Raw genomic sequence first — 50,985 nt, 5'->3', positions numbered from 1 at the left:
GCCGCATTTTTTGCCGACAGCCGCCCGGCTCCGTCCGGCGCTATCGCCGACACCTCGCACAGGTTCTGCTCGCTGTCGTAGCCAAACAGCCGTGCCTGTTTCTGCCGCCCCTGCTCGCGCCGCTCCGCCGTCACCTGCCCTGCGCCATTGAGCCGCAACGCCTGCTCGCCCCAGTGGCTGTCGCGGATGCCCGTCAGACGGTCCAGCACGTCGTACTGGTAGCGCCGCTCCAGTACCCCATTCACCCCGTCCAGCGCCTGAACCGCCAGCAGCCCGGTGGCGCTCCACTCGTGGCGCAGCGCAAAGCCTTCGCCGTTGCTGCGCAGCTGTTCATACCCCGACGCCGTGTGGCTGAACGTCAGCGGCTGATGCGAGCCGATGCTCAACGTCGTCAGCCGCCCGCCCTGCCAGCCAAGACTCAGCGACGACAGCAGCCCTTCCACCACCGACCGCTGCCCGCTGTCGTCGTAGCCGCTGCGTACCTCTTCCCCGTTTACCCGCTCCGACACCACCTGACCGGCACGGTTATAGTCGTACTCCACCACCGCGTCCGGGCTCGCCGCCTTCAGCAGCCGGCCCGACAGGTCATAGGCAAAGGTCGTCGCGCCCTCGCTGGCACCGTCTGCCCGGACCGCCTGAATCTCGCTCAGCCGGTCGCCGGCGTCATACCCGTATTCAAGATGGCTGCCGTCCGGCGCCGTGCGCCGTGTCAGTCGGCCCGCCACATCGTAACCGTAACGGTACACCCGGCCGTCATAATGCCGTTCTTCGCTCAGCCGGCCACTGGCGTCAAACTGATAGTGCCACGCCTGCCCCTGGCTGTTGGTCACCCCGGCGAACTCCGATTCCGCATTGTAATGATAGCGGACGGTCGCGCCCAGCGGGTCGGTCGCTTCCAGCAGGTTATCAAACGCCCCATAGCGGAACAGGTAACGCTGCCCCAGCGCATCCGTCACCGAGGTCAGATTGCCTTCCGTATCATAGCCAAAGCGGGTTTCGCTGCCGTCTTCGTACACCACTTTCGACGGCGTGTCGCGCCCGCCTTCATAGTCCCAGCGCCGCACCTGCACGCCTTGCTCATGCGCGATGTGCCGCTCCGTCAGCCGGTCCTGCGCATCGTAGAAAAAGGTCACCGCCGGCGCCTCGCCGGGCTCCAACCGCTCCAGCAATCCACGCCGGTTGTAATGATAATGCTGCTCGCGGCCATCCGGCCCGGTTACCGCAGACAACAACCCCTGCGCCGTGTAGGCATGATGCCAGCTCCGCCCCTCCGGGTCGCTGGCCGTTTCCACCAGCCCCTGGGCATTGCGCGTATACTGCCAGGCGTTGCCCAACGGGTCGGTATAAACCAGCAATTGACCGTCATCGTCGTAATCGTAACGGTGTAGGCTCCCGTCCGGCAGCGTCACCGCCGTCACCTGCCCCCAGTCGTTACGCTGATATTCGGTACGCTGGCCCAGCGGGTCGGTCTGCGCCGCCAGTTGGTTGTTGTTGTCCCACTCGAAGTGAACCTCGCCGCCGTCCGGCTCGCGGCGCAGCAGAATATTATTGCGCGCATCGCGCACATAGGTGGTCACCCCGCCGAACCCGCTGTGATAGTGGTTGGTGAGGCTGTCCGGGTCGTAGCTGAACGAGCCGGGCCAGAAACCTTCCGCCGTTCTGTCGCGCAACGCGCGGCCCTGTTCATCGTAATCGTGTTCGACCCAGGTATGAGCCAGATCGGACCAGCGCAGCAGCCAACCTTCCGGCGAGTAGCGGTAATCAAAATTACGCCCTTCGCCAGCGCGCACGCTGAGCAGATGACCTTGCGCATCATAGCGGTAGCTGGCCAGCGTTTTTAGCGTCTGACGGTGCTCATCGCACAGGGTCAGTTTGACTATCCGCCGCCGCTGCGTCTCCACATGCACCAGACGCCCGTCCGGCAGGGCTATCCAGCACAGATCGGCGCGATCCCACAACAGGGCGATTCGGTTACCCGCCTGATCTTCAATCGCGCTAAGGCAAAGTTGCAGCCCCAGGGCATGCTCAAAGCGATAACGCAAGCCGTCCACGTTTTGCAGCACGAGCTGACCCTGTTGACGAGTCAATCGCCACGCCGGATTCGACGCCGCCCGGCTGAACGCGCCCTCCTCCGGCAGCACGAACACCGCCTGATTGAACTCGCCGTCGGTCAGCGTGGCGATCCCGTTTTCCAGCTCCAGGCCCATATCCCAGTTGGTGCGCCACAGCGCTCCTAACAGCCCCGGTTTTCGCTCCCCGCCTGAACGGTAATACCGTTTCATGGATAACGGCAGCAGGCTCGTCAACGTAAAGTCGGTGCGCCAGTCCACCACGTAACCGGTCGCCATATCCACCGGTTCGCCCTCGCTCTGACACTTCTCGCTGCCAGCTTTACACGCCTTGTCGTCTTCACCGGCTTTTTTCTGCTGTGGGGTGCTATCCGGCTGTTCGCCCTTATTGCTCCCGGCGCTAATGTCCTCGGTTTCTTTCGACGGTGCGCGTCGTTTCTTTTCACTCACCGCATTTTTCGGCTTTCCGTCATCGGCTTTGGTTATTGCGTTGTCGGATTTTTTGGTAACCGGTCCGCCTTCTTTGATGCCGTCGGCTTTGGTTTCGGCTTTTTTCCCTTCCCCCGACTTGGTAGTAGTTGCCTCCGGTTTTGCCGCCTGACTTTCAGCATGCGCCGGCGCTTTCGGCGCTTCGGCCGCCTTAGCAATGCTCCCCTTCGGCCTGGCGCTGCCGCTCACGCGGGTGACCACCTTGCCGATAAACTCATTGAATTTGGACTCGATGTAGGCCAGCGCGCTGTCATATTTGGCAATCAGCTTTTCCAGCGCGGTGATCATGGCGCTGAAGCTGTCTTTCATCAGCGACACAATCCAGTTGTTTTTAAGCGCGGACTCGGCCAGCACCTGTTTGAGCGCCGCGTGAATCTTCAACAACAAGGCTTTAGCCTGCGCGCCGTAGCTCCTCAGCTCGGCGCGCAGTTTGGTCAGCCCTTTCACCAGATTGCCGTCCGATAGGCTGCGGATAGTCCTGATGGCGAACTGCAGCTCTTTCGGCGTCCCGACCTTGAGCGCGCGGATAATCGCCCGTCCGCTGACCTTGAGCGCATCCCCCAGCCCGGGAATGACGCCAATCGCACAGAGCGCGCCTTCGGCGATATGCAGCGGGTCTTCGAGCTTGGCCGGCTCCTTGTAAGACTGCCAGCTCCACTCGCCGATCGAATACACATCCATCGCCTGCCCGACTACCGGAATAAAACCCAGCGCGATTTCACAAAACAGCATCAGCGCGGCGTTGTCATCTCCGCCTTTGTCCGCCACTTCCGCCGCCAGGCTGTGATGGATTTTGTTAATCGCCTGTTTGAGCTGACGGCTGCCGCGATTGACGCGTTTATCCAGCTCCCAGAAACGGTCATAGGATTTGCGGTACTCCTTGGGAATTGAGGTAAAAAGCCCCGCGCCATCGACATCCACATGACGATCGCTGCTGTCATCCGCGTCGTAGGTCACCAGACCTTGCTTGCGCAGCAACAAAAACAGCGTGAAATATTCCCCCGCCAACGTTGCATAAGCCGGGTTCGCCTGTAATACCGGGTTGTTTTCCACGGTTTCACGGGGTTTGAAATCGTCGGAGCCTTCATCCAGCATCAGCTCAAACGTGCCGCATCCCATGTCGTAAATTTTGCACAACCCTTTGGCGTCGGTTTTGCCGTGAATCTCCGTCTTATTACTATCAACCAATACGAACGGCGCGTTGGGCACCGGTTTCCCGGAGTCATAGTGGTAATAAATAAGCACTTCACAGCCGCATTTGGCGCAACCGCCTGAAATTTGGTTATCCGTGGCAAAATTCTGATTGGCTGCGTCTTCACTCGACAACAGCGTCGCCTTTTTATCCTGACTCATGACAAGTCATCCCTTTTAGTTATGCGTCGTCCAGTTGGTCAATCGCCGTCTTATACAGGCGGTCCATACGGTTTTGCGCGCCGATATACTCCGGCTGCGCCAGAATCTCCTGCGCCCACGGCTGATAAACAAAGGCCGGCTCCAGCTCGGTGGCCAGCGCCAGATAGCGCACGATATCCCGATCGTTATTAAATCCCTGGATACGGGCCTGTTCGGTTTGTTGGCGGGTGAAATTCAGCAAGGCGTCGTCATCGCTCGCCTGCCAGCGCTGGTGATGGGTTTTGAGGTGCGCCATGTAGCTGTCCAGCGCCTGACGCGTAGCCGGCGCCAGCAGTGCCTGCCACTGCGCCTCGCTGAGCGAACGCGGCAAGGTATCAGGCAGATTGTGCGCGGTCCGTTCGGTCAGCGTCAGGCTCTGCACGGCGCCGTCAGGCGCAATGTCGCAGAACGTGGCGATCGGGCCGCAGAGCGCGGTAGCCTCCTGCGCCGAACTCGCCGCCAGCAGCGGCGTAAGCACCTCCCAATCGCTGATGCGCAGAATGGCGCTGTCTCCCTCCAGGGTGGCGACCAGACTCCACTGCCGCAGGTGTTTCACCAGTTCCAGCAGTTGGTCAAGCGGCGAGTAGGCCTGCATAAACCAGTCGAGCTGAACTCCGACTCCCCAGCCCGGCTGCGTTAACAGATGCTCACGCACCTGCGGCCAGTTGGTCGGGTGGACGGGAATACAATAAGGCGATACGGAAGCATGAACCTGTCCGGTTTCTCCCCAGTACAGACGGGTTTGTTCCAGGCTACCGCCCCAGCGCTCCGCCAGCCAGGGAACCGCATCGTTCAGCGCCGCTTCGGCGACCACGAAGCACCCGCCCGCGGCCAGTCGCGCCTGCCAGGCCGCTTCCGTTTCCGGTTGCAGACTCAGAAAAGATTGAGACAGCGTCACGGCATAACCTCCGTCGTATCCGGTAATTCGCCCCGCATCCAGCCGGGCCGGTGATAGTGAAGGCGAACGTCTTCCACCCGGGCGGATTCGGATTTAAAAATCCGAATGCTGTCGCCCAGCGAATAACGCTCGGTCAAATGAATAAAAACCGGGTGATGATAAAACTCGCTGCCGATGATCCAGCGGTGGGCCGACCAGGCTTCGCACTCCGTTTCCGAGGCAAGCGGATACCGGATGCGGGCCAGCGTAACGCCGCTGAGAAAGCGGCTTTTCACCACCTCGATATCCAACTGCATCCAGTGCAATGTGCCGGCATAAAGAAACAGCTCATTCGCCAGCCGGTGCAGACGATTGTCGTTGGATAACAGATAAAACTGGTCGCGATTCAAGGTGATCAGATAATCGTCATCGGTGGATTGACGCACTGGCTGCCTCTCATGATGGTCCGCCAGCACGTGGTAGCGGCAAGGGGCGGCGGGGTCATCCTCCGCCAGCGGCAGGTACAAACCGGTCAAAAGCCCCATAAATGCCATGCGCTCATCGTCGTTGAGCGTTTGCCACCACAGCCGCAACACAGCCGGTACATAGCTACGCAACAGCGCCAGCGTACCGTCCGGGTAACCACAGCGCAGACGTTGCTGCCAGAAATCAGCCACTGGTGTCAGTGACTGCTCGCTATGCATCAACATCACGCCCTGATGGCGCGCAGGTTGCGTATCCGCCAGCCAGTGCAGCAGTGTTTCCCCCGGCCCGCCTTCGTCTACCTGCACCACCATCGGCGCCCAGCGCTGCCAGTAATCACCGGCACCTTCAAAGCGTAAGGGTTGCCACATCTGCGCCGCTCGCGGCTGAAACGCGCGCCAGAAATCCGGCAATGCCGGATACTGCATCGGATCGACAATGGCATACAGCGGCAGCGAGCAACGCTGACTGAGTTCAAACAGGGTATAGCCCGTTATCGTCATGATTTTTTCACTGGGATAATTAATCGATATTTAAATAAGGAGAAAACCGGAATGAGAACAGCGACAAACGTCGTCAGAGGAAATGAATTCCACCACGACGGCGAACAAAAATAATCTATTGCTAGTGAAATACGAACTGACTGACCAGCGATGCTGCTTTAAAGTAATTCGCCTTTGGCGCGGCGTTCCCGAACTTCTGCGGGAGATAACGGGGGGAATCTCACTCCACGCTGTTGCAGCAACTGCTTCACTTTCAGCGCCCAGGGATAATATGGCGAACGATGTTCCATCAGCGACAAACTATCCTCTACTGTCCAAGCCAAACTGGCTCCTGTCGCAGAATAAGTATTGATATTTGCACCATGTTCTATTAACCAGTACGCAATCTCATATTGATTAATATAGGCTGCATAATGCGCACTCGTAGTCTTTTGACCATCAGTTAAATTTACGTCTGCACCACGCTCTACCAGCAGTTTGATATCAGCCCAACGTTCTTCACCTATCGCACTAAATAACGCCGGTTGCTCAAGTCGTCCAATGGCATTCGGATTTCCCCCGGCATCCAGAACAATGCGCAGCCAGTCTGGATCTCGCACACCGGATACGCGGTTTACCGCACTGTCGCCTGAGCCGTCTTTGTAATTTGGATCGGCACCCAGTTTTAACGCCAGACGCACCGCATCCTTATCCTGCGTTTCATAAATCAACCATAGCAGCGGCGTAATCCCTTCCTTACCCTGAATATTCAAGTTTAGCCCCTGAGCAAGCTGACGCCGCGCTTCCGCTTCATCGCCTTTACGGATGGTCTGCAATAATGTCGCCATCGGTGGCTGGAACCATTCACTGGCCTGCATACTGCGCCCTCCGGCTTGACAGGCGGTGAGCAGCGGCAAACAGGCCAGCAGCCAATGCCACCATTTCAAAGCGTCTCTCCCTTCTCCCATTTATCCTGAACCTCTGCCGGAGACAGCGGGGGGAATTTAATACCGCGTTGCTGTAATTGCTGTTTGACTTTTAATAACCAGGGATATTGTGGAGAACTCTGTGCCATGATTGACAAACTTTCATGCACCCGCCAGGCCAGACTGCCACCTGTTGCAGAATAGGTATCAACTTTAGCGCCACGCTCAATTAGCCAATATACAATCTCATACTTATTTAAATATGCTGCATAGTGAGCACTTGTTGTTTTCTGTCCATCAACCAAATTAATATCAGCACCACGCTCTACCAGCAGTTTGATATCAGCCCAACGTTCTTCACCTATCGCACTAAATAACGCCGGTTGCTCAAGTCGTCCAATGGCATTCGGATTTCCCCCGGCATCCAGAACAATACGCAGCCAGTCTGGATCCCGCGCACCGGATACTCGGTTTACCGCACTGTCGCCTGAGCCGTCTTTGTAATTTGGATCGGCACCCAGTTTTAACGCCAGACGCACCGCATCCTTATCCTGCGTTTCATAAATCAACCATAGCAGCGGCGTAATCCCTTCCTTACCCTGAATATTCAAGTTTAGCCCCTGAGCAAGCTGACGCCGCGCTTCCGCTTCATCGCCTTTACGGATGGTCTGCAATAATGTCGCCATCGGTGGCTGGAACAATTCACTGGCCTGCATACTGCGCCCTCCGGCCTGACAGGCGGTGAGTATTCCCGCAAAAAATACAGCGATCCATTTGATTTTCTGTAACCATCGCATTATGCCCCCTTAAGCGTACTGGTAATTTTTCCAATATCGTCCTTTTTCTCTTTCTCTATACCCGCAATAACCTGATCCATACCATGACGCGCCAGCGGCGACCCGCCGGATGCAGGCAAAGGCATCATCTCACCTGCTGCTTTGGGAAGCCCGCCGCTCAGCAACGCAGCAACACCGACAACACCCCCTATCGCCGCGCCAACGCCCCCCCAACCAGCGCACCAGCCCCCGACAGTAGACCGGGAACGGCCGCTTTGCCATAGGTTTGCACCATAGTCAGAATCTCGCCATCTACTGCCTGCGTCTTAATCAGGGAACTGGTAGTAGCCATATCCGCTCCTTTCGCCACAGTATTGGCATGTAATCCCGCTGAGTTGAAGGTATAGCCAGGTAACTTGGTCGCACTCACTGCAGCCGAAGCCAAGCCGCCACCCAAAGAATGACCAACAATTATAGGAGGAGACTTGGCTAAAGCTTCCTTTACCTGCGTTGCTAAATACATAGCTTGGTTGTATTGAGCAGTACTCATACCCATGCCTTGTCCTGCATTCGTTAGCCAGTCTTTAGCTCCGGTAACCGCATTATTCGTTCCTCGAAAGGTGAGCATTGTCTCGCCATTGATGCCGGATTTGAACAATGCGGCTCCAAATCCAGAGTCTGGATCCATAAACTTAGCGCTACCCAACGAAGGAATCTCCTTGGCCGTTAAATGAACCAACCCAACCGGTGCCTTAGGCAATACCGTTCTGGCCTTACGTGCTACCTCATCCACCGGATAAACATACTGCGCCGCCTCCGCGCGCAGGATGCTGTCGTTATTAAACGCCAGTCGGGTGGCGGCGTCTTTCAGGTCCGGCATGGTTGCCGCCTGCTGCGCCAGCTTCGCGCGCGCCAGATAGCGATCCTTACGCTGCAATATCGTCAGCGCCTCATCCAGCACCGGCAACTCGGCGGTCGCAGCCCATTCCATCATGGCGGGCAGCAGCATCGGCGTCAGCGCCAGCAGCGGAGCGCGGCTTTTCGCCGATTGTTCCGCACAGGATTTGACCGGCGACTGGTAAGGCGAATCGCCAATAATCACATCTCCGCTGCCGGCCGCCACCGATCCACCGCAGCCGATGGCATCGCCGATACGTGCGGCCAGCTTGCCGTTGATAATTACCGTACCGGAACCGGCGGAAATGGCCCGGTTGTGAACCCCGTGCGGCATATTCGGACACGGACAGGCATGCAGCAACACCGCATCGCCCTTACGTGCCGCCGGTTTGCCATTGATAATCACATCGCCACTCCCCGCAATCACCGGGGTGGCGGGAAAGCAGCCGTGACCGGCACAGCTGTCCCCTAAACGCGCAGCTCCTGGCATGGTGGCTCCTTAACGCCGATCCGGGGCATCCGGCAACGTCGGTCTGGTGGGTACCTCCGGCTCGATGGACACCGGTGCCGTGCCCGCCCCTGCCGAACCGCCGTCGTTGATTTTCACCAACGTGCCGGAGATGGTGACGCCAGCGCCGTCGATTTTGATAAACCCGCCCGGCGCCTTGATGGTCAGCGACTGTCCGGCTTCCAGCACGATATCCGCCGCTTTGAGGTAGCTGTCGGTATTGACCAGCACGCGCTGATGCGCGCCAATCAATGTCTCTTCTGAACCGGACAGCGTCGTCTGGCGGCTGCCTTCAATACGGGTGATCTCGCCGCCGCCGATAAAACGTTTGAATGACTGGGTGATGCTCTGTATCAGATGGCGGCCGATCGACTGATGATGGTCCTGCCCAATCTGTTCAAAATCATCCTGTCCGATGGTGCGATGGCTATGCCTGTCCACCCGCTGGAACTGGTCCTTCGCCACGCTCAGATGCTGATCCAGCCCGACGCTCTGGCGATGAATGTTATTAATCACCGCGTCCATGTCTTTCTGAGCATGCAGGTAAATCTGCTCCCGGGTGGCCTCATCTTCGAAACGAAGTTCGTTGAAACCACTGCCTTTGTGGGTATCGGTTCGCAGCGTGGTGCGTGTTTTGTGTTCCGGCAGCACATACGGCGTGGGGTTGGTGGCATGAAACGTCCGACCGGTGATCAGCGGCTGGTCCGGGTCACCTTCCAGAAAACTCACCACCACTTCATGGCCGATGCGCGGAATAGCGATCAACCCGTACTGACCGCCGGCCCAGCCCTGACTGACACGCACCCAGCACGAGCTCTGGTCGTCGCTGGCGCCGTAGCGGTCCCACGGGAATTGCAGTTTCACCCGACCGAACTGGTCGCAGTAAATCTCTTCCCCCGCCGGACCGACGACGGTGGCGATCTGCGGGCCGTCCACCATCGGTTTGTACGGCAACGCCGCCCGCCAGGTAGTCGCGCCCTTCACCACCTCGAAACTGTTGCTGAGCGTGGTCGGCTCGCCGCCGCTTTCCTCTTCCAGCGCCTGCGGTTGCTGACCGCTGTGGGTCACCGCCACCACCTGCCAGGCGAGATTGAACGCCGGATTCGGGTGTTCGGTGAGAGTAAAGGTGCTGCCCGGCCGCAGTTCGGCGGCGTTGGATTCACCCACGCCGGTTATCGCATCCGCACGCAGCGCGTCCAACCGGTAGCCGGTAAACGCCTTGCCGCTCGGGTCCTGCTTGAAACGGCCGGGGTAGTCGAAGTGCTGGTAGGACTCACGTTGGTGATCCAGCTCGTTACTGGTCTTCTTGTGGGACAACCCATACGCCGGGGTTTTAAAGCTGTAATCCTTCAGTTCCACCTCGGCGGTACTGACCGCTTCGGCGTAGCGGAAACGGCGCACGTAAGCGCCTTCGGACAACCCTTGGGTGGCGAGATTGAAGAACAGCACTGGGCCTTTGGCCAGCGCGCCGGCGTCGTCGGCAAACACCACCCGGTGCTTGCCGGCTTCAAACTCGTGGAAGTAGAACATCCCCTCTTCCGCCGCCAGCCGGTTGATGAACGCCAGGTCGCTTTCGCGGTACTGCACGCAGTATTCACGCACCGCGTGCTCGTGGCGCAGCGAAAAAGCAAAATCGCTGATACCGGCTTCCTGCAACAATTGCGTGATGATCTCGTCCGGCTTTTTGGTCTGGAAAATACGGGCGTTGGTGCGCAGCCCCAGCCGCCACAGCGCCGGGCGCACTTCCGCCTGATAGCGGGTGCGGCGAAAACCGGTGTCGCCCTGAGCAAAGCGACTGACGATGCCGCTGACCCGCCGTTGCAGCTCGCCTTCGTACCACACCCTCAGCTCGCACGGCTGGTCCAGCACCGCGCCAAAATCAATATCCGCCTGGCTGCTGGCAAGGCTCAACGACAGCGCGAACGGCTGGTTCAGCGCCTCGCTCAGTTCGAAGTCCACCACCGCGAAGGTGGTTTCCGCCAATGCGCCGATTTTCACGGTAAACTGCAATCCTGTACTGTTGGCCACCCCGCTTCCTCCTTTTCCCGGCTCCATAGCTACCGCACACCCGGCGGATGCCGTGCGTCAGCGCAAAATCATGATCAATACGACTGCACTCAGCGATGGGCGCGCCATCGCTCAGCGCAGACAAAAACGGAAAAACCCGGACCGCAGTCCGGGTTAAGGCGGCATTACGCTTCGATCGGCGCGCGCCAGTCGTCGGAACCGGAAGTGCCGGCGACGGTGTGCTCCCAATCAACTTTGCGGTAGGCCAGCGACACTTCGATCAGCTGGGTGTAATCCTGCTTGGACGGGTCCTGGCAGTGCGGCATCTGGTTGTTGATGTCGACGATGGTGGCGTCGGTCAGGGTAGTGGTGAAGAAATGCTCCTGCTTGCCTTCGACCGAGGTGCGGTACCACTTCAGGGTCACGGTCGGCAGCATTTCGCCGGAAGCCAGCGCGTTATACAGCAGCGGCACGGCCTTGTTCAGGGCGACGGTGAATTTGAACGGTTTGTGCACACGCTGACCGGACGGCTGGCCGGACTGCGGGTCAGTCGGCACAGTGACGATGTGGTTGAATTCCTGTACCAGCATCTCGTCTTCGTGGCCCTGCACGTAGATGTTGCCGACGGAGTCGGAGGTGAAGGCACCGGCAGTGATATTGCCCTGAGTTTTACCTTCGATGCTGATATAGCATGGAGTTGGCATAGTCTTGCTCCTTGTTGTTGAACATGTGTTTGACTTCACCGTTCATAGAGCAATGACCATGCCACTTTTTATTTATTTGTTTTAAAAGGGAAAATCCACATCGCCATTTTCCCTAAGTAAAATTTGAGCAAAAAATTGCGCAGACCTCCCGAAAAAACGGCATCCATTGCGCAAACAGGGATTTATGCTGGTAACTGAGCAAGAAGTTGCGCAGATTTCGCATTTATTCTTATGCAGATTATTTAGTGAACAAAAAAATCAGAAAATTTGTGATTTTAGTCACAAATAATTTTTCTTAATTTTACTGCCATCGCTGCCGATACCGAGCCACAGAGCAAGTTATTCAATCTGTAAGGCAACCATCCTTTTCACGCTCATTAATGGAATATGTGAGGACATTGACATGATTCACCAGCAAAACACTGCCCCGGCTATCGGTATCGATCTCGGCACCACCAATAGCCTGATCGGTGTTTGGCAGGAGGGCAAAGCGCACCTGATTCCCAATGCGCTCAATGAATACCTGACGCCTTCGGTCGTCAGTCTTGATGAGGACGGCGCCATACTGGTAGGCCGACCGGCCGTCTCCCGTCTGACGACCCACCCTCACCTGTCCGCCGCATTGTTCAAACGTCATATGGGCAGCAGGAAAACCTTCCGGCTGGGTGATCACGCGTTTGACTCCGCGGAATTATCGGCACTGGTGCTGAAATCGCTCAAGGCCGACGCTGAAAGTTATCTCGGCCACCCGATCAAAGACGTGGTGATTTCCGTTCCCGCCTATTTCAGCGACGAGCAACGCAAGCAAACGCGTTTTGCCGCCGAACTGGCGGAGTTGAACGCCGTCCGGCTGATCAATGAACCCACCGCGGCATCGATGGCCTATGGGCTGCACACGCAAAATCTGGGGCGCACGCTGGTGTTTGATCTGGGCGGCGGCACCTTCGACGTCACGGTGCTGGAATACGCCTTTCCGTTGATCGAAGTGCACAGTTCCGCCGGCGATAACTATCTGGGCGGTGAAGATTTCACGCAGTTGATCGTCAAAGCCGCGCTGAAGACATGGCAACTGGAAGAGAGCCAGATTCCCGCCACGGAGCTGGCGCAGCTTTACAACCTGGCCGAACAGTGGAAATGCCGGCCGGCGGCCGAACAGACCAAAACCCTGTGCTGGCGCTGGCAGGAACGGGAATGGCGTCTGGAACTGGATGACGCCGCCGCGGAAGCCATCTGGCTACCGCTGTTAAACCGGTTGCGCGCGCCGATTGAGCAGGCGCTGCACGACGCCCGGCTGAAACCGGAGCAACTGGATCACATCGTGCTGGTCGGAGGCGCGTCGCGTATGCCGGTGATTCAGAGGCTGGTGGTGCGGCTGTTTGGCAAACTGCCCTATCAGCATCTGGACGCCAGCACGGTGGTGGCGCAAGGCGCCGCGGCGCAGGCGGCCTGTCGGCTGCGCAATGAAGATATCGAAGAAGTGATTCTCACCGATGTCTGCCCGTATACGCTGGGCATCCGTACCGCCAACGATCACCAGAGCGGCCTGTTCTCGCCGATTCTGGAACGCAACACGGTGGTGCCGACCTCGCGGGTTGAGACGTTTTCCACCTCACGGCCCGGCCAGACGGCGATCAGCATCGCCATCTATCAGGGAGAAAGCCCGTACGTGGAGAACAATATTCTGATTGATGAGTTCGACATGACCATCCAGCCGAAGGACCACCCGCAGTCTATCGAAGTCCGCTTCAGTTACGACATCAACGGCCTGCTGGAAGTGGATATCAACCAGCCCGACAGCGGCGACACCTTTACCAAAATGATCGATCGCAGCCCGGTGGGGCTAAGCGCGGCGCAACGCGAGCAAAGCCAGCAACGGCTGAAAGCCCTGAAAATTCACCCGCGCGATAATCTAGTCAACCGTAATCTGCTCGCCCGTCTGGAGAAAGCCTGGGCGCAGACGCGGGCCGACGAGCGAGCGCAAATCGGTATCTGGCTGCGGGAGTTCGAGCAGGCGCTGGCCGCCCAGCATACGCCCCGCATTCAGGAAACCCGCGCTCGTCTGGAACGCGCGTTGGACGAGTGGGATAGATAGACAATTCGTTCGATAAATCCGCTCTATAAACACCAATAAAGGAGCTGAAGGCCCCTTTAATTGTCTGATTGCTGACAAAATCCTTAAGTACAGGATGAAGCATTTTCCTGGCGTCAAAAACTGTGCTGAGGTGGGTGACTTCGCCGGATGCGCGGCAGGGACGCCGCGCAAGCCCGTGCCGCGCCGGACAAAAACGTCGGGAACGTTTTTGAACAGCGTTTACGCTGGCCCGAAGGGCGAGCCCCAGGGATGGGGCGAGTAACCGCGTCACGGGCGGCCCGAACAGCGAAGTCGAACGCCGAAGGAACCGCGTCAGCGGCACAGTTTAGCCACCAGCCAGTGGTCAAGGAGAGGCGGCGTCTGGGTCTCTCCTTGTCGTGCGTGCGATGAAGCGGCAAAGAAATGACACCGCTTATCCCGCACGAAACTATTCACTGACCGGACAAAATTCACCATTTACAAGACAGCATAGCTGTTGATATCAACCCGTTACTCCGACGGTATTTCAGGCGGGCCGAACCGGTTCCATCGTTTGCTGCCGTTAAGACATAGCGGTAAAAAGACGAAAATCGGCAACAACACCACGCAGAACGCCGAAAGCGACGGGCTGTTACTGCCCATGTCGTTGAAACGACGTCGGGCGGCGCTGAACAGATTGAGCAGCAACAGAGCGATAATCACCAGGTTTTTATGCGGCGAATGCTCAAGCAGCATGTTGCCTCCGGTATAGAGCAGCAGCGCGCCGATCCAATTTTGCGCAAAAAAACCGGCTCGATCGATGCGATCGCTCATTCGCCAGAACTGCCAAAACCGCCCGCGCGCCACACCGTTGTGTTTAAAGTGCGACTCTCGCTCATCGGCGTATTGCTGCAGTATTTTCGCCATCAGCCGCAGCGTCACATCGTCATGAGCGTGACGAAGACAATCATCCAGCAACGCCTGCTCGTCGTTATCCGGCAAATAGGCTTCATTCTGATGGAACTTGTCGATCATCCGGCCGATCAGTCCGATGCGTTTATCGTCCTCCAGCGGCTTGAGCGCCTGATGCAGTTCGTCAGACTGGCGTTCCAGCACCGCGTTGGCAATTTGCTCCAGCTCCGGCGTTTTTCCTTCCAACTGCTGCAACCACTCCCGGTGTTTCTCCGCCTGGCGGTCGCTCCCCAGATAGCAGTAAATAGCATGGAATAAAATCTGATAGACCAGCGGTGACTGTGCCACGGTTTCGCGCCAGCCGGACTCAGAGCTATAGAATTGACTGGCGGCGGCGATATAACTGTGGCCATCCTGACGCAGGTAGTCCTCCACCGACACCGGCAAACGCATCCAGCAGTTATAGTGAAGCCCGTCGGACAGCACCAACCATGTCGATAGCTGACGCATGGCGTCATCCGGTTCAACCGCATCCAACTGGCGGTACAACCGATACAGCGCATACGCCGGGTGCGATTCCGGCAGCGATGGAATCTCAAGGTGGCGCAGCCATGACAGACTCTCACGCGGGTAGGCCACCATCAGCGTCAGCAGCATGGCGTGGCGGAATTCGTCACGCGCGCTGACACGCTCCTGTTCAGGCAGGACGATATCCCATACCGAAGCCAAAAACGCCAGCCAGTCTTTGACCGGCTCCAGCATCCGGTTGCATTCGGCATGTTCGGTCAGTTTGCGCAATGGGCCCGGCGGCAAGCGCCGCCATTGCATCAGCCATGAAAAGACCTGATTCCAGACCACCGAATCGGTATCGTCGAACTCAGCCGGCAGCGCGGCGTCCGACGGCGCCGCCAGCCACGCGGTGAACGCCTGAATCACCGAAGAGGTCGCCAGCCATTGCAGGCGCTGTTCCGCCTGCGCCCGTAATCCGGACATAACCAGCGCCGGCAGCGGCTCGTCCGGTATCGGTTGATCCAGAATATCCTGCAGCAGTCGCTCGTTGCCGAACGTGAGCATACAGGCATGCCAGTAGCATTGATCCTGCAACGCGGCGCCGTGGTTCCGCACCAGATGCGCGTAGATGATTTGCGGCTTCCATGCGCCCAGCTTCCATTGCACATAGTCGGCCGCACGCGAAGACAACGGCAGTTGCGCGGCATCCCCCCAGCGGGCCATCATCTGCACCGTCTGTTCCGGCTGGAAGAAACGCTGCAGCGAATCCTCAAGGCTCACGCCGTCCAGCGACGGCGCCACGGCGCTATTGAACGACTGGATCAGTAACGGCAGCCACTCTGGCTGGCGCCGCGCGCACCAGTCGATCAGCCATTGCTCGGCCTGCCCATGTCGGTTAAGCAGATACAACCGGCGCCACAGTTCGAACGCCTGCGGCTCATCGCCGGTCAGCGCGCAGTGGTGTGCGCTCAACCGCAGCCACTCGCTATCCTGTGGTTGAGCGGCAAGTTGCTCCAGGCAGTAATCACGCAATAACGGCTGAGGCAATTCGGCCAGGCTGTACCAGCGAGCCAGTTGATGCATCAGCGCCGGGCAGTCCGGCCAGACAATCACGGCCGCATCGCTCAGCACCGTCTTCAACATGAAACCGGGCCGGTTCCAGAACAGTTCACGGCACTGCTGCAGGAAAAAGATCGTTTCCAGCTGTGCCGGCAGGTTGAGCCCAGCCAGCGATGAGAAATCGAACCAGTCGCCCCGCGCCAGAAAATCCAGATACTCGTCCATCTCGCCGGCGAGTTCCTGAGGCAACTCGTTCAGCCGTTGACGCCAGCGCAGCCTCTCGGCCAGCAGCCCGGCGCAGGAGGCCGACAGACAGGGTTCCCGATACAACCGCTTTAACAGCGGCCAGCGGGCCTGCTCAACCACCGTCATCCCGAACTGATCCAGCGTGTGAATAAAACGCTCCCAGCCGATGGGTTGCACACGGGCGGCAGGGTCGGACAACAGTTGCTCAAACGCCGCGCGCAGCGGCTCGGTGTCGGCGTCAAATTCAAACCGGTTGTCGGCCGGCGCGTCGGCTTCCGCCGGAGCCTGCTCGTCTGCCTGCGGCTCACCGGGATGCTGCGCCAGCCGGCAGGCGGCGTCATAAGCCTGCCGCAGGCGCTTAAACCCTTCCGGGTCGGTTTCGGGGTGGAATTGCGGCAGCGTTTGCCGGTAAGCCTGACGAATGGCGTCCATATCCTGCGTGGGTTCAATGCCCAGCAGTTGCCAGCACAGATTATCCATTACACCTCTGCTCCCTGTAACGATGCGGGTTTCTCCATGTCCGGATGCGCCACGTCCCACCGCAGATGTTTTATCGGGCTGTCGGCGTGACAATAGAGCGCGTTGAACTGGGCGACATAGGAAGGGCGTCGGCAGAGATGACCCCATTCATACCGCTGAATCTCCGGCGATGCCTCATCCAAGGCCAGCCAGTAGGTTCGGCCGACGAAAAACGCCGCATAGTAATTTTGCCAGCTGCGATAGTAATAGTTGGCCCGCGCCGCCAGACGGGAGTGAAGCCACTGGCTTTCCGTCTGATTGATCCAGCCGCTAAGCAGACCGACCCGGCAGAGAAAACCCATACGACCGAGATCCCAGGCGCGGATGCCGGCTTCGCCGCACAACGCGGCCGTTTCCGTCACCAGCGTCAGCACGCCTTGCCGGCCTTCAGGCTGGCCGGCGCAATATTCTTGCCATTGTTCGGGGCTCAGCCGGTGCCACAAATGATAATCACGTTCCAGGTTCTCCGCGTGTCCGTTGTCGGTCATGCGATTAATCATGGCGATCAAGTCGTCGCGGGAAGCGATATCCCAGCTGTCTTTCAGGCTGAAAGTCTTGCCCGGCGGGTAAAACGTATCCGCATCGTAGCGGGCGCCGTAGTCGATATTCAGCGCCACCATCGGCGCTGACAACGCCAGCAGCCAGTGTTGATATTCCTGTTCCATCACCATAACGTCCAGAGGTTATTGGTTCGTCCTGTTCGTAACATAACAAAAAATGAGGAAAAACTGTCAGATACCGCCTGACATCTCCCCTTATATCGGTACGATCGCCGCATTCCATGAGCCTGACTTTTCAAATTCACTTTTATCCCATCGTGCCGTGATGTGCGGTATGCCACAATGGACGCACTGTATGGCGTCGGCCATCGCATCGGAAAAAAGGAGTAAAGATGAGTTATGCACCTGGCGCTGGCCTGTCCGCCAGCGAGGCGCTGGACCAACTGGAAGCGCGATATGATGCCGCGGTCAAAGCGTTGCGCACCGCGATCGGCGATTTTATTACCCACGGCACCCCGCCGGACGCCGCCGCGCGCGCCAACGGACTGTTTGTCTACCCGGAGCTGCGCATCAGTTGGGACGGACAGTCCCAGAAGCACAGCAAGACCCGCGCGTACGGCCGCCTTACTCACGGCGGCAGCTACCGCACCACCGTCACCCGCCCTCAGTTGTTCCGGCACTATCTGGCGGAGCAACTGGCGATTCTGGAAAACGACTATTCAGCGACCATCGACGTCGCGCCTTCGGACAAGGAGATTCCTTATCCGTATGTGATCGACGGCGCCAATCTGGGGCTGGAGCGTTCGATGAGCGCCGCGCTGGCGCAGCACTTCCCCACGCCGTCGCTGGCGCTGATCGGCGATGAAACCGCCGATGGCCTGTTGCAGACGCTCGACCATTTCCCGCTGTCGCACTTCGACGCGCTACGCACCGATTTCTCGCTGGCGCGCCTGCGCCACTACACCGGCACCCGCGCCGAACACTTCCAGCCGTTTGTGCTGTTCACCAACTACACCCGTTACGTCGATGAGTTCGTGCGCTGGTCCTGCGACCAGATTGCCGATCCAGAAAGCCCGTATCAGGCGCTGGCCTGCGCCGGCGGCGCGGTGATCACCGCCGACACCGACAACCCGCATCAGGCGGTATCGGACCTGGCGTGGAAAAACCATCAGATGCCGGCCTACCACCTGATCTCGCGCGAAGGGCGCGGCATTACGCTGGTGAACATCGGCGTCGGGCCGTCCAACGCCAAAACCATCTGCGACCATCTGGCGGTACTGCGGCCGCACGCCTGGCTGATGATCGGCCACTGCGGCGGCCTGCGGGAAAGCCAGACCATCGGCGATTACGTGTTGGCGCACGCCTATCTGCGCGACGACCACGTGCTGGATTCGGTGTTGCCGCCGGATATCCCGATCCCCAGCATCGCCGAAGTGCAGCGCGCCTTATACGACGCCACCAAACAGGTGAGCGGCATGCCGGGTGAAGAAGTGAAACAGCGCCTGCGCACCGGCACCGTGGTCACCACCGACGACCGCAACTGGGAGCTGCGTTATTCAGCTTCGGCGCTACGCTTTAACCTCAGCCGGGCGGTGGCGGTAGATATGGAAAGCGCCACCATCGCAGCGCAGGGGTATCGTTTCCGCGTGCCTTACGGCACCTTATTGTGCGTGTCGGACAAGCCGCTGCACGGCGAGATCAAACTGCCCGGTCAGGCTAATCGCTTCTATGAAGGGGCGATTTCCGAGCACCTGCAAATCGGCATCCGCGCGGTGGACCTGCTGCGCGCCGAAGCGGAACACCTGCACTCGCGCAAACTGCGTACCTTCAACGAGCCGCCGTTCCGGTAAACAAGGCTGCTCCCGGTAACCGGGAGCAGTTACCGATTGCCTTATTTTTACGCCCTTGCGGGTTCTGGCAGAAACCGTGGATGTTCTCGCGCGTCACATGCACCCGGCGCAACTGGTGCAGCGCCAGTCGTGCAGATTAACGGCCTGATAGAAAAAGCGGAAATAGCACTCTTCAATCGGTACCTGATGCAGTTCGAAACAGTCCGCCAGCCAGTCGACGTTTTCCAGAATCCAGTCATCTTCATCCAGCCCGTCCCGGTAAAGCTCATCATCCGGATCGATTATCGAATAAATCCCCAGCGTTCCCAGATGCTGTTCACGGTATTTTTCCGGTAATTCAAACGCGCGGTCCTGATAATAAATTATCCAGTGCCCATGACATAAAAGATTACCATTCCGGCTCCATGATGCCGTGAAAGGATTTGGCATAGCTTATAAAATCCTATTTATATCAAACAAATAAATAAAACAGCCCAATACGCAACAGATAAATAAACCGGCATTGATAATACAGCTTATCAGGATGGAAAAATATATGGATATAAACCTATAACCCCCAATGGGTAAATAACAAAGTCATTGATGAAAGACAATGTATTTCCGATTAATAGAAAATTTCGGATTCATAGAGAGGTACGGATCAATAAAAAAGTACGGATTAATAGAAAGGTTCGGATTAATAGAAAGGTTCGGATTATTTCTTATCAAAACCATCTTGCTGTCCAGATTCATGCTGGCGCAGCGGTCGGATTGTGCGTTGCTTCGAAAAATTGATACGCCGCAAACGTTTATTCACAGAATCGCTTTATAACTGGTTCACCACCCCCGCCCGGCGAAGATGGGACCGGGGTTTCTGGTCTATGATGAAAAGGCCGTCACGTTGCCCGGCAAGAGAGCACATGCCGGACTGATCTTCATGGCGAACCAACACGCGATTGACAGAAAGGAGAGCGTTATATGTCAGGCAGTAAAAAGAAAAAGAGCCCGATTGGACTGGATGTGCAGCAGTCTGAAAAGATTGCCGCCAAACTGAACACCTTGCTGGCCAACTACCAGATTCTTTACATGAATGTGCGCGGTTATCACTGGAACATTTCCGGTGCGGCGTTTTTCGAACTTCACGCCAAGTTTGAGGAAATCTACAACGAACTGCTGTTGAAAATCGACGAACTGGCGGAACGTATTCTGGCGCTGGGCGCCCAACCGCTGCATGCCTACAGCGACTACCTGAAAGTGGCGGACATCAAAGAAGACGTCAACGCCACCGACGGCAAAAAAACGCTGGCAGGGTTGCTGGCCGGTTATGCCGTGCTGCTGCAACAGCAGCGGGAAATCCTGCCGCTGGCGGCGGAAGCCAGCGATGAAGGCACCGCGTCGCTGATGACCGATTACATCAAAGAGCAGGAAAAACAGATCTGGATGTTCAACGCCTACCTGAAATAACCCCGGCCCGACACCTCATCACCACCCCGCCCGCTCAGGGCGGGGTTCATGCACTAACGGCGTTTTACCACACACCGGCGCTACTCGGTCTTACTTAAGGCAGCGTGACGATCTCAATCCAGTTAGCGCCTTTACCGGTCGGGAAACGGCCGGTCAGCGTCAATTCGCCGCTGGTTTGATTGATGCGATACACCGACAACTGATCGGATTTTTCACCACTGGCGATCAGGTAGCGGCCGCTGGGATCGATCTGAATACCGCGCGGCTGGGTTTCGGTAGGATAGCGCGCCACATAACGCAATTGACCACTCTTGGGCGTAACCCGCAACAGGCTGACGGTGCTGCTGGTGCGTTCGGAAACATACAGGAAACGGCCGTTTGGCGTCAGCCGCAGATCCGCGCTCCAGATTTTCGGGCGGTTATCGATACCCGGCGCTTTAGGGTCGACCGTGCCGGGTTGCATTCCCGCGTCCGCCGGGAGGGCATCGGTGTAATCCCGCAACGTCAGCCGACCGGTGGTTTTGTTCAGCGTCAGCCGCGCCACTTTACCGGACAGCTCATTACTGACGTACAGGGTGCGGTGATCCGGCGCCCAAACCAGATGACGCGGTCCATTGCCCGCCGGTAACGCCAGTTCAGCCGGCGTATTCGGGGTCAGTTGTCCGGTTTTGGCATTAAAGCGGAACTGCAACAGCTGGTCGCTGCCCAGATTGCTGGCCAGCACAAAACGGTTCTGGCTATCGGCGATGATGCTGTGCGCATTCTTCCCGGTAGGCACGACCTGCACCGCCTCGGCGCTCACGCGACCGTCTGCCGCAATCGGACTGACCGCCACCTTGTTGCCGCCGTAGGAGGCGCTGAGCAGCCAGCGTCCGGTGCGATCGGTAGAAATGTACGCCATGCTGTCGGGCAGCGGCGCCGTTCCGGCCGGGCTCAACGCGCCGGTCTTCCGGTCGATGGCGTAACCGGCCAGCGTGTACGGTTTGCTGCGCACCGCGGCGTACAGATGGCGCTGGTCCGGGCTGAGCGCCATCGGCATGACTTGCGCGCCAGCGGCCACCGTACCAATGGCGGTCAACTGGCCGTTTTTGGTATTCAAGGTATAAGAACGGATTTCCCCGTCTCCCGCCGCCGACACGTATACCGCGGTCACGGCCGATGACGCCAGCGGCCACAAACTGGCCGCCAGCAACGCCGCCATACCGCCCCATGTGGTGAGTTTCGTGTGTTTTGCCATATTTTATCCCTGATGATTTCGTGATGTTCTACGTATAAACCCATTCGTCCAATAAATTAAAACAGCATTTTAATCCAGAAGGAATAGCAAACGCCGCAGGGATACGGGATAGGCGGTCAGGACGGGGAAACAGTCTCCTGCCGACCGGCAGGAGACTGTTGGAAAGGCTCAGCGACGATCAGAAATCGACATTGACGCCCAGTTGGAAGGTACGTCCCGGCATCACGGCCAGTTCGCGGTTGTAGCCATCCTGAGCGGTACTCTGCGTCAGTTGACGGCTGCTCAGGTAGTCCCAGTATTTACGGTCGGTCAGGTTATAAACGCCGCCGCTCAGCCGTACAGTCGGCAGCACGCGCCAATAGGCGGTCAGGTCCACCAGTCCGTACCCCGGCACGCGCATATACTGGGTGGTCGAATCGGTCAGCGCCGCGCCGGTATTGTTATACGTCTGACGGTTGTTGGCGGTGGCGCGCTTGCCTTTCTGGAACGTCGACGTGATGGCCGCGCCGTAGCGGTTGTTCGCTTCGTCCCAGGCCAGCCCCACCACCGCTTTCACCGGCGCTACGCTGTCGAGGTCGACGTATTTGTCGCCCAGATAGCGGGATTTCGATTTACCTTCGTTATAGCCGATCGCCATCGTGGTGCTGAACCCGCCGAGCGCGTCAAACCAGGTGCCCCACTGCACGCGGCTGCTGAATTCCGCGCCGTAGATATAAGCCTTGTCGCGGTTTTCCATCTGGTATGCGGTATAGATATTCGACGGTACGTTGGTGAACTTTTCCGGATTAGCCGCACGGGTATAGCGGGTGTTGGCGATAAAGTTCTTGTAGTCGTTGTAGAACACGGCGGTGCGGAAGGTCACCCCGTCGGTCATGTCGCCTTTCAGACCCCACTCATAGTTGTTGCTGGTTTCGGTTTCCAGATTGCTGTTGCCGATCAGCGCGTACTGCGCACGGCCGGCATAGCTGGAGCCCAGACTCCAGGAGCCGTACAGCTGGCTGGCGTCCGGGAACTGGGCGCCGCGGCGATACTGCAGGTAGGTGCTCAGGCGCGGCGTCAGTTCATACTGCAAACTGAGCGACGGCAGCACTTCGGTGTCGCGGGTGGTCTTGCCGTACAGCGACTGTACATCGTTCGTGGTGATCGCGCTGCTGCCCGCGCTCAGGCTGGACAGGTTACGTGACTTGGTGCTCTGGTGCGCCACGCGCATCCCCGGGGTGATCGCCAGCGTCCTGCCGGCCAGTTCCACTTCCATCTTATCCTGCACAAAGCCGCCCAGACTGTAGCTGCGGCTATCCGCTTCCGGCTGCATGACGACATTGGCCCCGGTCTGAGCCGGCGACTGATGGAACGGGCGTTCGGTATCGGACTGTTGGGCGTTGAAGCCCCAGGTGAACTGGTGCATGCCGACGGATTTCAGCAGGCTGGTTTCGATGCCGTAGGTTCTGACGTTGTAGTCGGAGTTGACTTTCTGCATGCTGCCGTCGTCCAGCGGCATGTCGGTGTCGTCTTTCGCGGTGGAACGCTGGGCGTAGATGCGGGAATCCACCGCATCCACCCAGCCGGTGTTGGTGGCGGAGGTCCAGTTGTGGCGCAGGCTGCCGCTCCAGCGCTCGCTGTCGCTGTCCTGCTGCGAGGTGCCGACGATGCTGCTGCCAAAGTTATTCCAGCCGTCGTAGTGGGTGTGAGACGTCTTGCTGTAGTAGTCGAGCGTCCCGGTAAAACGGTGCTGATCGTTAGGCTGCCAGATGGCGGAAGTCATCACCGCCGTCGAGTGCCAGTTGAGCGGATAGGCGGACAACTGGTCGCTGTTGGTGCGGGTTTCCTGACCATCACGACGGCTGATCACCGCAATGCCGCGCAGGGTCTGATCGCCGCCGGCGACGGTGACGCCGTTGTGCCAGCTGCGGCTGGCGGAGTCGTAGTCGCTCTGATAACCGACATAGTGGTCTTTCTGCGCGGATAAATACTGATCGGGCGATTTGGGGCGGAACGACACCGCGCCGCCGATGGCGTTATTGGCGCGCTCGATCGGCGTCGCACCCGCGTCGATGCTCACCAGGCCGTACATGTACGGGTCGATGTAATCACGGCCGATGCCGAAGGTGTTAAGACCGGGACGCCCGGCGTAACTGCGGCCGGTGGCGTTGGGCAACGGGATGCCGTCTACGTCGATCGCCACCCGGTTGCTCTCCAGGCCGCGAATGTTGTAACCGGTGTACCCGCCGCGATCGAACCCGCTTTTACCGGCGCCGGAACCGCCGCTGACGCCGGTGGCGCTCACCAGCGGCTGATAGCGCATGATAGAACCAAAGTCGTTGCCTCCGTTCTTTTGCATGTCGCTGTCGGTCATGGTGATGGTGGTGCCCGGTTTGGTGACGCGCGGCGACATCACCGTCATCTGATCGCCGGACCCACCAGCGGCGGTTTTGTCCGCCGACACGGCTTTTTTCGTCCCACTGTCCGTCGTGGTCGATGGCGTCGTGGTGGTCGATGGCGTCGTCGTCGATGATGTCGCTGTGTTCGCGTCCGCCGCCAGCGTTGGGCAGGCAAGACCGGTCAATACGCCGGTCAAAATGATCCGGTTTAACCCGGTGCGATGCTTTTCTTTGTTGTGCAAGAACATACTGCAACCTCAATAGTGGATGTCATTATCTTCTTGCTCAGGGATTGCCAAACAGTATCATTTCAACCCGTTACGGTTGGAATACCCGTCATGTTTCACGTTGCCGGCGCATCAGCCGCCTGCCTGCAACCTGAAACCCCTCGGGTACGGTCGTTGTTATTATAATTATCGAACTTTTTTCTTCAGCGGCGCGCCACGCGCGTCGTTAACGGCGCAACGTCACCTGCGGCATACCGGTGTCGCCGTGCGGGCTGACCAACACCTCCGCCTGATACCAGCGCTGAATCGCCGCCTCGGTCAGCACCTGCGTCGGCGCGCCTTCGGCCACCTTGCGCCCGCCCTGCATCACCACCACCCGATCGGCCCATAACGACGCCAGATTGAGATCGTGCAATACGCAGCACACCGCCAGTTTCCCGTCTTCAGTCAGCGATTTCAGCAATCGCAACAGCCGTTGCTGATAGAACAAATCCAGCGCCGAGGTGGGCTCGTCCAGAAACAGCCAGCCTCGCGGGCCGTCGCCCTGCCAGAGCTGGGCCAGCGCCTGCGCCAGCCGGACGCGTTGCTGCTCGCCGCCGGACAATTGCGGATACAACCGCTGCCGCAGGTGCCCGCAACCGGTCAGCGCCAGCACCGCGGACACCACGTCCGGCTCCGGCGTATCGCGCCAGGGGGTTCGCCCCATCGCCACCACCTCTTCCACGCGGAACGATGCGGTCAGCGTATTGTCCTGACGCATCACCGCCCGCTGGCGCGCCAGCGCGCCCGGCGACCAGCTAGCCAACGCCCGGCCATCAAGCCGGCATTCTCCCCGCTGCGGGGTCAGATAACCGGTCAGCAGCCGCAACAGGGTGGATTTACCCGCGCCGTTCGGCCCGATCAACGCCACCAGTTCGCCCTGAGCCAGCGTCAACGACACATCGTCAATCAGGGTCCGACCGCCGGCGACCTGATAGCGCAACTGACTCGCCGCCAGTGGCGCAAAACTCGGTTCAGCCATGTTGTCGCCTTAGAATCAACCACAAAAACCACGGGCCGCCGATCAGACAGGTCAGCAACCCCACCGGCATTTCCGCCGGCACCACCAGCGTGCGGGCCAGCGTATCCGCCAGCAACAGCAGCAACGCCCCGCCCAGCGTCGCGCCCGGCAACAACCAGCGGTGATCCGCACCCAGCAGCAGCCGCATCAGGTGCGGCGTGATCAGGCCGACAAAAGCGATGACGCCGCTGACCGACACCGCCGCCGCCACCAGCACCGCGCACAAAATCACTACCCGGCGCCGGGTGCGGCGCACATCCACCCCAAGGTAATGCGCTTCCTCGTCGCCCAGTTGCAGCAGATTGAGCGGCGACGCCAGCCGTTGCAGCCACCACACGCACGGCACCACCAGCGACGCCACCGCCGCCACCGTTACCCACTGCGCCTGCCCCATACTGCCCATGCCCCACAGCGACAGCTGGCGCAGTTGCTGATCGTTGCTGATCCACGCCAGCAGGCCGGTGGCGGCGCTGCCGATGGCGTTGATGGCAATGCCCACCAGCAACAGACGCGACAGGGATCGATCCCCCGACAGGCTGAGGGAGAACAGCAGCAGCATGATCAGCAAACTGCCGACAAAGGCGGCCAGCAACGGCAGGTACAGCGCCAGCAGCGTCGGCAACGCCAGCGGAAACAGTATCGCCAGCGCCACGCCGACGGCCGCCCCGCTGCTGACCCCCAGCAATACCGGGTCCGCCAGCGGATTGCGAAACAGCCCCTGCATCCCGGCGCCGGACAATGCCAGCGCCATCCCCACCAGCAACGCCAGCACCACTCGCGGCAGGCGAATATACAGCCATACCTGCCACGCCATGCTGTCGATCGGACGGGTCATCAACTGCGTCAATGACACCGGCATCGCACCGCTACCGGCGGCGATTAACGCCAGCAGCGCCAGCGCGCCCGCCATCGCCAGCAGCGTCAAACGCGGAGACAGGCTCACTTCGCCGCATCCACCGCCTGACGCAGGCGCAACAGCGCCGCGGGCGTATCCAGACCAAAGCCCAGCAACGCCATATCATCGACAATCAGTAACCGTTGGTGCTTGCCTGCCGGCGTCAGCGCCAGTCCCGGCAGTTTCCACACCGCCGCGCCGCCGCTCAGCGATTTCGCGCCATCGGTGGTGATCACCACCCAGTCCGGCTGGCTCGCTACCACCCCCTCCTGCGACAACGGCTGATAGCGGTTGAAACCCTGCATCGCGTTCTGCAATCCGGCGGCGCGGAACGCGGCGTCCGCCGCGGTGTCCTGTCCGGCCGCCATTGCGCCCATGCCGCTATGACTGAGAATGAACAACATGCGGGCCGACGCCGGTTGCGACGGTATCGCCGCCAGTTGCTGTTTCACCTGTTGCGCCAGCGCTTCGCCGCGCGGCGTCACCCCCAGCGCACCGGCGATCGCCTGAATCTTTTCGCCGATGCCGTCGACCGTTTGCGGCTCCGGCACCGTCACCACGCGCACACCCCGGCTGGCTACCTGTTCCAGCACCGTAGACGGCTGCGCCAGCGCGCTCGCCAGCACCAGCGTCGGTTGCATCGACAGAATGCCTTCCGCGTTTAGCTGGCGCATGTAGCCGACATTCGGCAGTGATGTCACCGCCTCGGGGTGCAGACTGGTGCTATCGCGCGCCACCACCTTGTCGCCCGCCTGCAGCGCAAACACAATCTGCGTGACATCGCCGCCAATCGTCACTACCCGGTCGGCAGCCAACAGCGATAACGGCAGCCACAGCAACATCAAACACAGCGTTCTCATGCCGCAGCCTCCGGCGTCACCAGCGACATCACCTGCTCGCGCCAGCGCGCCTGCTCCGGTTCCCCTTCCGAACGCTGACCGAATAGCTGGGCGATCGGCGTGCCGTCGGCGGCGAACAGTTCCAGGCTGGTGACAATGCCGTCTTTGGTCGGTTTACGCGTCACCCAGCTCTCTGCGATGGCGTCTTCGACCAGATGCAGCGTGAAGTCACGGTTGAACACATTCAGCCAGTTCTCCATCGGCGTCACTTTTTCAATTACGCCGGTGAAAATCTGCACGCAGCCGCGGTTGCCGACAAAAATCATGATTTCGTTGCCCGCCTGCTGGGCGGCATGCAGTAAGGCGCCGAGCGCCTGATTGTCCACCTGGCAGGCCAGATCGTCGCTGACGGCGCGAAACGCCTGCGGGCGCGTGACATTATGGCGCTTAAGCAACGGGAAGAACTGATGCACGTCGGTCATCGCCCGCCACTCCTGCTCCAGCAACGCGGCGTCCGGCGCCGCGGCCGGGGCGTCGACCGGCGCAGGTTGCAGCGCCAGCGGCGGGTTATCCGCCAGCGTGAAGCTGTCGATCAGCGCCTGCCAGACGGTCAGTTCCGTGTTGTCGGTGGCATAGACCTTGAGCACCGCGTCGCCGTGGCGATCAAAAAACTGAATGCTGCGGCGCTCGCCGCGCGCGGTCTGTTCCGTCAGCGCAAACGCGCTATCCCACTGCTCGGGAAACAGGCGCAGGTCCAGCCCGCGCGGGTTGAGCACCAGACCGACGTGTTCGCCGATGCGCTGGTTGCGGTAAACCCCGACCTGCTCATGCACCGCGTATTCATTGCGGGTGATGGACTTGGTTTCGCCGACGGATTCCAGCCCGGCCAGCAGCGCTCGCATGTCGCCGGACAGGCGGCGAGCGTCATGCCCGACGCGCAGCGACGTCAGCGCCGCTTCGCTCAGCCCCATCATGCGGGCCAAATCCCGGGCGTACTTGCGCGGATGCTCAACTTTCAGTTGCAGATAGTGTGTGTAGTGGTGATGCATGTGCCAAAACTCCCTCGACAGCGCCGTCCGCTGGCTGCGGTATTGATGTGTGCCACAAAAGTTAATAATAATTATTATCATTACGAAAAAGTGAAAACAAGACACATTCGCAACAACAGCATTACTAAACCATTACACTTTTCAGGGGTAAACCCGCAGTTACGCTACATCGGGATGGGAAATCAGCGTGGTGCGCAAAAAATCAGCTGCGGTTTTCAAATTCAGTTTTCATTATTATGGAACAATACCGCTCACATTTATCTTGTCATTTAATTTACCAATGATAATCAATCAATTAAAAATTCACTTGATAACATCGAAATATTATTTCCGCTGATCATTAACAACAGTGAAATTTAAATGGCATCAATTGACAAAATTACCCGTTCCCGGCGTCTATGATAAGCACACCCAACAGAGAAACAGTCATCTCGATTTTTTCCACGGCACTTATTCTGTTGGGATAAATATAAATACCTTAACTATACCCAAAATAATTCGAGTTGCAGGACGGCGGCAACCAAGTGAATCCCCAGAAGCTTACTCAAGTAAGTGACTGGGGTGAGCGACAATTGGCGTAAGCCGATTTGAACGCTGCTGGCAGCGGCCCCGAAAGGGCGAGGCCCATGAAATGGGCCGAATAACGCAGCCAACACACCTGCAACTTGAAGTGTGACGGGTATAAAGATGGAGTTAGCTATAATGAACATTATGATCAAAAGCATCGCGGCAGGCGCTATTGCACTGGCCTCATTCAGCACGCTGGCCGCACAGGAAATAAACCGTGAACAAGCAGATAGCTATCAGCAAATTGGGGTAATCACCTCAAACAACACGGATTCCCCAATGGATGCGACCCGCGAATTATCACAAGCCGCAGATGCCCTGGGCGGAAAATATTTTGTGATTATTTCTATGGATAACGACGATCTGGTTCGCTCCAGCGCCATTGTCTATAAATAGTCACTGACTGAAAAGAAAACAGTCGGATTAATTAGCAATAGGGCCGGCGGGCGGATCTGCCGGCCTGTTTACTGACGCAGCTGACTGGCTGCACACTGTTTAACCCCTTTCGCTGCGGCAGATAAAATACAGCCCCACTCCGCACGATCTACCTATTATACGTTGCTCCCGATCATTAAGTTTAAATCAAACCCAAACAAACCCGCGATAAATCGGTATTTGTTATTTTCACTAAATCAATGCTCAACAACATATGGGTTCTGATTTTTCTTTTCTTTGTCCTCTTTATAATCCCCAGCAACAGAAAGCGCGAGGTAAAAGATAAAAATCACCTTGTCTTTCTGCGTGGCAGGGTTTCCGAGCTTGCGTTTTACGGTAATACATCAGTACCGGGCATACGCTCCCCTGTGATTATTTTTACAGCATTATCTCACGGGGAATTAAAATGGAAAAATCATCGTCGCTGTCGCTTTTCTATCAATTATTAAAGGGTAATTTTTTCTCTGAAAAAATCTGGCGTAAGACCGATATAAAAGCCAAATTTTTATTACGCTCATTATTAATGCCGTCAATTACCTTACGTTATCTGAAGAATATTATTGAGATTCCCGCCATGCAAAAAGCGGTGAAAATCCGGCCGATGCTGCCGACCAAGATTCACCGCCCTTATCTGTCCGCCACGCTGCATGCCGCCGAGCGCGCCGACGCCATCTGTACCCATTACACTTTCGTGGATCAGTTGGCTAACCCGTTTCTGAAGCAGGCGTTTCTCAGTCTGGATGATTATTGTCTGGCGCGTTTTTCCGGCAAGAACGGCGAAAGTTTTTCACTGATTTGCAGCACCTCACGCTACGACAAAGAGGGCGAGGCTACGCTGCGCATCCGTTTCAACGATGTGGTGCTGGCGTCACTGACATTCTCGGTAATGCGCGACCAGAATCAGCTCGCCATCATGATTGGCGGTTTGCAGGGAAAAGGCCGCGACCAGACCCGTGAACTGACCAAAGACGCATCGAAAGCCTGCTTTGGGCTGTTTCCCAAACGCCTGTTGCTGGAGTGCCTGCTGACCCTCGCCGGTCTCACCGGCATTCATCGCATTCTGGCGGTAGGCGATGAAAACCATGTTTATCAGTGCCTGCGCTACTGCTACCGTAAAAATAAGGTGCGGTTTTCCAGTTACAGCGAGTTCTGGCAGTCAATCAACGCAGACAGAAACGCGACGGGGTTGTACCAACTTCCGCAGATCATTACACGCAAAACGCTGGATGAATTGCCAAGCCGAAAACGAGCCCAGTACCAGCGCCGTTATCAGTTGCTTGACGACATCAACGCTCAGATCAGGCTCACTCTGGGGCACAGCGCCTCATCCGACACGCTGCATCGCATCGCCAGTTAGCATACGCCGACACCGGGGAAAACGGCGTTCCCCGGTACGTCATCCCCCATTACGCAAACCCGCCGTTGCTGCGGACCACCTGACCATTGATCCAGCCCCCTTCCGGCCCGACCAGAAAAGCCACCACGTTGGCGATATCGTCCGGCTCACCCAGCCTTTCCAGCGGCGTCATGGCGGTAATGGCGGCCACCTGCGCATCGGTCTTACCGTTAAAAAACAGTTCGGTCGCCACCGGCCCCGGCGCTACGGCGTTTACCGTTACCTCGCGACCGCGCAGTTCGTTCGCCAGCACCCGCACCAGCCCCTCGACTCCGGCTTTGGAAGCGATATAGGGGCCATAACCGGGCAGCGACCGGGCGATCACGCTGGTAGACAGCGCAATAATCCGTCCGCCGTTTTCCACCTGCCGGGCCGCTTCGCCCAGCACAATGAATGCACCGCGCAGATTGGTCGCCATCATGTTGTCGAACTGCGCCAGATCGCCATCGGCAATCGACGTGTTCGCCATCACCCCGGCGCTGTTGATCACGGCGTCGATACGCCCGAATTGCGCTTTCGTCTGCTGAAACAGCGCCGCCACCTGCTCGGGCACGTCCACCTGCGCCTGAATCGCCAGCGCGACGCCGCCGTCCGCGCGAATCCGGCTCACCACATCGCTCGCCTGTTGCTGCTGCCGGGCATAATTCACCACCACCCGCCATCCCTGCTGCGCCAGTTTCAGCGCAATCGCCCTGCCGATGCCCCGCGACGCACCGGTGACAATCGCCACGCGGGCATTCTGTACGCTGTCTTGTGTGTTGTGCTGCTGCATACGGTCTCCTGTTATTCCGGGATGAAAATGACTCCGGAATGAAAATTGTTCCGGGATGAAAACGATCGGGTTCGCCGCGACGTTAACACGGCGAAGCGGCCATCGCCTGCGTGGCAGATCCTGCCCGGATAGCGGCATGAGATAAAGGTGGATAAATGGATATGATTATTCCATTTTTACCGACAGTAATGCCGACACAGACAGTCTGCCGCTCAACCGTGCGGCGGATAGCGGTGAACCAACGAAAACGCCGCGTTCACGCTGGTGGGAAGATAATCGCAGGCGATCGTGTCGGGCTGCAACACCGCCTGCCTGATAACCTGTTCGGTCGATGCGGCGATATGACGCTGCCACCCTTGCCGGTCGAGTATGGCAAACCCCAACACGCAGGAGGATCCGCCTGACAGGCTGTCGATCACCACCAGTTGACTGTGCTGCGCGTTTTCTCCGATATATCGCGACAGCGCCGCTGCGCCAAAAATGCGGACCGTTTCCCACGCAGGCAGGCTTACCGCATCCTCCAGCAACCCGGATTGCGACAGGGCGCTCGCCGACACCAGCATCAACGAGGGCTGATGGCGAATGAAAGTACAGGCAATCCGGCCCAGGCCGGGGATCGTCAGCCATTCAAAAGGATGACCGGTAATCAGTAAGGGGTGTGCTGATGGCGCCACTGACAGTCTCTTCGTATTTCGCTGGATGTTCAGGATTTACTCATATTGCATTTTATTATTAAAAAATACAATCCATGAAATGGCACCCCCTCTTCTTATGCCAACAGATCAACCGGATTAACACCCGAAGTGACTTTTACTAAAATAAAGAACAATTGGCCGGCAGCACTGCCAGCCCGGTCGGTAACAGGTATAATCAGCGGTTATTTATTCTGGCTGGCAAGGAATCATGACGACCCTCACCCCTTTGCAGGCGCGCATCGTGCGCGATGTCATCAGTTATGTCAGACGCGAGCAACTCGCGGTGGGCCATCATCTGGTCGAGTCGGCGCTGGCGCAGGCGCTCAACACGTCGCGCACGCCGGTAAAACAGGCGATGCAGTACCTGATGGACAAAGGCATGGTGACCTATGACCGCAATCGCGGTTTTTTTCTGGCGCAACACGCCTCGCAATTGGGCAATCTGGTCGCCGAAGTGTTGGAGCAGGCGGAAGACCCGCTCTATCGCCAGTTAGCGGAACGCCGCATTACCCGCCAGTTGCCGGAACAATTTTCAGAAATGGAGCTGATGCTCGAATTCAGCGTTACCCGCCCGGTGCTACGCAAAGTATTGCTGCGCTGTCAGCAGGAAGGCTGGCTGGAACACATGGCTGGTCAGGGCTGGCGCACGCTGCCGCTGATCGATTCGGTAGAGGCTTATGAGGAAAGCTACGCGCTGCGCGCCATTATCGAGCCGGCCGGACTGCTGTCGGCGACGTTTCATATTGACCCGCAGGTGCTGGCGCACTGCCGGAAGCAGCAGGAACACCTGGCCGAAGACGGTTACCTGACCATGACGGCGATGGAGATGTTTGATACCAGTTCCGGATTTCATGACACGCTGGCCGTCTGTTCCGGCAATCGTTTTCTGCTGCAAACCGTCCGTCATCTGGCTCGGCTGCGGCGGCTGGTGGAGTACCGCAAGGAGAGGTTTCGCCCACAGCGAAAACATCAGGCGGAAGAACATCTGCAAATCATTCGCTATCTGGAGCAAGGCGATCGGCTGAGCGCCGCCGATTTCATGCGTACGCATCTGGAAAAAGCGCGACGCCAGGCGGTCAACCCGGCGTTGTTCACGCCGCTTTAGCGGCTAAACCGTTCAGACGCAGACCGTGCAACCGCGACCGTTGTCTTTGGCCTGATACAACGCGGTATCCGCAGCTTTCAGCCAAACCTGATAGTCCTCCAGACCAGGATGAAACTGCACCAGCCCAACGCTGATTCCCACCCGCAGCGTCGGCGCCTGATGCAGTTGCACGCTGTCCAGATACTCGCGCAACCGCTGGACGATACGCTCCGCCTCGACAGCCGGCGTCTGCGGCAGCACCACGCCGAATTCGTCGCCGCCAAAACGGCCGGTAATGTCGGATTGCCGCAAGGTTGATTTGATGCCGCCGCTCAGCAAGAGAATCACATCATCGCCCACGTGGTGCCCGAAGCTGTCGTTGATGCGCTTGAAATGATCGATATCCAGCAACGCCAGTGTCGCCACCTGCTGGTGGCGCAAACACAGTTCAAACTCATTTTTCAACAACTGCTCCCAGTAATGCCGGTTGTACAACCGGGTCATACCGTCGTGGATACTGATTTCCCGCAGTTGACGCTTGTGCTCCGCCAGTTTGATCGCGGTGCGATAGGTGACCAGCCCTACCGATATGGGATAGATGAATAGCATCGGCAGGCAGAAATAGATCTGCACAGGCGTGGTGGCAAAGGCGATCGTTCGGCCTGCCAGCCAGATAACAGCCAGCGCGCCGGTCAGTTGCACAACCAGCCCTTGCAAAAACAGCCGCAAACCGCCGGCCGCAATATTGTTCATGCCCATCATCGACATGATCAGCACCGACGGCAGTGAATTCAGCCCCATCATGCCAATCCAGACACCGCCCAGCCAGGCGTCAAACCGCAGATTGCCATACTCGAACCGCATCGGATCGCGGGCGCGCCGCGCCAGCAACAGCGCAAGATGCGGCCAAAGAAAACCGTTGAAAAACAATACCCCCCAGACCCACACAGGCTCTGTCTGGTCATACAGCACCGCGGCGACATAAAAAAAGCCCAGCCCCAGACCAATCATTCGGGGGATATAGACGCGTCTGGCAAACGCCAGACCGGAGCGACGACGATCACCGTCAGCCGGTGCCGCAACGAGTGTTGAATACATTCCACTCTCCTTCTTATATCCGTCACACTTCAAACCGCAAGTACGTTGGCTGCGTCTCGGCCCATTCGCCCTTGCGGGGCGGCTACCGACAGCGTTCAAATCGGCTTACATCGATTTGTCACGTCCCCCAGCCACTCGCCTGAGCAAACGGCTGGGGATTCACCGTATCGCCGCCTCCTGCAACCCCAATTATTCAGGGTATATAATCCTTATGACGGGGAACTTGCAGTCATTATTCCAAATTCCAGCTCAAATCACTTCAGTAAGATATGGTTTTTATTAAGAACCTATCCCGGCAGGCGTAACTGGCGCAGCGAGTAAACCCGTGCGTTACAGACAAGCGAGGCGTTCAGACACTGCCCGGCAGGCAAAATAGCCCTGCTGCATCGTATTGAATTCTGGCTTAACACTGGCGGATAAAGGCCGTTATCAGCATGACAACAGACGGCTGGGGGACCGCGTTCAGAGGAAAAGAACGTCAGGGGGAAAGCACGCGGGAATGGGAAAATGGCGAGGTGAAAAACCAACGCCGGTCAGCAAAAGCAATGCGGCCGGCCCACAGGGGGGAAGGCCGGCCGCGTTACGTATCAGGGATGCCCCAGTCCGTTGGCGGGCTGGTAATGGAACCCACCCGGCCCACCGCCGCCGGGGCCGCCATGACCGCCGCCTGGACCGCCCCACGGGGGAGGGAAAATACAACCGCTCAGGGTGGCGATCAATGCCAGTAAACCGACCATTTTGACTACGTTTTTCATGATTCACCTCAGTTTCAACGGGTGCATCATAAGAAACCGGCCAGCAGGCAACAAGTCGCCGATTCTTAAAAATCCTCTTATTTACAGTCATTTATACTGATTACGAACCACTTTCGTAAAACGATCGCATTCCTTACACTCCGCCCGGCGATCAGCAACTGACCAGCTTCAGTTCGCGCATATCCAGATAGTCGCCGACGCTGGCGGAGGAGAGATTGAACGACAGCGCCAACAGCCAGGCGCTGCGCGGAATTTTCCAGATGGTGCCCGAGTTGCCCTTCTGCAATCGATCGCTGCTCTGAATGTAATCCTTGCCGTCGCGGGTCAGGTCCATCATCACCGGTCCGGGGCCGTTTTCGCCGTAGCCATGAAGCTTTTTGGTAATCGCCACCTTGCCGGCGACGGAAGTTTGCGCCTGCCAGGTCAGCCCGATTTGATCGTGCCCATTGATCGGTATCAGAAACTGCACCTGCACGTTATCGCTCTCGGCTATTTTCACAAACCGCCCGTTATCTTCTTTGATGTGCGCCGGGTCATAACGACAGGCGCAACCGCCCGCGCCGGGGTAAACCAGCGTGCTGCCGCTGTCGTTCAGGGCGATCAGTTCCGCCATCTGATTGGTAAAGATCAGGTTATTTTTCCAGCAGGGACGGTTGGAGATCACGCAGGAAGTGACATTGATGCCATCGGTGGCAAAGCGAACATTGGCCAGCGTAGTCTGGTAATCAAACGCCTGATCGAAAATGAGGTAGGGTTGCTCCGGATTCTGACGCACAAAAATCGCCCCGCCGTTGAACACAAAGCTAGCGTTCTTTTTCCTCAGCACCACCGCGGGCTGCTTTCGCCTCACGTACTCGAAGTGGCCGTTGATCTCCACATGCCCTTCGTTAATCAACGCGATCCCCTCGCAGTAATCAAAGCTGCCCGCCTGCCAGTACACCACGCCGTCCGGATTATCGATTTCAAAAGCGTACCCGCCGTTTTGCCAGATACAGCCAATGAAGGTGAAGCGCTCGTAGGAATCCGGCTGACGGGTCAGATACAACAGGCGATCGCAGTTATTGAATCCGCAGGAGAACCAGTTCCAGCCCCAGCCGCCCGCTCCGTTGGAAAAGACTTTTCTGAACCCGGTAAAACGGCAGGAATAAATGCTCAACAGGCAGGATGCATTGCGGTTGGAATTGTTCTCCGGGTTATACGCAAAAAACAGATCTAACGTTCTCTTTTCAGAAATAAAATGCACGCCGGAAAAAAAACTGTCCACGATATTACTGTAGGCGGCATCCACGTCCGGGTTTCCGGTAACCACCACCGCATATTTATCGAAATTACCATTTTTGGTAAAAATAATTGTCAGCGGGCCATGAATAGAAACTTTCGATGCATCTATTTTTATTGTGGAAGAGACCTGCACCACGCCCTGTAACATTAACCTGACCTTTTGCTGGGCATTCGATAAAGATTGTGACTGTTCCAGCATATCATTAAGAAGTGTCTGAAAAGGCCCGGTGGAATCTTTCTTTCCGGAAAAATCAATATTGTAACGGGTGAGATCATTGGTAAATGCAACCGCATTATTCTCCTGCGATGCCGACGCCGTAGAGGTCACCGCCAGCGATGCCAGACTGCCGGCCAGGAAATCTCTTCTATTCATAACAATCTCTCCGATATCAATAAATTCAATGTTTTAAAAATCGAAATTCACATAATGGAAGATAATGCGTTGATAACAGGCAGGGTAAACAATAGCGCCGATAAATGTCATAAATTTTCTGCAAAAATAATTAAAGATTTAATTCAATCTGATTTATCATCACTGAAAATACACTTCAACTGAGTATGGGAGTTGAAAATTGAAAGCAACCATAAAACATAATTCTCTTTATTGGGCAATGCTTTGCATTTTCCTGATACCACAGTTTGTGTTTGTATTTCTCCAGCAATCCTCGCTGGCGCCCGGCATGATGGTAGCCATCACAGCCATCTATATTTATGGCTTACGCTGTATGAAGCAATTAGCCTTTTCCAGTGGAAAAATCTTACTTTTTTCGATAGCGGTATTTATATTACTGGCGCAGTCCGGTTATATCGCCGCCTTCTATGACAATTACAAACCACTCTTCACGTTACCGGCGCTGATTATTATTTTTCTTGGCGCCACGCTATTTTCCAACCGTCTGTTGACCGTCCCGCCCGCCACCCTTGCTTCCGTTTTCCGGGCCGTCACCTATACCCTGCTGCTGCTCGGCTGGATCTCGGTCATCCATCGCATTGATATCGGCAGTTACGCTGCGAAACCCAAGGCGGTGTTTCCTTTTTCCGAAGAGAGTCATTACGCCCTGACGGTCGGTATCTTTGTCTGCGCCAGCGGCATTCTGATGAAAAACCGGGAACGCGTGGTGCTGCTGGCGAACCTGCTGTTACAGGCGTTGATTTTCCCCAGCCTGACGCTGCTGGTGTTCTGCATGATGGCGATTTTCATCTTCTGGATGGCGCGGCGCATTACCCTGATGCTGACGATCATCGTGGTGCTGGTTGCGGCGGTGTATTTCATGCTGACCTACTTTTCCGACCTGCCGGCCATCGCCTACTTCGGCTCGCGCCTGACCATCAGCGACGATACCGACAACCTCACGACGCTGGTATTCCTGCAAGGGCTGGATGACGCCAAAAACGCGCTGCTGGAAAGCCACGGCCTTGGCCTGGGGCTGCAAATGGCCGGCACCAATGGGGTCGGCCAATACGGCTATGTCATCCAGTCGCTCGCCGGCAGCGACTTCAACCGTAACGACGGCGGCTTCCTGGCCTCGAAAATCGTCAGCGAATTCGGCGCCGTCGGTCTGCTGATCAGTATCGGCTACATGTTGATTCTGAAAAAAGCCGTCAACACCATCAACCGCATCCGCGATAACACCGATATGGAATCAACGCTGCTGAAAATCGCCATGGCGGTGGTGATCGCCTACGCGGTCGAGTTTTTCCTGCGCGGCTATGGTTACTTTTCACCCGGGCTGTTTCTGTTTGTCACCATGATGATGGTCAGCAGCAAGCTACATCGCCAGCGGACCAGAGCGGTACGCCCGCTGCCTTCCCCCTCGTCACTACAGCCTCAATCCTGATACTGGCGGCGCCTCCCGTTTTCCGGAAGGCGCTGCGCATTGACCGGGTGATTCGATTATCCCCTCACTACTCTTGATTATCCCCTGACCACCATTATTCCCGGTCCACCATGTTGTACAGCACGTCGCGCCGATCCAGCATCTGGCCGCCATCGCGGGTCAGCGGCACCCAGCCGATGGAGCCGTGACGGGTGGTCGGTGAACTGAAGAGCAGATCGAACGGGATGGTGAAGTAGATCCCTTTGGTGAAACTGCCTTCGCCATATTCGCTGGCGCTGACATTGGTGACGGTGGCAAACGCGCCGGCCACGATCCCGCTGTCGAAACGGCGCGACAGATCCAGCGTGACGCCTTTATCGCCGGCCAGATAACGCCCGACGCTGATTTTCGCCAGCCCGCCTTTGACGAACGGCAGCGACCAATAGGTGGTCAGGTGACCGGTGGTCACACTGTAATCCCTCAGCCGCTGCGGATCGTCCCAGTCCCGCTGCTTGACGTAGTTGACGTCCATCCCCACCGCCCAGCTGCTGCCAAACGGCCGATACAGCACTTCGCCCCCGACCCCGGCGTACATCATTTCCAGATAACCGCCGTAGACCTGGGTATACCAGTCGCGCGACAGATGATCGTAACGCGACAGCTGCAGGTTGGTCAGTTGTACGTCCGAAGCGGTCACATATTCGCGAATGTGGGTACGGACCCGCGGCAGCGCCGCGCCGTCCTGCGGGGGCGATCTGAAGTTGAACTGGTTATAGTTATTGAGCAGGTTGATGCTCAGCATGCCGCCCAGCCGCCAGTTATTGGTAATACGGTAATCGGCGCTGGCGTTGGCCGACAGCTGATACATGTAGAACGATTCCGGACCGCCAAACGACTGCTGCAGCGAGGGGTCGATGCCGTAGGTGAAACGCGGCGGCTCGGTATGCAGCACCTGACGGCCACTCGGCTCCGGCAGCGGCTCGACATGATAGGGATCCGGCTCGTCCAGCCCCAGCGGCGTACTGCCGGACTCCAGTTGGCGGAACGCCGACGCATCCACACGGGTACTGGTGGCGGTCAGCGGACCGCTACGGGTGACGATGTGATACTGCCCGACGTCGTCCGGCAGATTGTTCGCCAGCACCGTCGCCGCCCGCCGGCTGGCCTCGGCATCGCTGTTATATTTATACTGCTCCGCCACCACCGTCACCTGCTGGCCGTCGCTATAAATATCCGGTTGAGTAAAGCCGGCCTTTTCGTCCAGCTCCTGCGAAACACGTTGCCAGTCGGTGCCGCCCTGTGCATTTTTCGCCGTTGCGTTTTTTCCCGGTAACGTTGCGTTTTTTCCCGGTAAGTAAACCGGCGGCTCGTCGTCCGGGTGCTGCGGCCGCAGCCGGTTGAAGTTGGTGCGCAGCGTGAAGCCCCACATCAGGGTGTTGCCGCGCTCCCACGACAGCGACGTATCCAGCCAGTCGGTGGCGCGGTACACCAGGCCGACGTTAATCGGCGAGTCCTGCTTGATATGCTGCGACGCAGGGCGAGTCTGGTCCGCCGCCTCCACGCTGTAGTCGTTGCTGTCGTACTCCAGCTTGATACGCAACGGATCCCACGGCGTCTGGTATTCCAACCCGGCAAACAGCGCCGCCGGGCCGTGGAAAAAGTTCTTCGCCGCGAACTGCCCGGTCTGCGTTGAGGCGGAACGGGTACAGAATCCCGACATTAACCGGCAGGCCGGGTTGGTAATGTTGCCGCTCTGCGCCATGTTGCCCCAGCCCATACCCAGCGTGAAATCAAACGGCCCCCAGCGCTTGCTGGCTACCAGATACTCGCTGTCGAACAAACCGGTGCCGGCGATATCGCGCAACCCCAGCGATACCTGCGGCAGCCAGCGGCTTTCCTGCCAGAGCCGCGCCTTGACGTCGAAGCTCTTGTCTTTGTAGGTTTGGCTGCCACTGAAGCTGGGGGTGGTGCTGTAAGGCCGGGTACGAATATCGGTATACCGCAGCGTCGCCTCCAGCCAGTCGAGTGGCTGCAGTGAAATGGCATAGCGGCGATATTCCTGGTTGTCGCGGTAGCTGGCGCTAAACTCGCCGGTATCCGCCATGCGCGCCGTCGGCATCTGCCATAGCCCTACGCCGCCAAAATCCATCTGCGATACGCCGGCGGGCTGGTAATAACCGCTGCGGTTCGCCGCATCCTGGTTATCCGCTTCAGCCGCCCAGACCGACGTCCCTAATGTGCTGCCAATCGCCAGCGACAGGCAGCTCAGTTTAAAAGTTCGGTTGTTAGCCATTAGTGTGGAATCCGGTTGGCAAGATAGTCGGCGATCTGCTCATTCAGAGACGTGAAGCCCTCGGGCAGAATGGAAGGGTCAAAACCGATGAACAGCGTTTCTCCCGCCGCCGGTTCATTGTGCTGGCGGTTCCAGATGGCCAGCGGAACTTTGCGCCAGCGGCCGTCGCTCGAAATCAGATAACCGTCGCGGTTATCGCCGCCAGGCAGAAAACGCCGTCTGCCGATGTACTGTTCGACAGACCAGCCTGACTGGAGGTCGATGTCCTTGAACACGTTCGGAGTGCCGATATCAATGCCGGTGCTGATCAGCCCAAACAAAAAGAACTGATCCCGATAGGGTGACAGGTAGAGGGTATAGTTGCCCACCAGCGGGCGATTATCCCGCTGAGAAAGACGCACGATATCCGGGTCGATGCTGGCGCGGATCCGGCCGACGGTATTCACCTGTTTCAGCGCCTGCGCCATATACCAGGCGGCGATCGCCCAGTCGCCATCGCCCTCGACCTGCCAGACCAGCTGCAACTGATAGAGCCGGGCCTGCAGCCTTTCTCCCTTCTCTTTGACCTTTTCCGTCACAAGTTCGTTGGTGAGTAACGCAGTCTGCCAGTTGACCTTGTCCGGGAAAGTCATCTGGCCGTAGAACTGATCCAGACGGGTGCCGTCTTTCAGCACCACGGCGGGCAACGTTTCGCCCGCATACTTTACCGTTAACTGCGCCGCCCCTGATGTTCCGGCCACCAGCAATAACAAGGCAGCCAATCGATTGAATGACAACATAAAATTACCTTATTGATTGTATGGCTTAAGAACAGTGAACTGCACCAGAGCCATGTTTGGCCCCATATACTGATAGCTTTGGATGACCTGACCGGAAGTCGGGTCCAGCCAGTATTGGTTGGTATAGTGTTTGCCCAGCGCCGGTACGGTTACCTGCTCGTCGAAACGCACCGTCTGCCGTGGGATGTTCAGTATCGTCAGGGTCTCCGGGCCTTTGTTCTCGAATACCGATTGCTGGTCGTAACCGCCGCGCAGCACCTGCGACCAGCTGACGATGGTGTGCCACTGTTTTGGGGTGCCGGGTTTCAGCAAGCCAAGGCTGAGCGGGTCGGTGTCCAACTGGGTGACTTGCCGGATGTCTTCACCCAGCCCCTGCGTTTTCACCAGCCGGCCAAAGCGGGTTACCACCACGTTTTTATCCTCCGTCACCCACTTCAGTTGCTGGTTATCGACAAACGCCAGCACCACAAAGACGCGCGGCGCCTTACCCACTTTCAGATACGCTGAGGCATAGGGAAGCTGCTCCACCTGTTGCGGCGTCATGCTGACACCTTCCCTTCCCCACAACGCCAGCCGCAAGTCCCGGCCCAGTTGACTGATTTGCTGAGAACACCCTGTGAGTCCTAGCATGAAGAAAACGACCACCAACATCCGGAACAAGGCTAAATCAAGGATTTTTTTCATTGTTCGGGTTCTCGCCTGAACATCCTGAAGCAGAAAAAAGGCCACCGGAGTGGCCTTGGTTATTAGCCCATCATTAACCGCGAGTTGACGTCACGGTTGAGGTGCCGGTCGCAGTGGTGCTGGTTGTGCTGCTGGCGGCAGAAACGATGCCCCCCATGACGCCACGACCAACCCCGTGGCCATAGCCATAGCCATAACCCGACCCGCGGCCACTCGCTGCGCTAAACGCGTGTGAACCAGCTGCGGCCCCCCCCTGGAAAGCGGGTTGACCGTTACCTGCTGACGGCCCAGCCGCCAGTGCGCCCACAGGTACGGCCAGAGCCAGTACCAGGATCGCTAGCGTTTTCTTCATCATTACCATTTCCTTTTATTTCCTGTTTAAGGACATCAGGCAGGGGACACCCCGGAAGCTCTCCCCTGACCCACGACTGGCTGAATTAATCAGCCAGGTTGGATCTTCCCCACGGCCTGTGAAGCAATTATTTCAATTCATCCTTCATGAAATAATCACCAGCGCGTGGGAAGGATCCGAACCAATACTCAGATAAAGAATAAGAAAAGCAAAATTGAACGATTAAGGAAATAAGACAAGTCGCAAGAGTGTTATATTTTTCCCATTAATTACAATGAGATGAAATATTATCGGAAAAGTCTCATACCCGTCATACTTCAAGCTGCAGGTGTGTTGGCTGCCTCGCTCACCCCAGTCACTTACTTATGTAAGTTCCTGGGGATTCGCTCAGTTGCCGCCTTCCTGCAGCTCGAATTATTTGGGGTATAGTTATTAGAGGGGAGATATTGAGAAAGAAAAACCGGATATTTCTACCCGGTTTCAGAATATGAAAAATATTTCAGAATATTATTCCAACCATTCGGTGTGGAATACGCCTTCTTTATCAATACGCTTATAGGTATGCGCGCCGAAATAATCGCGCTGAGCCTGAATCAGATTGGCCGGTAATACCGCGGAACGGTAACTGTCATAATAGGCAATCGCCGCCGAGAAGGTCGGAGTCGGAATCCCCTGCTGTACCGCATAGGACACCACGTCACGCAGCGCCTGCTGGTATTCGTCGGCGATCTGGCGGAAATACGGCGCCAGCAGCAGGTTGGCGATATCGGCGTTCTCGGCGTAGGCGTCGGTGATCTTTTGCAGGAACTGGGCGCGGATGATGCAACCGGCACGGAAAATCTTGGCGATTTCGCCGTAGTTCAGGCTCCAGTTGTTTTCGTCAGACGCCGCTTTCAGCTGAGAGAAACCCTGCGCGTAGGAGACGATTTTGCCCAGATACAGCGCGCGACGCACTTTTTCGACGAACCCGGCTTTGTCGCCGCTGAACGCCTGGGCAGCCGGGCCGCTCAGCACTTTAGAGGCCGCCACACGCTGGTTCTTCAGCGAGGACAGGTAACGGGCAAACACCGACTCGGTAATCAGCGACAGCGGTTCACCCAGATCCAGCGAGCTCTGGCTGGTCCACTTGCCGGTGCCTTTGTTGGCGGCTTCATCCAGAATCACGTCGACCAGGTATTTACCCTCTTCGTCTTTCTTGGTGAAGATATCGGCCGTGATTTCGATCAGGTAGCTGCTCAGCTCGCCCTTGTTCCATTCGGAGAAGGTGCTCGCCAGTTCTTCGTTGGAAAGCCCGAGCGCCTGCTTCAGCAGCGCGTAGGCTTCGGCGATCAGCTGCATGTCGCCGTACTCGATGCCGTTGTGCACCATTTTCACGTAGTGACCGGCGCCGTCAGCGCCAATATAGGTTACGCAAGGCTCGCCTTCAGCACGGGCTGCGATCTGCTCCAGAATAGGCGCGACCAGCTCATAGGCCTCTTTCTGACCGCCCGGCATAATGGACGGACCTTTCAGCGCGCCTTCTTCACCGCCGGACACGCCGGTACCGATGAAGTTGAACCCTTCGGCAGACAATTCACGGTTACGGCGAATGGTGTCTTTATAGAACGTGTTGCCGCCGTCGATCAGGATGTCGCCTTTTTCCAGATACGGTTTCAGGGACTCGATAGTTTTATCCGTCGCTTCGCCCGCTTTAACCATCAACAGGATACGGCGCGGTTTTTCCAGAGATTCAACAAACTCTTCAACGGTGTAGCACGGCACCAGTTTTTTTCCCGGATTCTCTGCAATCACCTCATCCGTTTTGTCTGCGGAACGGTTAAAGACGGAAACGGTATAGCCACGGCTTTCAATGTTCAGCGCCAGATTGCGCCCCATTACCGCCATACCGACAACGCCAATTTGCTGTTTGGACATTAAAGCAACTCCTGTCTGAAGGTAACCTGCCTGCGGCTGACCGCGCCCCAGGCAACAAAAAGCTGGCTGACATGGTAACCCAGCTAACGCCGGGTGGGTAGTTATTGGTGCGACAAGGAAGGTAGCAGGCGTTCCACGAATGAGGCTGACCGGGTGGAGGACAAAAAACAGTGCAATAAATTATCGTGATATTAATTTCATTGATAACCATCTGAACAATGGTCAGAAAAAACCCGATAACACCAGGGTGTTATCGGGTATGCCGCGTTGATTAATATTTTTCCAGCAGCGCTTTGATTTTGGTTTTGAAAGCACTACCCAGTTCCGGATTGCGCAGACCGTAGGACACGAATGCCTGCACATACCCCATCTTACGACCGCAGTTGAAGCTACGCCCCGCCATCTGAACGGCATCAACCTGCTGGGTTTTGATAAGCTCGGCGATGGCGTCGGTCAACTGGATACGGCCCCAGGCGCCCGCCAGGGTGTTTTCCAGAATCGGCCAGGCTTCGGCAGTCAGAACATAACGACCGACCGCGGACAGGTCCGACCCTTCCACCGGCGCCAGCTCCGGCTTCTCGATCATGGAGGTGATCGCCGAAGCGTCGCCCGCCTGATTCAGCGCGTTCTCACATTCCACGATGGAATATTCCGGCAGCACCTCGTACGGACGGTGTTTTACCAGCACCTGGCTGTGACCGGTCTGCTCAAAACGGGAAATCAGCAACGCCAGATTGTCTTTCGACTGATCGGCGGAAGCGTCGTCCATCACCACATCCGGCAGTACCACCACAAACGGCGAGTTGCCGACAATCGGATGAGCGCAGGACACCGCGTGCCCCAGACCCAGCGTCTGCCCCTGACGCACATTCATGATGGTCACGCCCGGCGGGCAAATGGACTGTACTTCCGCCAGCAACTGACGTTTGGCGCGCTCTTCCAGCATCGACTCCAGCTCGAAAGAGGTATCAAAATGGTTTTCAATGGCGTTTTTAGAGGCGTGCGTCACCAGCACGATCTCTTTAATTCCCGCATTGACGCACTCGTTGACAATCTTTTCGATTACCGGCCGGTCAACCAACGGAAGCATCTCTTTTGGAATCGCTTTGGTAACCGGTAACAAGTTCATCCCTAAACCGGCAACGGGGATAATCGCTTTTAATGCTGTCATTTCGTGTTCTCTCAAAAACATGCTGCTGTTTGCCGCGACGACAAAGACCGCGCCACATTAATTTTTCTGGCGCCAGAATACACCTAATCGGCGCCGAAGAGATCGCGGGTATACACTTTTTCCATTACATCAGACAATTCCGGCGCCATTCGGTTCGACAGAATCACGTCGGATATCTGTTTGAACTCATCCAGACTGTGAATCACGCGGGAACGGAAGAACTCCGACTCTTTCAACGCCGGCTCATACACCACCACGTCGATCCCTTTGGCCTTGATGCGCTTCATTACCCCCTGAATCGCGGAAGCACGGAAGTTATCAGAGCCGGTTTTCATCACCAGCCGGTAGATACCGACCACTTTCGGACTCCGTCTGATCACGGAATCGGCGATGAAATCCTTGCGGGTAGTGTTGGCGTCGACAATCGCCCGAATCAGGTTGTTCGGCACCGATTCGTAGTTAGCCAGCAGTTGCTTGGTATCCTTCGGCAGGCAGTAGCCGCCATAGCCGAACGACGGGTTGTTGTAGTGCTGGCCGATACGCGGGTCCAGCCCGACGCCTTCGATGATCTGTTTACTGTCCAGCCCCAGAGTCTGGGCGTAGGTATCCAGCTCGTTAAAGTAGGCCACGCGCATCGCCAGATAGGTATTGGCGAACAGTTTGATCGCTTCGGCTTCGGTTAAACCGGTAAACAGCACCGGAATATTGGTTTTGATGGCCCCTTCCACCAGCAGGCGGGCAAAACGCTCGGCGCGTTCAGAACGCTCTCCCACCACGATACGGGACGGATACAGGTTGTCGTACAGCGCGCGGCCTTCACGCAGGAACTCCGGCGAGAAGATGATATTTTCAGTGCCGAACTGCTCGCGAACCTGCGCGGTATATCCCACCGGAATGGTGGATTTGATGATCATCACCGCGTGCGGATTCACTTCCAGCACCTTGCTGATCACCGCTTCCACCGAGCGAGTGTTGAAGTAATTGGTTTTCGGATCGTAATCCGTCGGCGTGGCGATAATGACGAATTCCGCATCCTGATAGGCGGATACGGCATCCAGCGTGGCGCGGAAATTCAGCGCCGGGTTACGCAGATAGGCTTCGATTTCCTTATCCACGATGGGGGAGATGCCTTTGTTGAGCATATCCACTTTTTCGGCGACGATATCCACCGCGACCACTTCATTATGCTGCGCCAGCAGCATGGCGTTGGACAAGCCAACATAACCGGTACCCGCAATTGCAATTTTCATCATCTGTCCACATTCATCCTACGGGGTAACACACTGTACCCGCCACAGAACAATAGCAAAGCCGCAGAGACGTCCGCTGCGTAATGCCGTCTATACCCGCCATACTTCAAGTCGCAGGTGCGTTGGCTTTCCTCGCTCACCCCAGTCACTTACTTATGTAAGCTCCTGGGGATTCGCTGCGTCGCCGCCTTCCTGCAACTCGAATTATTTGGGGTATATATTTCTCTTTATTTCGCTCAGGCCTGATAGAAATCCCGGTACCAGTCCACGAAGGCCTGTACCCCTTTTTCTACCCCTACCTGCGGTCGATAGCCTGTCACAGCGAACAGGTCGCTGGTATCGGCATAGGTCTGATAAACGTCGCCAGCCTGCATCGGCATGAAGTTTTTTACTGCCTCACGCCCCAGCGCCGACTCCAGCGCGGTTACGAAATCCATCAGCCGCACCGGGCTGCCGTGACCGATATTGTAGAGCTGGTACGGCGCGGAACTGGTGGCCGGCGAACCGCCTTCCACCGTCCAGTCGGCGTCGCGTCCCGGAATCTGATCCACCATGCGCAGCATGCCTTCCACAATGTCGGTGACATAGGTGAAATCACGCCACATATCACCCTGATTGTAGATATCGATCGGTTCGCCAGCCAGAATCCGGCGGGTGAACTTGAACAGCGCCATGTCCGGACGCCCCCACGGTCCATACACCGTGAAAAAGCGCAGCCCGGTGGTCGGCAGGTCATACAGGTGCGAATAGGAGTGCGCCATCAGTTCATTGGATTTCTTGGTCGCGGCATACAGCGAGATCGGGTGGTCGGTCGAGTCGGCGGTGGCGAACGGCGTTTTGCTGTTCAACCCGTACACCGAGCTGGAAGAGGCGTAAATCAGGTGACCGACGCCGTTATGACGGCACCCTTCCAGCACATTCAGATGCCCGATCAGGTTGCTTTCCGCATACACCATCGGGTTTTCCAGCGAATAACGCACCCCAGCCTGCGCGGCGAGGTGGATAACGCGCTCGAATTTTTCCGCCGCGAACAACGCCGCCATCGCCTGGCTATCCGCAATATCTATCCGCTCAAAATGAAAACCGGGCAGCGCGCGCAGTTTCGCCAGCCGCGCTTCCTTGAGCGATACCTCGTAATAGCTGTTGAGGTTGTCGATCCCCACCACCGTATGGCCGGCGGCGCAGAGTGACTGACAGGCATAGAAGCCGATAAAGCCGGCCGCGCCGGTAACAAGAAATTTCATTCAGGAACTCTTAACGTGACTTGAATGGCGGAGATAATACCATCCACCGCCCTGATTCAGCACCCGCTAACCACTGAAAACATGCAGAGGGTGCCAGAGATCGCCTCAACACTGACGCAACAGCGCCAGAATCGTACGGGTTTTTTCCTCCATCAGTCGGGGATTCTGCCGCGACTCCACATTGAGCCGAACCACCGGTTCGGTGTTGGAACGGCGCAGATTAAAACGCCAGTCGGTAAACGTCAGGCTGATGCCGTCGGTTTCATCCACCGCCAGCGCCTGCGGTTCCCAGGCGGCGCGCACGCGGGCAATCGCCGCGGCCGGGTCGGTCAGCAAGGAGTTGATCTCGCCGGAAGCGGGATACGCCAGCATCCGCTCGCTGACCAGCTGCGACAGTGAGCGCCCACGCACCCCGATCAATTCCGCCACCAGCAGCCACGGGATCATGCCGGAATCGCAGTAGGCGAACGACCGGAAGTAGTGATGCGCGCTCATTTCACCGCCGTAAATGGCGTCCTCCTTGCGCATCCGTTCTTTGATGAACGCATGACCGGTTTTCGACATCACCGGATTACCGCCTTTGCCGGTAACGATATCCACCGTGTTCCAGGTCAGACGCGGGTCATGAATGATGGTGGAGCCCGGCGCCTTGTTCAGGAAGGATTCCGCCAGCAGCCCGACGATGTAGTAACCCTCGATAAAACGCCCCTGATGATCAAACAGGAAGCAGCGGTCAAAATCGCCGTCGAACGCCACGCCGAAATCCGCCTGATGTTCAACCACCGCGCGGGCGGTATCCGCCCGGCATTCCGGCAACAGCGGATTGGGAATGCCGTTAGGGAACGTGCCGTCCGGCTGATGGTGGACCTTGAGAAAGGACACCGACGCGCCATGACGGCACAGCTCCGCTTCCAGCGCATCCACGACGTGACCGGCGGCGCCGTTGCCGCTGTTGATGACGATTTTTATCGGCGTCAGATTGCGCGGGTTGATATACGACATCAGGTGCTCGATGTACGGTTTCAACGCCGCCAGAGGCTCATAGCGCCCGCGGCGCTGCGGGTCGGCGGGCGCAAAGCGGTTTTCCTCCGCCAGACGCTGGATATCCTTCAGTCCGCTATCACCGCTGATGGGTTGAGAACCGGCGCGCACCAGCTTCATCCCATTGTAATTGATGGGGTTGTGGCTGGCGGTGACCTCTATCCCGCCGTCCATCCCGAAATGGAAGGTGGCGAAGTAGACTTCCTCGGTGCCGGACAGGCCGATGTCATACACATCCACCCCGGCGTCGCGCAGGCCATCGGCCAGCGCTCGCTTCAATGATTCGCTGGTCAGCCGAACATCGCCGCCCACCACCACACGCGTGGGTTGAATCACCTCGGCGTAGGCGCGTCCGATCCGGTAGGCGATGTCTTCATCCAGTTCGGTTCCCAGTTCACCGCGAATATCATAGGCTTTAAAACAGGTTAATGCGGGCATTGTCCTTCTCCCTTCATACCCGACCATAGCGGTCATGCAAACGGACGATGTCGTCCTCTTCCAGGTAATGACCTGAGCGGACCTCAATCACCACGAGGTCGATCAGGCCCGGATTTTCCAGCGTGTGCACCGCGCCGGGTGGAATAAAGGTGGACTGGTTTTCCGCCAGAAAATAGGTCTTGTCATCCACCTGAACCCTGGCGGTCCCCGCCAGCACCACCCAATGTTCAGCGCGGTGAAAATGCTGTTGCAACGACAGCCCCTGACCGGGGTGCACGACCAGTTTTTTCACCCGATAGTGTTCGCCGGCATCGATATTGCTGCTCTTGCCCCAGGGGCGGAACGACTCGGTATGATCGCGGAACTGGTGCCGGTTTTGCGCTTTCAGGCGTTCCACTACTTTCTTGACGTCCTGCGCCCGTTCTTTGGCGGCCACCAGCAATGCATCCCCGGTGTTGACGATGATGACGTCGTCGATGCCGATGGTCGCCACCAGCGACGAGGACGAAGAAACGTAGTTGTTGCGGCTATCCAGCGCAATCACATCCCCCACCGTCACGTTGCCCTGCTCGTCTTTTTCCGACACCTCCCACAGCGACGACCAGGAGCCGACATCGCTCCAGCCGGCGTCAAAAGCGATCACCACCGCATCGCGGGTTTTCTCCATCACCGCGTAGTCGATGGAATCGCCGGGGCAGTCGGTAAACGCGCGCGACTCCACGCGAATAAAGTCCATATCGCGCTGGCTGCGCGCCATCGCCACACGGGTCAGCTCGTAGATATCCGGCTGGTTCTGTTGCAGTTCATCCAGATATTTCGCCGCGCGGAACAGGAACATGCCGCTGTTCCAGCAATACGCGCCGGATTTCAGGTAACGCTCGGCCGTCGCCAAATCCGGTTTTTCCACGAATTCGTCTACCGCGAAGCCGCCGCCGGACAACGCGCCGCCCGTCTTGATATAGCCATAACCGGTTTCGGGGCACTCCGGCACGATGCCGAAGGTCACCAGCTTATCGTCGTGGGCATAGGGCAACGCCTGGCGGATCGCCTGATGGAAGTTATCGGTTTTCCTGATCAGATGATCGGCAGCCAGCACCAGCAGCAGGCTGTCCGGATCGGTCTTGACGCTCAGATGGGCCGCCAGCGCAATCGCCGGCGCGGTATTACGCCCAACCGGCTCCAGAATGATGTTGCCCCCCAGTTGCTGTTGCTCGCGCAACTGTTCCGCGACCAGAAAACGGTGCTCCTCATTGCAGATCACCAGCGGTCGTTGCTGCGCCAGAAACGACAATCCCTGCAACCGCGCCAGGGTATTCTGCAACAGGCTGCGGTTGCTCTCGTCGCCTAATGGCAGAAACTGCTTGGGAAACAGCTCACGCGACAACGGCCATAGTCGGCTGCCGCTACCGCCAGCCATAATGACAGGAATAACGTTAGACATATCGCACCTTGATAAACTTGATAAATATGTGGCGGCTATTGACGCGATCAACGTAATTGACGTGAATTACGTTATTAACGTGATCGCCATTCAA

Annotated in this window: 38 protein-coding genes and 1 pseudogene; 8 read left to right on the top strand and 31 right to left on the bottom strand. The window is 57.5% G+C overall.

Annotated elements, in window-relative coordinates; genetic code table 11:
- From DXXMK7_RS06685 to DXXMK7_RS06650, 8 genes and pseudogenes are all read right to left on the bottom strand, one after another.
- The coding region (locus DXXMK7_RS06685) for a DUF6531 domain-containing protein (protein WP_050569988.1) at nucleotides 1–3,911 on the bottom strand (3,911 nt) is incomplete at its 3' end.
- Nucleotides 3,912–3,930: 19 nt separating this feature from the next.
- On the bottom strand, nucleotides 3,931–4,848 hold the full coding sequence (locus DXXMK7_RS06680) for a DUF4123 domain-containing protein (RefSeq protein WP_038918403.1): 918 nt from the start codon (nucleotides 4,846–4,848) through the stop codon (nucleotides 3,931–3,933).
- Nucleotides 4,845–5,813 (bottom strand): DUF4123 domain-containing protein, encoded by a 969-nt coding sequence (locus tag DXXMK7_RS06675; protein ID WP_038918402.1) that lies wholly within the window; start codon nucleotides 5,811–5,813, stop codon nucleotides 4,845–4,847. The genes DXXMK7_RS06680 and DXXMK7_RS06675 overlap by 4 nt, the downstream gene beginning before the upstream one ends.
- Before the next feature lie 158 nt (nucleotides 5,814–5,971).
- The gene (locus DXXMK7_RS06670; RefSeq protein ID WP_038920856.1) at nucleotides 5,972–6,739 is read right to left on the bottom strand and encodes an ankyrin repeat domain-containing protein; all 768 of its coding nucleotides are present in this window, start codon (nucleotides 6,737–6,739) and stop codon (nucleotides 5,972–5,974) included.
- Nucleotides 6,736–7,515: an ankyrin repeat domain-containing protein gene (locus tag DXXMK7_RS06665; RefSeq protein ID WP_038918401.1), complete on the bottom strand. Its 780-nt coding sequence runs from the start codon at nucleotides 7,513–7,515 to the stop codon at nucleotides 6,736–6,738. The genes DXXMK7_RS06670 and DXXMK7_RS06665 overlap by 4 nt, the downstream gene beginning before the upstream one ends.
- A pseudogene (locus DXXMK7_RS06660) lies at nucleotides 7,515–8,881 on the bottom strand (PAAR domain-containing protein). The gene DXXMK7_RS06665 and the pseudogene DXXMK7_RS06660 overlap by 1 nt, the downstream one beginning before the upstream one ends.
- Before the next feature lie 9 nt (nucleotides 8,882–8,890).
- On the bottom strand, nucleotides 8,891–10,927 hold the full coding sequence (tssI, locus tag DXXMK7_RS06655) for a type VI secretion system tip protein TssI/VgrG (RefSeq protein WP_038918399.1): 2,037 nt from the start codon (nucleotides 10,925–10,927) through the stop codon (nucleotides 8,891–8,893).
- Nucleotides 10,928–11,091: 164 nt separating this feature from the next.
- Entirely contained in the window at nucleotides 11,092–11,610 is a 519-nt protein-coding gene (locus DXXMK7_RS06650; protein WP_038918397.1) for an Hcp family type VI secretion system effector, read from the bottom strand.
- 403 nt (nucleotides 11,611–12,013) lie between these two features.
- Between DXXMK7_RS06650 and DXXMK7_RS06645 the strand changes: the two genes are divergently transcribed.
- Nucleotides 12,014–13,702: a molecular chaperone HscC gene (locus DXXMK7_RS06645; protein ID WP_038918396.1), complete on the top strand. Its 1,689-nt coding sequence runs from the start codon at nucleotides 12,014–12,016 to the stop codon at nucleotides 13,700–13,702.
- A 489-nt stretch (nucleotides 13,703–14,191) separates the two neighbouring features.
- Here the strand turns inward: DXXMK7_RS06645 and DXXMK7_RS06640 are convergent, their stop codons facing one another.
- Complete coding sequence (locus DXXMK7_RS06640) at nucleotides 14,192–16,867, bottom strand: DUF805 domain-containing protein (RefSeq protein WP_038918395.1); 2,676 nt, start codon at nucleotides 16,865–16,867, stop codon at nucleotides 14,192–14,194.
- Nucleotides 16,867–17,571, bottom strand: a complete 705-nt coding sequence (locus DXXMK7_RS06635; protein ID WP_038920855.1) for a DUF1266 domain-containing protein — start codon at nucleotides 17,569–17,571, stop codon at nucleotides 16,867–16,869. Before DXXMK7_RS06635 ends, DXXMK7_RS06640 begins: the two co-directional genes overlap by 1 nt.
- Nucleotides 17,572–17,798: 227 nt before the next feature.
- Here DXXMK7_RS06635 and DXXMK7_RS06630 point away from each other — a divergent pair, with 227 nt between their 5' ends.
- Nucleotides 17,799–19,256: an AMP nucleosidase gene (locus tag DXXMK7_RS06630; RefSeq protein ID WP_038918394.1), complete on the top strand. Its 1,458-nt coding sequence runs from the start codon at nucleotides 17,799–17,801 to the stop codon at nucleotides 19,254–19,256.
- Nucleotides 19,257–19,349: 93 nt separating this feature from the next.
- Here DXXMK7_RS06630 and DXXMK7_RS23015 read toward each other — a convergent pair whose 3' ends face one another.
- Nucleotides 19,350–19,685, bottom strand: coding sequence for a hypothetical protein (locus DXXMK7_RS23015; RefSeq protein WP_038918393.1), 336 nt, complete (start codon nucleotides 19,683–19,685; stop codon nucleotides 19,350–19,352).
- 528 nt (nucleotides 19,686–20,213) lie between these two features.
- Between DXXMK7_RS23015 and DXXMK7_RS06615 the strand changes: the two genes are divergently transcribed.
- A complete protein-coding gene (locus tag DXXMK7_RS06615) occupies nucleotides 20,214–20,699 on the top strand; it encodes a Dps family protein (protein ID WP_038918391.1) in 486 nt (161 codons plus the stop codon).
- Nucleotides 20,700–20,793: 94 nt separating this feature from the next.
- Here DXXMK7_RS06615 and DXXMK7_RS06610 read toward each other — a convergent pair whose 3' ends face one another.
- The 6 genes from DXXMK7_RS06610 to DXXMK7_RS06585 form a co-directional block, all read right to left on the bottom strand.
- Nucleotides 20,794–21,936 carry a lactonase family protein gene (locus tag DXXMK7_RS06610; protein WP_038918390.1) on the bottom strand — a complete coding sequence of 381 codons (1,143 nt, stop codon included), beginning with the start codon at nucleotides 21,934–21,936 and terminating at the stop codon, nucleotides 20,794–20,796.
- 178 nt (nucleotides 21,937–22,114) lie between these two features.
- The gene (locus DXXMK7_RS06605; protein ID WP_049842379.1) at nucleotides 22,115–24,562 is read right to left on the bottom strand and encodes a TonB-dependent receptor domain-containing protein; all 2,448 of its coding nucleotides are present in this window, start codon (nucleotides 24,560–24,562) and stop codon (nucleotides 22,115–22,117) included.
- Nucleotides 24,563–24,767: 205 nt separating this feature from the next.
- Nucleotides 24,768–25,562, bottom strand: a complete 795-nt coding sequence (locus DXXMK7_RS06600; RefSeq protein WP_038918388.1) for a heme ABC transporter ATP-binding protein — start codon at nucleotides 25,560–25,562, stop codon at nucleotides 24,768–24,770.
- Nucleotides 25,555–26,511, bottom strand: a complete 957-nt coding sequence (locus DXXMK7_RS06595; RefSeq protein WP_049842380.1) for an iron ABC transporter permease — start codon at nucleotides 26,509–26,511, stop codon at nucleotides 25,555–25,557. The genes DXXMK7_RS06600 and DXXMK7_RS06595 overlap by 8 nt, the downstream gene beginning before the upstream one ends.
- A 29-nt stretch (nucleotides 26,512–26,540) precedes the next feature.
- On the bottom strand, nucleotides 26,541–27,356 hold the full coding sequence (locus tag DXXMK7_RS06590) for a hemin ABC transporter substrate-binding protein (protein WP_038918387.1): 816 nt from the start codon (nucleotides 27,354–27,356) through the stop codon (nucleotides 26,541–26,543).
- Nucleotides 27,353–28,384, bottom strand: coding sequence for a hemin-degrading factor (locus DXXMK7_RS06585; protein WP_038918386.1), 1,032 nt, complete (start codon nucleotides 28,382–28,384; stop codon nucleotides 27,353–27,355). The genes DXXMK7_RS06590 and DXXMK7_RS06585 overlap by 4 nt, the downstream gene beginning before the upstream one ends.
- On the opposite strand from DXXMK7_RS06585, the gene DXXMK7_RS22540 reads away from it, so the two are divergent.
- From DXXMK7_RS22540 to DXXMK7_RS06575, 3 genes are all read left to right on the top strand, one after another.
- Nucleotides 28,385–28,657: a hypothetical protein gene (locus DXXMK7_RS22540; protein ID WP_127350741.1), complete on the top strand. Its 273-nt coding sequence runs from the start codon at nucleotides 28,385–28,387 to the stop codon at nucleotides 28,655–28,657. It abuts the gene before it with no gap.
- 429 nt (nucleotides 28,658–29,086) lie between these two features.
- Nucleotides 29,087–29,347: a DUF1471 domain-containing protein gene (locus DXXMK7_RS06580; protein WP_038918385.1), complete on the top strand. Its 261-nt coding sequence runs from the start codon at nucleotides 29,087–29,089 to the stop codon at nucleotides 29,345–29,347.
- Between the two features lie 445 nt (nucleotides 29,348–29,792).
- Nucleotides 29,793–30,743 (top strand): VirK/YbjX family protein, encoded by a 951-nt coding sequence (locus DXXMK7_RS06575; protein WP_038918384.1) that lies wholly within the window; start codon nucleotides 29,793–29,795, stop codon nucleotides 30,741–30,743.
- A 49-nt stretch (nucleotides 30,744–30,792) separates the two neighbouring features.
- Here the strand turns inward: DXXMK7_RS06575 and DXXMK7_RS06570 are convergent, their stop codons facing one another.
- Entirely contained in the window at nucleotides 30,793–31,554 is a 762-nt protein-coding gene (locus DXXMK7_RS06570) for an SDR family oxidoreductase (protein ID WP_038918382.1), read from the bottom strand.
- A gap of 212 nt (nucleotides 31,555–31,766) precedes the next feature.
- Entirely contained in the window at nucleotides 31,767–32,228 is a 462-nt protein-coding gene (locus DXXMK7_RS06565; RefSeq protein ID WP_038918381.1) for a hypothetical protein, read from the bottom strand.
- 229 nt (nucleotides 32,229–32,457) lie between these two features.
- On the opposite strand from DXXMK7_RS06565, the gene DXXMK7_RS06560 reads away from it, so the two are divergent.
- Nucleotides 32,458–33,354, top strand: coding sequence for a GntR family transcriptional regulator (locus DXXMK7_RS06560; RefSeq protein WP_038918380.1), 897 nt, complete (start codon nucleotides 32,458–32,460; stop codon nucleotides 33,352–33,354).
- Between the two features lie 12 nt (nucleotides 33,355–33,366).
- On the opposite strand, the gene DXXMK7_RS06555 is transcribed toward DXXMK7_RS06560, so the two are convergent.
- The 3 genes from DXXMK7_RS06555 to DXXMK7_RS06545 all read right to left on the bottom strand — a co-directional run bounded on the left by DXXMK7_RS06555 (nucleotide 33,367) and on the right by DXXMK7_RS06545 (nucleotide 36,840).
- Complete coding sequence (locus DXXMK7_RS06555) at nucleotides 33,367–34,431, bottom strand: diguanylate cyclase (RefSeq protein ID WP_038918379.1); 1,065 nt, start codon at nucleotides 34,429–34,431, stop codon at nucleotides 33,367–33,369.
- A 587-nt stretch (nucleotides 34,432–35,018) separates the two neighbouring features.
- Entirely contained in the window at nucleotides 35,019–35,186 is a 168-nt protein-coding gene (locus DXXMK7_RS22805; protein ID WP_193745941.1) for a hypothetical protein, read from the bottom strand.
- 151 nt (nucleotides 35,187–35,337) lie between these two features.
- The gene (locus tag DXXMK7_RS06545; RefSeq protein WP_038918377.1) at nucleotides 35,338–36,840 is read right to left on the bottom strand and encodes a hypothetical protein; all 1,503 of its coding nucleotides are present in this window, start codon (nucleotides 36,838–36,840) and stop codon (nucleotides 35,338–35,340) included.
- 352 nt (nucleotides 36,841–37,192) lie between these two features.
- On the opposite strand from DXXMK7_RS06545, the gene DXXMK7_RS06540 reads away from it, so the two are divergent.
- Complete coding sequence (locus DXXMK7_RS06540; protein WP_231348847.1) at nucleotides 37,193–38,305, top strand: hypothetical protein; 1,113 nt, start codon at nucleotides 37,193–37,195, stop codon at nucleotides 38,303–38,305.
- Nucleotides 38,306–38,399: 94 nt separating this feature from the next.
- Here DXXMK7_RS06540 and DXXMK7_RS06535 read toward each other — a convergent pair whose 3' ends face one another.
- The 9 genes from DXXMK7_RS06535 to DXXMK7_RS06490 form a co-directional block, all read right to left on the bottom strand.
- Nucleotides 38,400–40,577, bottom strand: a complete 2,178-nt coding sequence (locus DXXMK7_RS06535; RefSeq protein WP_038918375.1) for a YjbH domain-containing protein — start codon at nucleotides 40,575–40,577, stop codon at nucleotides 38,400–38,402.
- Complete coding sequence (locus DXXMK7_RS06530) at nucleotides 40,577–41,356, bottom strand: capsule biosynthesis GfcC D2 domain-containing protein (RefSeq protein WP_038918374.1); 780 nt, start codon at nucleotides 41,354–41,356, stop codon at nucleotides 40,577–40,579. The genes DXXMK7_RS06535 and DXXMK7_RS06530 overlap by 1 nt, the downstream gene beginning before the upstream one ends.
- Before the next feature lie 9 nt (nucleotides 41,357–41,365).
- Nucleotides 41,366–41,986 (bottom strand): YjbF family lipoprotein, encoded by a 621-nt coding sequence (locus DXXMK7_RS06525; protein WP_308420906.1) that lies wholly within the window; start codon nucleotides 41,984–41,986, stop codon nucleotides 41,366–41,368.
- A 913-nt stretch (nucleotides 41,987–42,899) separates the two neighbouring features.
- Complete coding sequence (gene gndA, locus DXXMK7_RS06515; protein ID WP_038918370.1) at nucleotides 42,900–44,306, bottom strand: NADP-dependent phosphogluconate dehydrogenase; 1,407 nt, start codon at nucleotides 44,304–44,306, stop codon at nucleotides 42,900–42,902.
- Between the two features lie 271 nt (nucleotides 44,307–44,577).
- Entirely contained in the window at nucleotides 44,578–45,477 is a 900-nt protein-coding gene (locus tag DXXMK7_RS06510; protein WP_038668750.1) for a sugar phosphate nucleotidyltransferase, read from the bottom strand.
- 83 nt (nucleotides 45,478–45,560) lie between these two features.
- Nucleotides 45,561–46,727, bottom strand: coding sequence for a nucleotide sugar dehydrogenase (locus tag DXXMK7_RS06505; protein ID WP_038920852.1), 1,167 nt, complete (start codon nucleotides 46,725–46,727; stop codon nucleotides 45,561–45,563).
- Nucleotides 46,728–46,963: 236 nt separating this feature from the next.
- A complete protein-coding gene (locus tag DXXMK7_RS06500) occupies nucleotides 46,964–47,971 on the bottom strand; it encodes an NAD-dependent epimerase (protein ID WP_038918369.1) in 1,008 nt (335 codons plus the stop codon).
- Nucleotides 47,972–48,076: 105 nt separating this feature from the next.
- A complete protein-coding gene (gene cpsG / locus DXXMK7_RS06495) occupies nucleotides 48,077–49,450 on the bottom strand; it encodes a phosphomannomutase CpsG (RefSeq protein WP_038918368.1) in 1,374 nt (457 codons plus the stop codon).
- A gap of 13 nt (nucleotides 49,451–49,463) precedes the next feature.
- On the bottom strand, nucleotides 49,464–50,891 hold the full coding sequence (locus DXXMK7_RS06490) for a mannose-1-phosphate guanylyltransferase/mannose-6-phosphate isomerase (RefSeq protein WP_038918367.1): 1,428 nt from the start codon (nucleotides 50,889–50,891) through the stop codon (nucleotides 49,464–49,466).
- Nucleotides 50,892–50,985: the final 94 nt, after the last annotated feature.

The organism is Dickeya sp. MK7, assembly GCF_000406305.1.
GTDB lineage: Bacteria > Pseudomonadota > Gammaproteobacteria > Enterobacterales > Enterobacteriaceae > Dickeya > Dickeya fangzhongdai.
This window is presented reverse-complemented; position numbering and strand designations above follow the sequence as displayed.

Bases quoted from the DNA above. Each gene is read 5' to 3' on its own strand.
- DXXMK7_RS06675 (WP_038918402.1), bottom strand. From the start codon at position 5,813: ATGACGATAACGGGCTATACCCTGTTTGAACTCAGTCAGCGTTGCTCG.
- DXXMK7_RS06665 (WP_038918401.1), bottom strand. From the start codon at position 7,515: ATGCGATGGTTACAGAAAATCAAATGGATCGCTGTATTTTTTGCGGGA.
- DXXMK7_RS06650 (WP_038918397.1), bottom strand. From the start codon at position 11,610: ATGCCAACTCCATGCTATATCAGCATCGAAGGTAAAACTCAGGGCAAT.
- DXXMK7_RS06645 (WP_038918396.1), top strand. From the start codon at position 12,014: ATGATTCACCAGCAAAACACTGCCCCGGCTATCGGTATCGATCTCGGC.
- DXXMK7_RS06640 (WP_038918395.1), bottom strand. From the start codon at position 16,867: ATGGATAATCTGTGCTGGCAACTGCTGGGCATTGAACCCACGCAGGAT.
- DXXMK7_RS06635 (WP_038920855.1), bottom strand. From the start codon at position 17,571: ATGGAACAGGAATATCAACACTGGCTGCTGGCGTTGTCAGCGCCGATG.
- DXXMK7_RS06630 (WP_038918394.1), top strand. From the start codon at position 17,799: ATGAGTTATGCACCTGGCGCTGGCCTGTCCGCCAGCGAGGCGCTGGAC.
- DXXMK7_RS23015 (WP_038918393.1), bottom strand. From the start codon at position 19,685: ATGCCAAATCCTTTCACGGCATCATGGAGCCGGAATGGTAATCTTTTA.
- DXXMK7_RS06615 (WP_038918391.1), top strand. From the start codon at position 20,214: ATGTCAGGCAGTAAAAAGAAAAAGAGCCCGATTGGACTGGATGTGCAG.
- DXXMK7_RS06610 (WP_038918390.1), bottom strand. From the start codon at position 21,936: ATGGCAAAACACACGAAACTCACCACATGGGGCGGTATGGCGGCGTTG.
- DXXMK7_RS06605 (WP_049842379.1), bottom strand. From the start codon at position 24,562: ATGTTCTTGCACAACAAAGAAAAGCATCGCACCGGGTTAAACCGGATC.
- DXXMK7_RS06600 (WP_038918388.1), bottom strand. From the start codon at position 25,562: ATGGCTGAACCGAGTTTTGCGCCACTGGCGGCGAGTCAGTTGCGCTAT.
- DXXMK7_RS06595 (WP_049842380.1), bottom strand. From the start codon at position 26,511: ATGGCGGGCGCGCTGGCGCTGCTGGCGTTAATCGCCGCCGGTAGCGGT.
- DXXMK7_RS06590 (WP_038918387.1), bottom strand. From the start codon at position 27,356: ATGAGAACGCTGTGTTTGATGTTGCTGTGGCTGCCGTTATCGCTGTTG.
- DXXMK7_RS06585 (WP_038918386.1), bottom strand. From the start codon at position 28,384: ATGCATCACCACTACACACACTATCTGCAACTGAAAGTTGAGCATCCG.
- DXXMK7_RS06580 (WP_038918385.1), top strand. From the start codon at position 29,087: ATGAACATTATGATCAAAAGCATCGCGGCAGGCGCTATTGCACTGGCC.
- DXXMK7_RS06575 (WP_038918384.1), top strand. From the start codon at position 29,793: ATGGAAAAATCATCGTCGCTGTCGCTTTTCTATCAATTATTAAAGGGT.
- DXXMK7_RS06570 (WP_038918382.1), bottom strand. From the start codon at position 31,554: ATGCAGCAGCACAACACACAAGACAGCGTACAGAATGCCCGCGTGGCG.
- DXXMK7_RS06560 (WP_038918380.1), top strand. From the start codon at position 32,458: ATGACGACCCTCACCCCTTTGCAGGCGCGCATCGTGCGCGATGTCATC.
- DXXMK7_RS06555 (WP_038918379.1), bottom strand. From the start codon at position 34,431: ATGTATTCAACACTCGTTGCGGCACCGGCTGACGGTGATCGTCGTCGC.
- DXXMK7_RS22805 (WP_193745941.1), bottom strand. From the start codon at position 35,186: ATGAAAAACGTAGTCAAAATGGTCGGTTTACTGGCATTGATCGCCACC.
- DXXMK7_RS06545 (WP_038918377.1), bottom strand. From the start codon at position 36,840: ATGAATAGAAGAGATTTCCTGGCCGGCAGTCTGGCATCGCTGGCGGTG.
- DXXMK7_RS06540 (WP_231348847.1), top strand. From the start codon at position 37,193: ATGAAGCAATTAGCCTTTTCCAGTGGAAAAATCTTACTTTTTTCGATA.
- DXXMK7_RS06535 (WP_038918375.1), bottom strand. From the start codon at position 40,577: ATGGCTAACAACCGAACTTTTAAACTGAGCTGCCTGTCGCTGGCGATT.
- DXXMK7_RS06530 (WP_038918374.1), bottom strand. From the start codon at position 41,356: ATGTTGTCATTCAATCGATTGGCTGCCTTGTTATTGCTGGTGGCCGGA.
- DXXMK7_RS06525 (WP_308420906.1), bottom strand. From the start codon at position 41,986: ATGCTAGGACTCACAGGGTGTTCTCAGCAAATCAGTCAACTGGGCCGG.
- gndA (WP_038918370.1), bottom strand. From the start codon at position 44,306: ATGTCCAAACAGCAAATTGGCGTTGTCGGTATGGCGGTAATGGGGCGC.
- DXXMK7_RS06510 (WP_038668750.1), bottom strand. From the start codon at position 45,477: ATGACAGCATTAAAAGCGATTATCCCCGTTGCCGGTTTAGGGATGAAC.
- DXXMK7_RS06505 (WP_038920852.1), bottom strand. From the start codon at position 46,727: ATGAAAATTGCAATTGCGGGTACCGGTTATGTTGGCTTGTCCAACGCC.
- DXXMK7_RS06500 (WP_038918369.1), bottom strand. From the start codon at position 47,971: ATGAAATTTCTTGTTACCGGCGCGGCCGGCTTTATCGGCTTCTATGCC.
- cpsG (WP_038918368.1), bottom strand. From the start codon at position 49,450: ATGCCCGCATTAACCTGTTTTAAAGCCTATGATATTCGCGGTGAACTG.
- DXXMK7_RS06490 (WP_038918367.1), bottom strand. From the start codon at position 50,891: ATGTCTAACGTTATTCCTGTCATTATGGCTGGCGGTAGCGGCAGCCGA.